The following is a 57,671-nucleotide window of genomic DNA, read 5'->3' on the forward strand; positions in this document are numbered from 1 at the left end:
CCTCCTTGTTACATAAATTTGGTTGGCGAACCAAAATTTATTGTAACACCAGGAGTGGGCTTTTTTTAATACATCGCTATAAGCTTTCCGGAACCATACGCCTAGCGTATGGTTTTCATTTATACAAAAAAACCAGTCTATTTAAAGGAATAGACTGGTTGCCAATATTTACTGTATAATCTATGATTTTATTGCAAAATGATCTAGATGGGCCAGCATATGTCTGCTTTTGATATATTCCTGTTCCCGCTTCTTTTCTACTCTCATTCTCACGTCATGCTTTTGGCAATAAACCTCATAGCCAATTCCATGAGCTTGAAACATCGCCTTTTCCATTTCAGCAGTAACCCTTAATTGAAGAGCTTGGATAATGAATCAATCCTTTCATTTTTTCAAATACGGATATCATCTTATCATGGGGAAGTGTTGCCGACAATTTTGAAATAACGGCAAATTCTTTCCTATTCAGCCATCAGTCGGAATGTAGGAAGGTGACCTCCCGGATTCATACATTTCTCCTTAATTCCTCCATTTAAAAGGCAGACCATATAAAAAGCCCCTAATTTATAGGAGCTTAATGCATTTGCTGACCAAGTTCTTTGATGGCTTCCTGCACAAGGGTAACTCCTTGGCTTAAAGCAGCACCGCCGCCAAACGCAGCGGTAACACCAATTACCTCTAAAATTTCTTCCTCGGAACACCCCTGATCCAGACAGCCCTTTGTATGGTAAATAATACAATATTCATCTTGTGAATAAAGACTAATTCCCAGTGCAATCAGCTGCTTTTGCTTTTGGCTTAGAGTTCCTTCCTGAAAACACGTTTGTGTAAATTCATGAAACCGATGAACAAGATCAGGCATTTTTTCGGTATAAGCTCCCAGCCCAACCTTATATGCGTAAAGTGAATCTGTAACTGAGTTTCTTGTTTGATTTTGTTCCAATTGCTTCACTCCGTTCGGGGTAAGATTTCATAGGTAGTATGGAGCAGGCGGATATATAATATACGCTTAAGGGATTTTGTTCTTAGGTTTCCTATGTAAAAGACTATACTCTGCCTTCCACATATTTTGTCAACCTTATGATGGACATTTCCGCCATGATTTTATCCGTTTTTGTCCTTCATTCACCCTTACATGAAAGGACCCTGCACCTCCGCATGAAAAAATCCCGCATCTGCAAAGACAGATACGGGATTTCACATCCATTATTCACCGGATACCGGCACAACGGCACCGCTATATTCTTCTAAAATAAAGTTTTGAATTTCTTCAGAACGAAGAACCTCAACTAATGTTTGAATTGCTTCTGAGTTTTCATCACCCTTGCGAACAGCGATTACATTTACATATGGAGAATCTTTATCTTCAAGGGCAATCGCATCTTCCAATGGATTAAGTCCATTATCAATTGCGTAGTTAGAGTTAATCAAAACTGCGTCCCCTTCACCTTCTTCATACAATTGTGGAAGTAATGCTGCTTCATAATCATATTCAAACTGAAGATTCTTTGGGTTTTCGACTATATCTTTGATCTCTGCTTTAGTTTTATCTACATTTTCATCTAGCTTGATAAGACCTTCTTGTTCCAGCATAGTTAGAATTCTGCCGTGGTCTGGAATAGAGTTACTCATGATTATCACAGCACCTTCTGGCAGATCTTGAAGGCTGTCATATTTTTTAGAATAAACGCCAATCGGCTCAATATGAATTCCGCCTGCATTTACGAATTCATAGCCATGTTCAGCAATCTGTGCTTCTAAATAAGGTATGTGCTGGAAGTAGTTTGCATCCAATGTTCCATTATCTAAATCCTGGTTTGGAAAAATATAATCGGTATATTCTTCAATTTGAAGCTCAATTCCTTTTTCAGCAAGAATCGGTTTCGCTTGCTCCAAAATAACCGCGTGAGGTACGTTAGACGCCCCAACTACCAATGTTGCTTTTTCTTCTGCTGCATCATTATTTGCATCTCCATTGCCTTCTGCACCTTCGTTTTCATTGTTTGCCGTACCGCAAGCTGCCAAGACAAGAGCAAAAGCCAAAATTAGTATGAGTGAAAACCATTTTTTCATTTCTGTCTCTCCTTATCTTTTGTCTAAAATTTTTGTTATAAAATCTCCAATAAATTGGAGGACAAACACAATAATTAATACTAGAATCGTGGCTACTAAAGTCACGTCTTCCCGGCTTCTTTGGAACCCATCTAAATAGGCTAATGTTCCAAGCCCTCCAGCGCCAATAACCCCTGCCATCGCTGTATACCCTACTAGAGCTATCGCAGTGACAGTAATTCCTGAAACTAATGCCGGCATCGACTCTGGAAGCAGCACCTTCCAAATAATTGTGGAGGTTCTCGCCCCCATGGCACGGGCTGCTTCTATAACGCCTTTATCAATTTCGCGAAAGGCAATTTCGACCATCCTCGCATAAAATGGTGCCGATCCAATGATGAGAGCCGGAAGTGCACCGTTGGGTCCGCGAACAGTCCCCATTAAAAGTTTTGTAAAACCTAGTAATAACACAATCAATATGATGAAAGGGATCGATCTAAATATGTTAACAAATCCGGATGTCACCACATGAATCAGCCGGTTTTCCCATAGATTTCCTTTAGATGTTAAAAATAACAATAACCCAAGCAAAATTCCGAATATAAAGGTAAATACAACAGATATTCCTGTCATATATAACGTTTCTTCTGTCGCAACCCACATATTCTCCCAGTCTACATTAGGGAACCATGTGCTAAGCATTTGTTAACACCTCCGTCCCTACCTGTTCTTTCTCTAAAAAGTTTAGGACCTGTGCGATATCGTGGTCAGTCCCGTTTAAATGGATAAATAACGATCCATAGGAACCATGTTGCGTGTGCGAAATTTTCCCCTGCAGGATATTAACGGTAACCGGAAAATCGCGAATAATAGAGGTGATGACCGGTTTCTCGGCACTTTCACCGACAAAGGACAGCTTCACAATTTTTCCCTCGGGATATTGCTTAATTAAATGCTCAATCGTTTCAAGCGCTTCTTCAGGTTCAGTTACCTGCTGGACAAATCGCTTAGTTACCGGCTGCTGAGGATTTTTGAACACATCTAATACAGAACCAATTTCAACCACCCTACCCGCTTCCATTACCGCAACGCGGTGGCAAATTTTTTGAATCACATGCATCTCATGTGTAATCAAAACAATCGTTAGCCCTAGTTTTTCATTTATATCAACTAGTAATTCAAGGATGGAATCGGTTGTCTGCGGGTCGAGTGCCGAAGTGGCTTCATCACATAAAAGCACTTTCGGATTATTCGCCAGTGCTCTTGCAATTCCGACTCTTTGTTTTTGGCCGCCGCTTAGCTGAGAAGGGTAGGCTTTCTCCCTGCCTTCGAGTCCTACAAGCTTAATGAGTTCATTGACTTTGGCGGTCCTTTCTTTTTTTGGAATACCTGCGATTTCTAATGGAAAAGCTATATTATCAAAAACGGTTCTTGACCATAGTAAATTGAAGTGTTGAAAGATCATTCCGATCTTCTGTCTGGCCAGGCGTAAGTCCTTCCCTTTGATGGATGAGATGGTTTTATCGCCTACTTGAATCTCTCCGCGGGTAGGTTTTTCCAAACCATTCAGCATTCGAATAAGTGTACTTTTACCGGCACCGCTATAGCCAATCACACCGAAAATCTCACCATCTTTAATGTCGATATTTACATCGTTTACTGCCGTAATCGTGCCATGTTTCGATTTAAAAAACTTGGATACCTTTTGAATCGAGATCAATTCAGCTCACCCTCCCTTTTCCTTAGTATTCGTATAAATTTAATCAGTTTAGCAGTCAGATGGAAGAGTACTTTTTTCCAATTTGACCCCACTGCTGTTTACTAAAAAAGCCTTTCTGCACATAAATGAGCAGAAAGGCTTTTACATATGATGTAAACTTCCTTCCTCTCATCTCTCAAAGCATCTTGCTTTGCGTGAATTGGCACCATTTCAATACACTCATTGACGGTTGCCGGGTTTCATTGGGCACTTCCCTCCACCTCTCTCGATAAGAGAAAACAGCTGATTATTCAATTTTTCATTATCTTAAAAAGAATACGAGAGTTATAGTATCACGGTGTTTTTCACATGTCAAATAAAAAATTGCAAAAAACCTATGACTTATTTAACCAACAAAGAGATTCTAATAACAGAACTGTCCGATACTTTCCTTTAATACTGATTTCTTTCTGTTTATATAAGTTTTGAAGCATTTCCGTTCCTGCCAGAAGCTTTTGAATCGATTGAGGATTTCCGCGTAATGCTACATCCGGTTCTATCTCTGATTCTATTTTTTTGCATTGGTCCTTGGCAAGGACAAAGCTTATTTTCTCTTCATCCCATTCAATAGAGACAAACGTTTGATATGGAGGAATGAGCAAATGTAAATCAGTTCGGTCTTCTAACCGGTCCAGCCATGATAAAACTTTCTCTTTCATTTGAATACTCCCCCTTTTACGAACTTATATATGTACATTAAGTTTTCTGTTATAAGGGAGAAATATCCTTTTGTAAACGTTCGACAACTTACCCCGCTGTATTACTAACTTCGACTTTTTGCGTATTGGCAAGGCGTTCAAAAAAGGAACTTCTAAGCATGAAAAAGAAATAAAAGGAACCGACCACATACAATACAGCTGTTATTGAGAATACTGCCGCATATCCCCAATAAGAACCGTATTGCATAACGATTCCGGTAGAAACAGGACCCATGACAGCCCAGCCTAAATTGAAGACCATTTGGTTGACTGAGTTAGCCAGCCCTTTCATCTCGTTATCTACCTTTCCCATTACAAGGGATGCCTGAATCGGATTCCCTGCATTCATAAGGGCCTGGCGAAATAAAAAGGCCACCCCGGCAACCCATAAGTGCTGAGTATAAGCTGTTATCAACAAAAACGGAAGGGATAAGAGCTGAAGATAGAAAACCGCTTTGATTTCCCCTACCTTTTTTACAAAAAATGGGCCTATAAACATGGCAATGGCCGTTGCAGCCTGCCCTCCAGATATAATAAGTCCTACAATCGAAGGACTAGCTTGGAATCGATCGGCAAAATACAAATTTAGATACGGAATTACCAGGCCAGCTCCAAATCCAATTAATAGCTGAGAAAAAGCAAAAATAGCTATTAGAATTAAACTATTTTTCTTTTCCTTCCAAGTTTGGATCGAGGGCATTCTTTTATCTGATTTATTTTTCTTGATTTTTGCAGTTTCTTTTAATAGAAAAAGAGGAATGACACTTACAAGAAAAATGATACTGCCCAATAGAAGAGTCCAGCGGATCGCCAATAATTCTGACATGAATAGAGAAAGAAAGTCTGTAAGCCCTCCGCCTATCAGATAGCCAATAACATTCGAAGCGGTCATAACCGCAAAGTGAAAGCTAAATAAATGGACCCGTTCTTGAGATGTCGAGTTTTCAGCTAACCAAGGAACAACTGAAACCTGAAAAAAGGCCATGAACCCTCCCGTCAAAAAAGCAAACAGAAGCAACAACGTCTCCATTTCAAGAAGTCCCCGAAACAGTAAGGAAACGGCAGCCATAAGGGAGCCAACGATCATAACCTTTTTCCTGCTTGTACGGTCACTAATAATCCCAGCCGGTATTAATACCACTGCTGTAGCTAGAGAAGTCAATGCAATCACTTGTCCATTTACCTGCTCATTAAGCCCTAGCTCGCGAATATAAAAATTATAAATAACCATAAAGATGCCCATTCCAATATTTGAAAGAATATTAGCGGCTTGGGCAAGCTTTACGTTTCGATGATATGCTTTATATTGACGGACCCATTCGTTCATAAATGCCATTAGAAATTTCGCCTTTCGAATTATTAATCTCTACCTTATCATAAGAACTCCGGAAGATTATGTAAATGGGAAAATCAACATTTTAGGAAATTTCACTTTTCTGAATACATAAAGAATAGCGACCATAGCTGGTCGGATATAAACCGATTTGAACGGTTCCACCTATGACCGGGTTTTGCCAATAAAAAAACCGGTGTTTTCACCGGTCTTTTCTTTGAAAGGCTTTAATTTTTTCATAAAGGTAAGGAACATTTTGAAATGCATACAGCTTTTGCTGGATTGTGCCGTTTTTTAAAAATAATAAACAGGGCACACTTTCAATTTTCGCAGACTCTGCGACTTCAGGTATATAATTGATATCCGTCTTTCCAATTGGAAGGTCTTGCTCCATTTCTTCCACAACAGCCAGCATTTTTTCGGAAACATGACACGTTCCGCACATTGGTGTATAGAGAAAGAGCAAATATGAATCAGTATGATTGATTTTAGATAGGGCTTCTTCTCTATTGAGTGATTGCATGTATAAACATCCTTTTGCCAAAATTGGCCACTTTGATCCCAATTGTCAAATCGGAATAAATCTGGCGTCGACATCGATATTAGCACTTAATAAAATGGATGCCAAATGATACGTTGGTGCATTTGCCACTTCCCGATACATTTTGTCGATATATAAATGACGGGCTTCTGGGAATTCTCGTTTAAACAAACCTCGTAATTTTTCACCGGCTGTATCTGCATCGACTAAAATGTATACCTCTTTGTCATAAAGAGAATCCACTAATTCATCTAAACGTGTCAGACTTAAGGTTCCATTCGTACAAATAATGTCAAGCGGTTCTCTAATGATCGATTCAACCTTTCGTTTATCCGACGTCCCTTCTACGATTAAGACTTTGTTCGGCTCTTCCTCCCACATGACCATCACCTTTTTACGTTAACTTAGTAAAGCTTCTTTCTCTTATTATACATAGGATTATATCGAGGTTGCCTGTATTTTTCTTAAATTTTATAAAGAAAACTCGCCGATTGGCAAGCAGTAAGGCGAAGCGTGGTGCATAGTTGCACCGTTCACGCTCGAAACGCCACGCCCTAATGTATCGCTTGACTTATGTCACCTGCCCGTCGTACTTTATTCCTAATAATTTTAACTGCGTCGAATTTACGTCTTTGCAAAAATTTTATGCTTTCTTACATTACAAAAAAACTAAACACTCTCTTTATTAGAAAACAAAAGGAAAGCTATCGTACAGCTTTCCTTAACACCATCCGCCTTCTTGGTCACAGTCTGTATATTTTGCACCAGGCTCGGCAACTGATGTATAGTTTTGATAAATTTTTTGATTTTCCACTTTATAATGAGAAGCAAGCTCAAATGTTGCCTGATCGCTTGGAACCTTCATCGTCCCAATTTTCTCATTTTCTAAATAAAGATCGATATGATCTCCATGCAGCTTTCCTATCACCTGGTCTGTAATATCTCTTTTTGCAGATTGTAAACTCACTTGACTCCCACCTTTCTATTCTTAGTATGGCAAAGATGAAAGGTCCCATTCAGGAGAAGGATTTTCTTGTTTGGAATATTAAAAAGCACTTGAATCAAAGTTCAAGTGCCTGAGATTATTAATCTTCTTTAATCATTTCCTCGTATTGCTCAGCTGTCATCAGCTCTTCTACTTCAGAAGGATTAGATAGTTCAACAACGATCATCCACGCTTTTTCATATGGTGATTCATTGACGAACTCAGGGCTGTCACTAAGTTCTTCATTGACTTCTACCACTTTGCCTGAGATAGGAGCATAAAGTTCCGAAACTGTTTTAACAGACTCAACACTTCCGAACGGATCGTTGGCAGTAATTTCATCGCCAACCTCTGGAAGCTCTACGAAAACAATGTCTCCAAGCTCAGATTGAGCAAAATCAGTAATCCCAATTCTTACTTTATCCCCTTCAAGTTTTACCCACTCATGCTCTTTTGTATAACGAAGATCTTTTGGCGTACTCACGGTTCTACCTCCAAATATGTATTGTTTAACGTTATCATGACACAGATATGCTAAAAAAAGCAAGATGTCCTTTATTTTTTCCAAACTTGTTCGAACTGATCTTCTTTAAAGCCTACTGTCACTTTCTCGCCATCCGTTACAATTGGGCGCTTCAATAGCATGCCATCAGAGGCTAATAGTTCAAACTGCTCATCTTCTGACATTACCTTCAGCTTATCTTTAATTCCCAACTCTTTATATTTCATCCCGCTCGTGTTAAAGAACTTCTTTAACTCTAATCCGCTTTTCTGGTACAGTTCCTTTATTTTTTCCTTAGAAGGCGTATCTTCCACAATATCAACATAGTTGTATGGAATATTATGTGCCTCTAGCCACTTGACTGCATTTCGGCACGTCCCGCACTTCGGATACCCATAAAAAGTTAATGCCATTTTCATCACCTCATAAAGTAAGCTTGTACAACAATAGCTTACCACAAATAAAACAAGAAACAGAGGAAGAAACAGAGGGACGGTTCTTCTGTTTCAATGTTAAAAAGTGAAAAGCCGCCTCATTCCCGAAGGGGCGGCTTCCAATCAGAGGTAAATAGTCAGACGGTTCTCCCGTCATACATCAAATTACATACTTTTCTTCCGCAATCAATTTTTCTGAGGCTTCCCGTTTCTTTTGGATTACATTGATTGGTGTATGTCTTGTGAATTTTCTTAAAGCCGAAAGCATCATCCTTAAAGTATCTCCTGATTCGATCGCGATTAGAGATTCCTTTGCATGCTGTTCAATTTCGTTAAAGGCTTCTTGGCAGAAAATTTGCGTATACAGAAGTTTTTGCTTTGCTTTGTCAAGACCCTCTTTGTTAATTGCTTTTTCCGTACGCAATAGAGAAGATTCCATTGCATATACATTAGACACAATATCCGCAATATTCACTAATACTTCTTGCTCTTTTTCCAACGCCGGACCGAATTTTTGTGCAGCCAGCCCTGCAATCATAAGTGCAATTTTCTTTGCGTTTTTCACAAGATATTTTTCTTGCGCTAGCGGCTCATCACCTGGCTCCTCTGGCATTAGCATCATTAGCTCCTCTTGAAGCGCCTGTGCTTTTTGCAGCAATGGCAGTTCTCCCTTCATCGCCTTGCGCAAATACGTGCCCGGAACAAGAAGACGGTTAATTTCGTTCGTTCCTTCAAAAATCCGATTAATACGGGAATCACGGTAAGCTCTTTCAATTTCATACTCGCTCATAAAACCGTACCCGCCGTGGAGCTGTACCCCTTCGTCTACAATATAGTCTAATGTTTCCGTACCAAATACCTTATTTAATGAGCATTCAATTGCATATTCTGCAATAGACTTCGCAACCTCTTTACCATCTTTAATTTGTTCTTCGGTTAGCTGGCTCATCCGGTCTTCAAATAATCCGACAGTGCGGTATACAGAAGATTCTGCTGCATAAAGTTTTGAAGCCATCGTGGCTAATTTTTCTTTAGTTAAGTTAAAGCCTGAAATCGGTGTTTTAAATTGCTTCCGCTGATTCACATATTGAATGGTGATTTCCAATGCTCGTTTCGAGCCACCTACTGTACCGACACCTAACTTATAGCGGCCAATATTTAAAATATTAAAGGCAATCACATGGCCTCTGCCCACTTCACCCAAAAGATTTTCTACCGGTACTTGGGCATCTTGTAGAATCAGTGTTCTTGTTGAAGAACTTTTGATCCCCATTTTCTTTTCTTCAGGACCCGTTGATACACCTGGAAACTCCCTTTCAACAATAAAAGCTGAAAAGTGCTCGCCATCGACTTTTGCATATACGACAAAAACATCAGCAAACGCAGAGTTTGTAATCCATTGCTTTTCTCCATTTAAAATATAATGAGTTCCCGCTTCGTTTAATTTAGCGGTCGTTTTTGCGCCAAGGGCATCTGAACCGGACCCAGGCTCTGTTAAAGCATACGCAGCTAACTTTTCTCCAGTAGCTAAAGCAGGAAGATACTTTTGTTTTTGCTCCTCCGTTCCAAATAAAACGATGGGAAGAGATCCAATTCCCACATGTGCACCATGTGACACAGAGAAGCCCCCCGCTTTTGCCATTTTTTCCGCAATCAAAGCAGAGCTGACTTTATCTAACCCTAATCCGCCATACTCCTCTGGAACATCTGCACCTAATAATCCCAGTTCTCCTGCTTGTTTCAGTAATTTGACAGAACGGTCAAACTCATGCTTCTCTAGATATTCAACTTGAGGCATAACCTCATTATTTACAAAGTCCTCGGTTGTTTTGGCAATCATTTTATGTTCTTCGGTAAAATCCTCTGGTGTAAAAATTTGATCTGCGCGAAACTCATCTAAAATAAAACTTCCGCCTTTTACCACCGCATCCATTTGCTTCGCCATGTAAAATTCTCCCCTCATTTAAACATAATTGTTTTTTAAGAATTCAAACTTTATATGAACCCATACCCCTGCAAGTTCAACCTTCAAAATCCTAAACCCAGATCTTACTCCTACTGTACTAGCTCAAATATCCCGGCAGCTCCCATTCCGCCGCCCATACACATGGTAACCATACCGAATTGGACTTGACGCCGCTTCATTTCATGGATCAAGGTAAGTGTTAATTTCGCACCTGTACATCCAAGCGGGTGACCTAAGGCAATGGCCCCGCCATTTACATTGACAATGTCTTCATCCATGCCAAGTTCACGAATAACCTGGATCGACTGAGAAGCAAAGGCTTCATTTAATTCGATTAAACCAATATCGCTCAAGCCTAATCCGGCTATTTTTAAAGCTTTCGGAACCGCTTCAACGGGCCCGATGCCCATTAAATCCGGCCGAACACCAGCAACTGCATAGGAACGAAAACGAGCCAACGGCTTGAGTCCTAATGAATCAGCTTTTTCACGATCCATAATCATCACCGCAGCTGCTCCATCACTGGTTTGTGAAGAATTTCCCGCTGTCACTGAACCCTGGGCCGCGAACGCTGGCTTAAGCTTGGCTAAAACTTCTGCAGTAGTGTCTGGGCGAACCCCTTCATCCACCTCAAACCTGATTTGTTTTTCTTCGAGTTTGTGTTGATTTGTTACACGTCTAATGGTGACATCAACAGGAACAATTTCATCATTGAATTTTCCTGATGCAATCGCGGCTGCTGCCCTCCTGTGACTTCTGACGGCAAACGCATCTTGGTCCTCTCTTGAAACGCCATAATGACGTGCGACCTCTTCAGCTGTATGTCCCATGCTCATATAATATTCCGGCGCTTCTTCAGCAAGTCTTGCATTGGGCCGTGTTACATGGCCCATCATCGGAACAAGACTCATAGATTCAGCACCGCCGGCTATAATCGTGTCCGAAGATCCTAGCATTATCCTTTCCGCCCCATAAGCAATTGCTTGCAGTCCTGATGAACAGTAGCGATTTATGGTGATCGCCGGAACCTGATATGGCAGTCCCGCTAATGCTCCGATATTTCGAGCCATATTTAATCCTTGTTCTGCTTCAGGAATCGCGCAGCCAAAGATTAGATCATCGATATTTCCTTCATAATTGCCCGCTCTTTTTAACGTTTCTTTCACAACCAGTGCACCTAAATCATCTGGCCGGACATGGGCAAGAGTCCCTTTCTTCGCTTTTCCGACGGGTGTTCTCGCACCAGCAACGATGACCGCTTCTCTCATGTCTTCCTCCCCCTTTTATGTTAATTGCGTAATGGTTTTCCTTTTAACAGCATGTGCTGCATCCGTGCTTGTGTTTTCGGATGTGAGATTAAACTTATGAAAGCTTCACGCTCTAGATTGAGTAAGTATTCTTCGTCTACTTCTGTGCCGAACGGAACCTTGCCCCCAGCAATAACATAGGCTAATCTTTTTGCAATCAATAGGTCATGGTCGGAAATATACCTTGACTTATGCATAGCCTGAGCTCCTAATAAAAGTGTGGCATAACCAGTCTCTCCAACCACTGGTATTTTCCTTTTAACTCTTGGTTTATAGCCTTTGGCATCCATAGCAAGAACAGCTTGCTTTGCATCATAGATGAGGTGATCCGGATTTACGCTTACTCCATCAGACGGACTTAGGAAATTGTTTTCACGAGCCTCTTCTGCAGAGGTTGACACCTTTGCCATTGCGATGGTTTCGAATACTTTGTTTGCCACCTTTTGCAGGTCAAACTCGACTCCATTTGGAATTCCCTGCAAGTGTTTGATATAGAGCTCTTTCGTTCCGCCTCCGCCAGGAATCAGGCCGACCCCTACTTCAACGAGACCCATATACGTTTCCATTGATGCTTGAATATGATCAGCCGGCAATGATACTTCTGCACCGCCGCCTAACGCCATATTAAACGGCGCTGCTACAACTGGTTTACGTGAATACTTAATCCTCATCATGGCTTGCTGGAATTTGCGGACAACCATATCTAATTCAAAGAGGTTATCATCTTGTGCTTCCATCAGCATTAATGCAATATTAGCCCCGACACAGAAATTTTTGCCCTGGTTTCCAATAATGAGACCTTTGTAATTTTTTTCGACTTCATCAATGGCGTAATGAATCATTTCCATAATATCAAGGCCAATTGCATTGCTTTTTGAGTGAAATTCAAGTAAAGCTACGCCATCACCCAAATCAATTAAACTGGCACCCGTGTTCTTTTTAATAACACCATGCTTTATTTTCCATTGTTTTAAATTGATTTCCTTTGGGTTTGTCTTTACTGTTTGATAACCTTCTCCGTCGTAGTAGAAAAGATCGCCATTCTCTTCTTTATAAAAAGAGGTATGACCCTGTTGGAGCATATTTTCAACCCAGCTAGGTATTTGTTTACCTTGTTGTTTCATTATGGAAATCGATTTTTCAACACCAATGGCATCCCATGTTTCAAAGGGTCCCAGCTCCCAGCCGAATCCCCATTTCATCGCCCGGTCTATTTCCACAATCGTGTCTGCAATCTCTCCCAGTAATTCTGCAGAATATAGCAAAACTGGAGTTAAGATATTCCAGAGGAGTTCAGATGCCCGGTCATTTCCATACACAAGTGTTTTTAATTTGTTAGCTGTTCCTTTTTGTTGTTTTGCCATTTCAACTGCTGGAGATTGAAGTGATTTTCTCTCCTCGTATTCAAACGTGACCGGATTCAGTTCAAGGATCTCCTTGCCTTTTTTCAAATAAAACCCCTGTCCTGCTTTTGCACCGGTCCAGCCTTTTTGAACCATTTCCTTCAAAAAGGCCGGAACTTCAAAAACTTGTTTTTCTTCTCCTGATACTTGTTCATAAATGTTGTTGGCAACGTGAACAAATGTATCGAGTCCGACTACATCTAAAGTTCTGAATGTTGCACTTTTAGGTCTTCCAATTAAAGGTCCTGTTATCGAGTCAACCTCCCCAACTGAAAACTGTCTTTTTTGCATTTCTAAGAGGGTAATATGGAGACCATAAGTCCCGATTCGGTTCGCGATAAAATTAGGTGTATCCTTTGCTATTACAACTCCTTTTCCTAGCACATCCTCGCCAAACTGCTTCATAAAAGAAACCACGTCAGTATCCGTCGCTTTAGTTGGAATCACTTCTAATAGCTTTAAGTAGCGAGGCGGATTAAAAAAGTGAGTACCTAAAAAGTTCTTTCTAAAATCATCCGAACGCCCTTCGGACATTGCTTCAACGGAGATACCCGATGTATTGGAACTAACGATGCTTCCAGGTTTACGATATTGATCAACGGTTGCAAACACTTGTTTTTTAACAGCCAGATTTTCAACGACGACTTCGATAATCCAATCAGCCTCACGAAGTTTTTCCAAGTCATCTTCAAGGTTAGCCGGCTCAATTAAAGCTAAACTCTTTTTTGAGGTGAGAGGAGCTGGTTTTGTCGTGACTAATTTCTCAATAGCAGTCCGCGGAATCCGGTTGCGGACTTCCGGATGCTCCAATGTAAACCCTTTCTTTTTTTCGTTCTCTAATAGCTCTTTAGGGACCATATCAAACAAAGTAACGGGTATTCCGATGTTTGCCAGGTGTGCTGCGATTCCGGATCCCATTACACCAGAGCCTATAACGGCGGCCTTTTTAATTTGCTTCATTGAATCTTTTCCTCCTTCACCATAGGTACTTAATAGATTCCCTCGTACTACAAACATATTCGACAAAGCATGAGACACATGATTAATTGCTGACACATTTTTTGAATGAATGTTCATTCATTTTTGCTTCAAAAAAAATAAATTGCTTTCTTTTCTATTACTATATAAAATTTTTAATCTACCTGCAATATAATTATCAAAAATTTTAGAAATCGGCATTTCAAATATTCCCCCCCATTTAGGCAACACTATCCTCTAGGAGGTGATGATGGTGGCAAGGCTAAAAAAGAATCCATCCAAAAGAGGGGTAAGTGCAGCTAGTGTTAAAGGAAACGCTGGTCCTACTGTAGAAAATGACGGTGGCGGAAAAGTAAACAGCCAAAACAATCAATATAGAAAGCCTTAACTGACTTCAATGCAGAACGGGAAAAATGTACAAAAATAAAGCGCTTGGCATACATAAAAGCCAAGCGCAATTTGTCTTATTTTTTAAACATCCCTTTTAACACAAACGCCACATTGGCAGGTCGTTCAGCAAGTCTTCTCATAAAATATCCGAACCAGTCTGTACCGAATGGAACATAAACACGCATTTTATATCCCTCTTTTACGAGTTCAAGTTGTTTTTCCGGGCGAATGCCATAAAGCATTTGAAATTCAAATTGATCAAGAGGAATTTGATGCTCTTTCACAAATTTTTTTGTGAAATCAATGATCGCATCATCATGAGTCGCTATTGCCGTATAATGGCCGTTTAACAAATGAATCTGAATTAATTTTTTATAGTTTTCATCCACATCTTTTTTTTCAGGAAATGCGACTTCATCGGATTCTTTGTACGCACCCTTCACTAAGCGGAGATTCGGCTCATATGCATCTAAATCATGGAGGTCAGATTCGGTCCGGTATAAATATGCCTGCAAGACAGTACCTACATTGTTCACCTGGGTCTTTAACTGTTTAAATAGCATTAACGTTTTTTCACAACGAGAATAGTCTTCCATATCAATCGTTACAAACACTCCGTACTTACCAGCTTCCTCTAAAATTTTTTGCATATTATTTAAGACGATTTCATCCGAAATATCTAAACCTAATGAAGTTAATTTTAACGAAAGCTGAGCATCCAGTTTTTCCTCGCCGATTGCTTTGATGGTCTTAATCGTTTGCTCAGCCATTTGATTTGCTTCACTTTCGTTATCAACAAATTCGCCTAAATAGTCAACTGTTGCCAGTAAACCGCTTTCATTTAAGTCTTTAATAACCTGGACTGCTCTTTCGATTGTTTCTCCTGCCACAAATCGGCTGGCGCCAAACCGCAATCCATATTTTCTGGCTAGCTTTGTTAATGACTTATTCTTCGCTATAAAAAGAAAAAAATTTCTCATAACCCTTTCCATCCGATTTGCCCCCTGTGGCCAAGCATTGTATTTATTCTCTATCTATTTAACCTTTCGTTTTTTCGTTATTTACAAATATTTTATCATTTCGCTTATTATTTGAATATATCTTTTATTCAAAATATTTAATCGCAAAATTTTACTTGTAAATAAAAAGTCACTCCTGCTTACAAGGAATGACCTGAAGACTTATTCGATTGGCTCCTTAATTGATCATTTTTCTCTTTAATGGAAAGGCTAATTTGTTTGATTTCTTGCTTTGCATCTGGGTACATTTGGTTCCAATGTTTAGCTAGTGCCGGCATCGTCTTGGCAACTTGCGAATACAACGCCCACTTTACCACATCATCAACCATTTTCTTATCATTTTTACCAGTTAGAAGTTCTGTATATTTTTGTAAGAGAGATTCAAATTTCTCTTCAAATTCTGAGTTCACACTTTAGCCTCCTTTTTCATCTGACTTTTCAGAAGCTTGCATTTAACTGGGCAAGTTTTACAGTGTGCACTCTCACTATCCTTCAAAAGCATGTATGAATAGCAACAGGTTTTCCTGATCCGAATCATCGCATCGTATTCTTCTATTCTAACCTTTTCCGAATTAAACGATGTAAGCGGGTTTTTTTTATAGGCACCAAATACAGCACCTTCTGCTTGCTGAAAAATATATTGATAGTCAGAGTAAGCCTGTTCGCTTACATCAGGTTCTTCTTCCATGAGCAGTTCATACATCCAAAAGAGATATACACTCATATTTTCCCATAACACTATTTTAGAAACTTTGGTTTCTTGGTGCAGAATCGTGATAACCTTGTATATATGATTTCTAAATAATTCAGTAAAAGCTTCTTTCCGGTATAATTCTCTAGAATCAGCAGGGAATGTTTTTATATGAATGGACTCGAATCGGAATTCAGGCAGCCAGATCCCATTTTTTTCAGCATCTTCAATATAGATGTGCTTTGGATCAATCATCAGAATTTTATCCCATTTTGTAAAAGCATAAAGGTAAATGACCGGTAAAAAGGCATACCGTTTCATTAGAATTGATGCAGTGACTAAAAAATTGGGAGCTTCAATTCGTTCTTTTATTTTCTTCAAAATGGGCCTTATTGTATGTTCGTTCATGATATCTTCTGCAGAAAAGCGAAGATCCACTTGCTTGGGTTCTGGAATTAGCCTGAAACGGCTTAATTCTTCAAGTTCTTCTTCAGTTAGCCTGTTGTCTAGCATTGACAATTCCTGCCTTTTTAAGGATCTGTCTACCTCTTCCATACGGAATACAGAGTGGTGTGCCAAATAGTGGATCCCGCATTACTTCACAATCCATATGAAATACTTCTTTAACCAGTTGATCTGTAATTACAGCCTCCGGTTTTCCCTGGGCGTACACTTTTTTATCTTTAATAGCGACTATATTGTGGGCATAGCGGCATGCCAGATTCAAATCATGTAAAACCATCACAATCGTTCGCTGTTCTTTTTCATTTAATTCAAATAAAAGGTCCAGCACCTCAATTTGATGGGTCATATCTAAGTACGTCGTCGGTTCGTCCAGCAAAATTGTATCCGTGTCCTGAGCCAAGGTCATCGCAATCCAGGCACGCTGTCTTTGACCGCCAGAAAGAGAATCAACTGGGCGATCCTTTAGATCAACCATTCCCGTTGCTTGAAGTGCATGCATGACCTTTTCCTCATCTTCCCCAGTCCATTGCTTTAACCACGTCTGATGAGGGTAACGGCCTTGTTTCACCAATTGCAAAACGGTTAAGCCTTCCGGCGGAACTGGAGATTGCGGCAGGATCGCCATTTGTTTTGCTACCTCTTTTGTAGACATTTTTGCAATAGCTTCCCCCTGGAGCAGAACAATCCCCTTTCTTGGCTTAAGAAGCCGGGCAATTGACCGGAGAAGAGTCGATTTTCCACACCCATTGCCTCCAATAAAAACAGTAATTTCACCCTTAGGAATGGTTAAATCTAAGGATTCAATAATAATAGATTCACCATAACCAAGTGTTAATGATTGAGTTTCTATTGAATATGTCATAGCCCTGCTCCTTTACCAATTAATAAATGCCTCAGGTTATCGGTTTCTTGTTTTATACAACAAATAAATAAAATATGGTGCTCCAATTCCAGCGGTGAATACTCCCGCAGGAATCTCTAGAGGTGAAAACAACGTACGGCCAATTAAGTCAGCGACCATAACTAAAATTGCACCAAGAATGGCAGACACGGGAATAAGCGCCCCGAATGAAGAGCCGACCAATCTTCGAGCCATATGTGGTGCCATCAATCCAACAAACCCGATTCCGCCTGCAAAAGCAACGGCACCACCGACTAAAGCTGTACTGATGATCAGCAAAATAAACCTTTGTTTTTGTACCCTTCCCCCTGCAGCAATAGCCAAATCATCACCAAGCTCTTGAAGATTTAATGTGCGGCTGGCTGCCAGTGAGAGAATGAGTAAAACAATAGTCCACGGTGCAAGCATCGTCACATCTGACCATTTCGAACCATGGACGGTTCCAGTAATCCATATATTTGCCTGACTCGCCTGATATATCGGCCCCAAAATCATAAATAAAGTCGTTAGCGCCTGCATCAGCATCGAGATCCCAATCCCAATCAATACGAGCCGGATGGGAGAAACTCCATTTTTCCAGGCAAGAAAATAACCTAAGAAGGCAACGATACATGCCCCGATAAATGCAGCCAGCGGCATCCAGGAAATACTGACAGTTAAAACATTGTTATCGTTTGTGAAAATAGCCAAAAACGCAACAACTGCTACAGAAGCACCACCGGTGACGCCAATTATGTCTGGAGAAGCTAAAGGATTCCGAATGATCCCTTGGAGAATAGCACCTGATACAGCTAATCCAATTCCTACCAAAAGAGCAATCAGGATTCTTGGTAAACGGAAATCCAAAACCACTAATTGCTCCATTTTGTTTCCTCCGCCAAAAATGACAGATAGAACGGTAAACGGACTGACAGGGTAATCCCCTAATCCTACACTTAAAAGAAATACAAGAAGGGCTGCTGCTAACAAAATCAAAGTTACAAGCAGTGATCTTTTTTCTAATAGGAAAGAAATTTTGCCTTGAAATAAACGGAAGTTAAAAAATCCTTTCATCAGCCATTAAACCCCTTTCTTGCCAAATACACAAAAAATGGGGTCCCAATAATAGCTGTCATAACACCTACAGGAACTTCTTGCGGCATGATGATATATCTCGCTCCAATGTCAGCTGCCAATAATAATGAGGCTCCGAGAAAAGCACTATAAGGAAGTACCCAGCGATGGTCGATACCTACGATTGCTCGCGCAAAATGAGGAATTACCATTCCGATAAAGCCAATAGGACCGGCAATCGCTACTGAACCGCCTGCTAACAAAATGATAATGAAGGCAGCCGACATTTTTAATAATCCTGTTTTTAATCCAAGGCCTTTTGCCACATCTTCTCCCATTGCAAAGACATTCATCTTGTTAGCAATAATCATGGATAATACCCAGCCAACTGATAAATACGGAAGTACATTTACGAGATATTCGAGTTTTCTCCCTTGAACTGAACCAGCCAGCCAAAATAAAACCTGCTCAAGTGCAGCTTCATTTAAGACGAGCAATCCTTGTGTAAAAGAAGCAAACATCGCTGCCATTGCAGCTCCCGCTAATGTAAGCTTCATTGGTGTCAGACCCTCTCGCCCAATTGAACCAATCAGGTACACACCAATAGCAGCAGCTGCCGCTCCTAAAAAGGCAATCCAAGTAAAAGCTTGTAAACTAGTAACAGAAAATACCGTCAGCGCTACAACGATCGCAAACCCGGCACCAGCATTTACTCCAAAAATTTCTGGAGATGCCAATGGATTTTTTGTTAGGGTTTGCATAAACACGCCAGCAATAGCCAGACTTGCCCCAACAACTGCTGCAATGATGGCTCTTGGTAACCGGATAGTTGTTAAAACTAAATGTTCAGTGGAACCATCAAACCCAAAAAAAGCATCAACAGCCATGCCCCAGCCGGTATCCGTGTAACCATAAACGATACTTGCACTAATAAGAAATACAGTAATGGTAAAGATTATAAGTAAACCAAGCCATTTTTGCCTGTTATTTGTTAATTGCATCATTAAGTTACCTGCCGAATCAACCATTTCGTAAAGCTTTCTATCTTATCTTTAAGTCTATTGAAAATCATTCTCGTTGTCAATGAGTTTGAAAATCATTTTCAATTAGTTCTTGACACGGGCATGCTTCCCATATAATATCAAAATTGAAAAGCAATTGATAATCATTATCATTTAATTTTATTACATAGGGGGCTTATTTAATGAAAGCATTTCGCAACTTATTTGTTCTTATGGTATTAGCTGTCTTCGCACTGTCGGCTTGCGGGACAGATGATACTGAGGAAAACGCGAATCAAGATAAAGAAACTGAGAAGAACACCGGTTATACAGTAGAGCATTCAATGGGAGTTGCCGAAATTCCTGATACTCCAGAAAAAATTGTTGTATTAACGAATGAGGGAACTGAAGCTTTACTGGCAATGGGTATCAAACCAGTCGGTGCTGTCCAATCATGGTTAGGTGATCCATGGTACGAACACATCGCGGAAGACATGGAAGGTGTCGAAGTCGTTGGAACTGAAAGCGAAGTAAATCTAGAAGCTGTCGCTGCATTAGAGCCTGATCTTATTCTTGGAACGAAACTCCGCCAGGAAGAAATCTATGAGCAATTAAATGCGATTGCACCTACTGTCCTTTCAGAGACCTTGCGTGGAAACTGGCAGGAAAACTTTAAACTGTATGCTGAAGCAGTCAATCAGACTGAGAAAGGACAACAAGTATTGGACGAATATAACCAACGGATTGAGGACTTACGTGCACAGCTTGGAGAACAGCTAAATAAAAAGATTTCCGTTGTCCGCTTTATGGCTGGGGACGTCCGAATTTATCATAAAGACTCATTTTCTGGTGTAATCTTTGATCAGCTTGGCTTTGCACGAGCTGAAGGACAAGATGTAAACGACTTTGCTGAAACGAACGTTACGAAAGAAAGAATACCTGCAATGGATGGAGATGTATTATTCTATTTCACCTATGAAACCGGTGATGGTGAAGCAACTAAGCTTGAAGAGGAATGGGTCAATGACCCGCTTTTCCAGCAGTTACATGCAGTTAAAAGCGGAAACGCCCATCGTGTAAGTGATGCTGTTTGGAACACAGCCGGCGGTGTCATTGCTGCAAATCTGGTGTTAGATGAAATCGAGCAGATTTTTCTGCAGTAATTTAAAGGAAACCCACAAAGATCATCCATGATTTTTGTGGGTTTCTTTTTGGGTTGAAGTAACAATTTATATTCAGAGATAGACTTTTGAGATATTTCCTCCTCCTCCCTCTTTAGCATTTTTATCCCTTTTTATTTCCCATAATTTTATTTGAATTGGTCATACTATCCTCATATAGGTGAAAATTCCCGATTTGGGGTGGCACAATGAGAGGCTGGTTGAGCTGGTACAAGGATTTAAAGAAGAAGAATAATGACAAAAAACAAAATGGGGACCTTAAGAAGAATGTGTCTCTTGAACAACAGAATTCGCAAAATCAATCACAAAAGCAAGCAAAGTCTGTTTTTGAATTATCAAATGATTATAAAGAAATCATTTATCCAAATAAAGCAACAGGAGAAGAATTTGTCGTTTCATACTATATGTCTTTATCAGAATCTAAAATAATCGAACAATTCATTCTCCCAAAGCTATTAGAGCACGGTTTTGAAAAACTAGAGGATCTTCCTACTATCCTCTCCATTCCAGGAATTGAAATCTCTGATTTTTCCTGCCGAGAAGAACATCTTTTAAGAGGGTCTGTTGAAATCAGAATACGCGGGGATGAAAAGAAAGCTGCCTATTTACAAGCTAATAAAAATATAGGAAGGAACATCGCTGCACCTGAGGTTGAATTCAGTGTAATTGGACCAAAAGAAGCATTTGTAGAATCTTACGTTCAAAATATCAACCTTTTAAGGAAAAGGCTTCCAATCAAAGAGCTAGTTATAATTGAAAAAACAATAGGTTATTATTCAAAAACAAAGGTAGGCGTGGCCTATATTAAAGGCCTAGCCAATGAAGAAAACGTAAATACTGTTATTCAGAGGCTGGATAACATGGAATATGATAATATTCCTGACAGCAGCTTTATTGAACAAATTATAACGGATCAACATAATTCACCTTTTCCATTAGCACTAGATACAGAAAGGCCAGACCGTGCCGCATCTGTGTTAACAGAAGGAAAAATCGTCATCATTTCTGATGGCTCTCCGCATGTGCTGATTGCACCGACGACATTAATTGAGTTTTTTAGTTCGTTCGATGATTATTTAACCAATTGGATGCTGGCATCTTTTTTCCGGGTTATCCGGTTGTTCTCGGTTGCCTTCTCCATTTTTATTACACCAATATATGTTGCGGCTCTCACCTATCACTATGAATTAATACCTGGTGATTTAATGGGGACACTTGTGGCTTCGAGACAGGTTGTTCCATTGCCGCCCTTTTTTGAGGCGCTCTTTCTTGAACTAGTTATTGAGCTCCTAAGAGAGGCAGGAGCACGACTGCCAACAAAAGTTGGTCAGACAATTGGGATCGTTGGCGGGATCGTTATTGGAACAGCGTCCGTTGAAGCTGGTTTGACGAGTAATGTATTGCTGATTCTGATCGCTCTTGCGGCTTTAGCATCGTTCACAACCCCTGTCTATAAAATCGGTAATGCAATTCGTGTTCTGCGCTTTCCTTTTCTCTTGTTTGCAGAACTATGGGGAATATTAGGGATTGTATATTGTTTCGCGTGGCTGATGGCTTACACTCTTAATCTAACTTCACTAGGCCGTCCTTTTTTAGAACCGCTCTTTCCGCCTAGATTAACTGATTTTCGAGATGCTATTTTTCGTCTTCCTTTTAGAAGACAAACCCGAAGACCCATGTTTACTCGCACAAAGCAACCAAACAAAATTATCCCTAAGGATCTAAAAAAGGATATTGACGAATAATCTGTGCAGCAAGATTGGAGGGATCAAAATGAATCCGACAACTATACCAGAGACAAGAAAGGTATCCTATTATCTCATCTATTTTCTTATCATTTCGATGCAAATCGGTATCGGTGTATTAGGATTCCAAAGAATTGTTGCGGAGCCGGCTGGCCACGACGCATGGATCTCAGTCCTTGTATCAGGCCTTAGCATTCATATCGTTTTATTCCTCCAATTTAAAATTTTAGAAAACGGGGGCGGAGATATTGTACAAGCCCATCGGCTTGCATTTGGCAAGTGGATTGGGAATATATTCAGCTTTCTGTTTGCTCTTTATTTTACTATGTTGGCTGTTACCGTTCTGCGAACCTACTTAGAAGTCGTTCAGGTTTGGATGTTTGCGGAATTGGATTTATTTTGGATAACCCTCGCTGTTTTGCTTCTTGTTTATTATATTGTTTCAAGTGGATTTCGAACAATTACGGGAGTTGCTTTTTTCGGAACAGTCTTACCCTCTTATCTTGTTTTTACATTTGCTTTTATTTTTCCTTTTTCCGACTTTAAAAATTTGCTGCCTATCTTTGATACAACCATAAAAAATTTAGCTCAGTCCGCTCTAAATATGTCATTAACGTATATTGGGTACGAGACCTTACTTATGTTCTATCCATTTATCAAAGACCCAAAGAAAGCAAAAAAATGGGCTCATCTTGGAGTATTGACTGTCACGATTTTTTATACCATTGTTACGGCTCTTACCTTTACCTTTTTTAGTAAAAATCAATTAAAGGAAACCGTTTGGGCCACACTCTCCATCTGGAAAATTGCTGAATTGCCCTTTATTGAAAGAATTGAGTATATCGGAATCGGAAACTGGATATTAATCATACTTCCTAACATTTGTATTGCCCTTTGGTGCGGAAGCCGGATTATTAGACAGGTTACACATCTTCGACAGAGAAGAAGTTTATTTATTCTTTCCGCATTAGTACTGGCCGCCGTTTCTTATATAGATAAGAGAGAACATATTAATAATCTAAATGACTGGATGGGGAAGGCCGGTTTTTTTCTGAACTATGTATATGTCCCAATTTTGCTTGTTATCTTACTGATCATGCGAAAGGTGAGATCGAAAAATGATCCGAACAAACAGCAAAACTAGACTGTTTCTTTGCCTTCTCGTTTCACTTATTTTAGTATCTGGCTGTGTAGAAGAAGAAGTTATCGATGAAATCAATATTGTAACCGGATTAGGGTATGATCTTACAGAAAACGGCAAGATTAAAGGGACCGCCCTTTATCCATCCTATAAGCCAGAAGGGACAGTAGAAAATGTAACTATTTCCGCTACCAATGATATTGCACGAAAAGTAATTATAGAAATGCAGCGCAAATCCCCTAATCCATTAGTGTTCGGCAGCCTTGAAATCGTTATATTCAGCAAAGATTTTTCAAAGGAAAAGGGTGTATTTAGAATTGTTGACTCTCTTCAGCGAGACCCGAGTGTTGGGGCACGCTTATTTTTAGTTGTCAGTGATGGAAGTGCCGGGGAAATTTTGAGTGAACAGTTAGGTGGAGAAGGAACGGGAGAATATCTGTCTAGCCTGATTAGACATAATATCGAAACTCGAGATCTTCCTCAAACAAATTTACATTTATTTGCATATTTATACCACCAACAAGGGCGTGATCCTTATTTGCCTATGTTGAAAAGAATCGGTGAAAAAGATATTGCCATTAGCGGTGTCGCTGTATTTAAAGGCGATAAAATTATTTATGAAGTTCCAGAAGACAAAATGCTATTTTTTAAACTGCTAGTTGACAGATACAGCCAAGGGTCGTTATCAGGCAGAGACAAGGATGAGAAACAGGAGTCGACATTAAAAATTGTGGACTCACATACCAAATATATTATTGAGAAAAACAACGAGAGGGTTAATAAAATCCGCATTCAAATAAAAATTGAAGCGATCGTTCAAGAATATACAGGAAAAAGACTAACAGGAAAAGAAATAGAACAAATTGAAACAGATTTTTCGAACGACATCAAAGAAGGATGTGAAGAATTGCTTAGAACCTTTCAAGAATTAAAAGTGGATCCAGTTGGAATTGGAGCAGAGGTTAGACATGATATATATAAATTTGATCAAGAAGAATGGGAAGCCCGTTATCCTAATCTTGAAATAACAGTGGAGCCAGACGTTACAATTTCTGAATCAGGTGTCGTGGAATAATCAAATACGAGGTTGTCTGTGAAGGTCTTCCTCCACCCGGCAACCTCGGCTTTTTTAGTGCTGTTTATTTTTCTTTAGCCAATCCTGCAGATCTTCTTTTAACTCTGAGGGCAGTTCAGTTGTAGTAACTCTGTGAAAAAGGTTAAATATCGGCTTTTGATGATAAATCCGCAAACGATTTTCTTCATGCCCAGACCAGGTCCATGACTTTAAATTTGTCACTGGTATATTAACTCCATAAATTAAAATGCCCTTTTCCCTAACTTCCAAGACATTAGAAAACATCGTATAGGATGCTAGCGAAACACCCACCATAATGAGCCCAAAGGCGACTAACTCCCAGCTTCCCGTTGAAATCAGAAGATAGAAAATCGTGTAAATCGAAATGGGAGTATAAAAATAAAGGAACACTTGTCCTATTTTATATTGAAAAGAATCTGTACTTCTGATTTGTTTGATTCCTTTTCCAGCACGGGCACCCTTTGGGAAAATTTTAACCCCAAGCTTCTTCCGCTGAAAAGGATGAATAATTAAAACCATATTCCAGATGACAATCACTGCTAAAATCAGTGTGATAATCAATTGCAATCCATACATGCAACAAACCTCCAGCCTCTGTATGTTCCCTATTATACACGAGATTAAAGGCGATATCAGTTTTTTTCATGGGAATGGAGCTGAGCTATAAATCCCTGGCCAGTTTCCAGATACGATTTTAAGCTCTTAAGCGATAGAGCCCAATTTTGTTTATGCCACTCCATAACCCGAAGCCATTCGGAACCCTCCCCCCATCCGCTATGTGAGACAATAATCGTCGTTTGATTCGAAAGTTCTTTTAAACATACTGCCACAACAGTTGTTGAGGCCTCTCCAATAAGGCCGGCTATTTCGGGAATTTTCCACTGAAAGACAAGACGGTGGGTTGGCTGAATCGATAATATTTTGCAATTTTGTTCAGACCTGTCCCTTTCCTGTTCAGGGTCATAGCTTACATCATATTTTCCGCCTTCTTCAGCTACTATTACAGCTTTAGGAACAAACCATTTCATGACTTCTTCACTGATTGTCCAAGCCTGCCAGACAATATCTTTACTTGCTTCAACGATTATATGCTCTTTAAGAATTCGCACAATTCGAAAACCTCCTATATGATAGGATAATTTTACCATAGTTTTAGTATTTAAATGTACTGAATATCTTCTATTTTTCAATTTTTTGAATAATAGATAAACTCAAAAATTCGCTATAGAAAACTTGGCTATCGCCAAGCCTTTATGGCGCAGGCGATTGCCTGGTTACACTTATCACGATCAAATCGCCACTTCCTAATGTATCGCTAGACTTGGCCATCCTGACCGTTGTGTATTCCTAAAAATTTTAACTGCGTCGAATTTAACTTCTATGCTAAAATTTTATACTTAAAGTGCATGAAAAAAAGCATGGAATTCTCCATGCTTTGCGAAGACTTATTGTATAGCTTCTTCTATTTGCTTTGTCATTTCCGCAACAGAAACGAGGCCACCGCCAGAAAGGTACCAATAATCCGGGTCTAAGTAGATAATATGATTATTTTGGTATGCTTTAGTCATTTTGACGAGTTCATTTTCAACTACTTGCTTAGCGGAGGATTCCCCGCCGACAACAGCACCACGATCGATTACAAAGAGATAGTCAGGATCTTTCTCTACAATATATTCAAACGAAATGCTTTGACCATGTGTTGAAGACTCAATACTTTCATCTACAGGTGTAATCCCAAATACATCATGTATTAAACCAAATCTTGAACCTTGTCCGTAAGCACTTACTTTCCCATCATTGGCCAAAATAATAAGGGCATTTCCTCCCATTGCTGCTGCCTTTTCATTTAAAACTTGAATAGACTTATCGATTTCAGCTAATTTTTCTTCTGCAACATCTTCTTTACCAAAGATTTCTGCAAGTAAATTGACATTTTCTTTAAAAGAATCCATATAGTTTTGTGTATCAATTTCCAGATAAATTGTTGGAGCAATTTCACTTAACTGTTCGTATAAAGCGGATTGTCTACCCGAAATGATAATAAGGTCAGGTGCAATTTCATCTATTTTTTCAAAATCAGGTTCCTTTAAGCTACCTACGTTCTCATATTGATCATCTTCATATTTGGACAGGTAAGCTGGGATATTTTCTTTTGGAATCCCTGTGACTTCTACCTCAAATGTGTCTAATGTATCTAAAACACCAAAATCAAATACGACTACTTTTTCAGGATTTTTAGGAACAACCGTTTCCCCTAATTTATGTGCAACCGTAATTTCTTCTTTACTTTCTGTCTCAGAACCTGAAGTTGAGCTCGCATCAGAATTACATCCTGCTAAAACAAAAGCAAGGAAGATTGCCAGCAAAATGAAAATTGATTTTTTCCTCAATCTCGTCACCCTCTATAATTATTATTTTATGTAATTTATTGATAATCATTATCAATGATAATATTAAATGATAATGATTATCACTGTCAATACATTTTTAAATTATAAAAAAAAAGCCCACCTGCTAAGATGGGCTTACAATCAAAATTAAAACTGGTTTCTATTTTCATTTTGATTTTGATTTTGTGTTAGATTCTGGTTTAAACTTTTATTTGGGTTTTGATTTCCCAAAACCTCTGGCATAAATTCTTTTGCCATTTCAGCTATTGCCGCATTGTTTCCTCTGTTACCAGCATAGTTTCTGGTACGCTGCATCAAATTTTGAATTGGCTCTCTTACATTCCTATTTCGGCTGGCAACAACTCCAAGTGCCGTACCGAGGCCTAATAAAGAAATAAGAGTCCAACCCCTTCTATTGTTTCTTCGTCTTTGGAACCGATTGATCAGCTGTGGGGCTTGTCTTCCAAATCTCATTATTTGACGCATCCACCTTGCATTGTTCATCTTTATACCCCCCATTTATTAACGAAAGGTGAAAATTGTCCACCTCTCACTATAATAGGATGTTTCGAACAGGAGGATTTCATAACAGAAAGAAATGCCAGTTAACGATTAGTTAAGAATTGTTAAACACTTGGGAAATTTCTTTTTCTGCAAAATGTTCATTTACTTTTTCTAATTCTTTATGCTCATTGACTGAATCTCCGGCATAGCGGTCTACTGTATTATATGGATGAGCTGAATCCAGGTCAGTTCGAATTCCGTACTCTTCAACTTCTTTATAAGTTAAATTGTTATTTTTTTCTTTTTTCATTTTTGCATCACCTCACATATAGGGTCTGCCTATCAGTGAATTTTCATGCTGCGTTATCTGAAAAAATTAGTCGTCATCCCCAGTTATCCTTATTGCCGGCGTATTATTATAGATATAGGTCGGCGGGAAATCTTGCTCTGGATGCTCATCATTTCGGTAAAAAGACTCCTGTATTTTCCTATTTGTTACATTGGCATCATTGATTTGGCTTTTAGTACCTTCATGCAGCTGTGTATCCTCCAGAATCTCATTTATTCTTATGTTAGCTTCTGTAGCATCTTGATCGATTCTTTTATTCATCGTAAACCTCCAGAACTTTAAAGTGTATATCTTCACCTTTATTATTCAAATTAAAGTTGAAAAATATGATGAATTCTGGAGTTATCTGCAATGCCCACTCATACTACTTTGATATTTTAATTTGGTCGACCAGCTTTTCGGCCGCCCTTCTATAAAAGTTGCTCAAATTTACGAAGGATGCGATCAGCAAAAACTGTTTTAAGTAATCGGAATCGGAATCGCCGAGACTTTCCACTTCTTTAACGACTTCATGGAGTGAATCTTCTACACTCGATTCAAACCGCTTGCTATTCTGCTTCGTTAAATAAAGGTAACTATTGTAAACTTTGGCTAGATCAAAATTTTCATGAACAATTTTGTGATTCATTAACTCGAGGGTTGTTTTAATATCGTTAATTGAAAGAGCCCCTTTTAATTGATAGATCAAGCTAATCAGGAGAATATGCTCCCTGGAATATTTTTTATTCTTAATAGGAAAAAATAACTTTCCTTTTGCATAATTGTTGATCATCGTCTTTGTTAACACCTTTTCATCTTCGTTTCTTTTTGAAGATTCAAAATGAGTTTCAAACAGTTGAATGACCTGATCCATATATAAATCAATGGTAGGGATATCGTCTGCTGCAATATGATTATCCAGATGTAAATCTTTAATTATTTTCTTCATATTTTCCATGACTAAACCTCTTTTATACTATTTTTTCCATTATACGGCATGTTTCATTGCACGTAAAGCTTGACCACATGTTGTAATGGGTATATGATAGTATGTAGTAATTAAAACTACATGATTGGGGTGTATAAATGAATGCTTACATTCGGGAACCGATCAATGGCCTAACCCATTTATTCGGTGCCATCTTGTCTTTTATTGGTTTACTGGCCATGGTGATTAAAGTGTCTGTCACTTCTGCTGCTCCCCTTTCGCTTGCAGCAGTCATTATTTTTGGCATTAGTATGATTCTTTTGTATTCAGCTTCTGCAACTTACCATATGGTAGTAGCAAGGGAACATGTGATTGCATTTCTAAGAAGAATTGACCACTCGATGATTTACGTTCTCATCGCGGGAACTTATACACCCTTTTGTTTAATTAGCATGAATGGTGTAACTGGCTGGATATTGTTTATTATTATTAACTCTCTAGCTTTAATGGGTATGCTTTATAAGCTAATATGGTTTCAAATGCCCAGATGGGTATCTACGGTTTTATATATTTTAATGGGATGGCTGGTCGTTTTCTTTGTTTCGCCCTTGTCAGAGGTGTTGACAGCAAACGGGATGATGCTGCTTATTAGCGGCGGGGTCTTTTATACCATTGGCGGTGTTATATATGGAGCTAAACCAAAATTCTTGGAATTTAAACACTTAGGCTTCCATGAGATTTTTCATATTTTTATTCTGTTAGGAAGCTTGTGTCACTTCCTCTGCGTGTTTTTCTATGTATTATAAAGGTTAAAAAGCGGATTACAAATCAGGTAATCCGCTTTTTATTTTTATTTTTTTGATACCCAGGACACGATAAACTCTGCTTCTCCTGAAAGATCATACTGGCTAATTCCAAATGGTAAGATAAAATGGCTCCCCTTTTCAATCGGAATTGTTTTTCCATCAACTGTGATTTCTCCGCTTCCTTGAATGACACTGACCTGTAAAAAGTCCTGCTCTAATGGAAAAGAGGTTTTGCCTTGAAGCGTCCAATGATCCACCGTAAAGTATTTCTCTTTCACTAGCGTTTTCTTCGTAATTCCTTCTAGAACTTCTTCTTTTTGTTCGGTTACTGCGGGCTGGTGCGGAACTGTTGTCACCTCTTTAGCTTTATCCAAATGCAATTCCCGTTTCTGCCCTTTTGCATCAGTCCGGTCGTAATCATAGACGCGATATGTAATATCAGAGCTCTGCTGTGTTTCTAAAATTACAATACCTTTGCCAATCGCATGAATGGTTCCGCTTGGAACATAAATAAAGTCTCCGGCTTTTACATGCTCATATTTTAATAATTGGTCCCATTTACCGTTATCCATCATTTGCTCGAGTTCCTCACGGGACCCGGCGTTGTGGCCTAATACTAATTTGGCCTCAGGTTCGGCACTTAAGACATACCAGCATTCCGTTTTTCCATAAGGCTGTCCTTCAACCTCACGGGCATACTGATCATCAGGATGAACCTGAACAGAGAGGTCATCGTTTGCATCTAATATTTTCACAAGGAGCGGATATTCTTCTTCATTGCCCTCGTCCTTGTTAAATAATTCTCCATGCTGTTCCCAAGCATCTTTTAATGTTTTTCCTGAAAGAGGACCATTTGTAATTTCACTGGGTCCATTCGGGTGAGCTGAAATAACCCAAGCCTCCCCTGTTTGTTCGTAGGGGATGTCATAATGAAATTGCGTTTTTAATTTTTGTCCTCCCCAAATTCGCTCCTGAAACACAGGTTTTAAAAATATTGGTTCTTTATACATGAACTAACCTCCATATACATAAAAAAATCTTAGACTTTTCCTAGTCATCATTTTGCCCTACATAAATTGTACCATCATTGATTTTTCTAACCAAAAAAATACTTCAGGTTAGGTTACAATAAAAATACTTCAAATATAGTAAAGTGGGTGCTAACCATGGAAACGATCCCTTTATATATGCTGCATGATTTACATAGGATTCCAGTCTTCCCCCTTCCGAAAGGGTTTCATTATCGATTTTTATGCGAGCCGGATGACGACTTGAATTGGGCTAGAATTGTTACAGCAACAGGTGAATTCAATAACGAGCAAGCTGCCTTAAATCGTTTTAATCAAGAATTTAGACCCTATTATAATGAAGCACAAAAAAGAATTTTATTTTTGGAAACTGCAGCTGGACAAAGTATCGGAACCGCAACTGCATGGTTTGGCGATTGGAATAATGAAAAATTGGGGCGACTTCATTGGATTGAAATCATCCCGGAATATCAGGGCCAAAAACTCGGAAAGCCATTAATTACCGAAGCCATGCATATACTTGCACGCTATCATCATAAGGCCTATTTAAAAACACAGACCTCGAGTTTAGCTGCGATTCATCTCTATAAAAAATTAGGCTGGGAACCTGCGATTGTAAGTAAAGAAGATCAAGCTGCATGGAACCATTTGAACAGACTGATGTAAAAAAGAGAGCAGGGCGCTCTCTTTTTTATACTTTAAGAAAGTATAAGTGCAACTAGGCAAGTGCCTAAAGGCTTGGCGCTAGCCAAGTTTTCTTTATACTTTAAGAAAGTATAAGTGCAACTAGGCAAGTGCCTAAAGGCTTGGCGCTAGCCAAGTTTTCTTTACTGAATTGTATCTAACAGCTGATATGCTTCCTCTTTGGTGGTTACATGTAATAACTGCTCTCTAAATTGGTCATCCATGAGACGGCGGGAAAGCATCTGGAGAATTTTCAAGTGTGCGTCTCCTGCACTTTCCTCAGGAACAGCTATCATAAAGATCAGCTTGGCATCGGTTCCGTCTAAGCTCTTCCAATCAACACCATCCCGCTTAATGCCAAAGACAACAGCAGGGCGTTTTACAGCCGCTGATTTACCATGCGGAATCGCAATATTCATCCCGATTCCAGTTGAGCTTTGCTTTTCCCGGGCAAGAATCGCTTCTTTAAACTTCTCCGTAGAGCTAATGATGTTTTCATTCGCTAATTTCTGAATCATTTCATCGATTATTTCTTCCTGCGATGTACCTTCTAAGTTCGGTTCAATTAAGTTTAGGTTGGTAATGTCGGTTAATTTATGAATTTCTCCATTAGGTGCTGCCTGCTCGGTTTGTTCTGTTGCAAGACTGGTATTCTCTGGTTTAGATTCCTTATCATCGATATATACATCTTCTTTATAGACATCCTTTTTCAGCAAGTTCACCAGAAGGGCGGTGACAATCGCACCAATAATGGCTGCAACAAAGAACATAAGCACATTATCTACTGCCCCTAGAACCGCAACGATAGGTCCGCCATGGGCTACACGGTCCCCAACATCAAAAAGCATTGCAATCACGGAACCTACCATTGAACCAACCATAATACTCGGTATAACACGAAGAGGATCTTGTGCGGCAAACGGTATTGCTCCCTCTGTAATTCCGAATAATCCCATTGTAAAAGAAGCCTTCCCCGCTTCTCTTTCAGCAGGAAGATATTTTCTTCTGCTTAAAAATGTTGCAAGGCCCATTCCGATTGGAGGAATACAGATTGCTACTGCGATTGGTCCCATGATTTCATAGTTTCCTTCAGCAATCATAGCTGCTCCAAATAAAAAGGCAACTTTGTTAAATGGTCCGCCCATATCAACCGCAATCATGGCACCTAAAATCATCGCCAATACAATCTCACTTGCTCCTTGCATGCCGGCTAACCAGTTGGTTAACGCTTCAAACACACCAGCTACTGGTGCTCCAATCAAGAAAATAAATACTGACCCGACAATCAATGTGGATATGATTGGAATAAAAATAATCGGCATTACACTTTGAACAGCTCTTGGCACATTGATTTTTTTAATGGCCAGGGTAACATAACCAGCTAAAAATCCAGCGATAATTCCGCCGATAAAGCCTGCACCCGCTTCACTTCCATAAAAGCTTCCATTAGCTGCGATAAACCCGCCAATCATACCAGGCGCAAGTCCAGGACGGTCTGCGATACTGTAGGAGATAAATCCAGCAAGAATCGGTACCATAAACGAGAAGGAAGCAGCACCAATTCTTTCGATACTCTTCCAGGCAGAATCTTCCGGTATCACGATTCCGCCAGGGGTCTGTTCACCGCCGATAGCCAGTGCTATTGCAATTAATAATCCCCCAACGACAATGAATGGAATCATATAAGATACTCCATTCATTAAATGTTTATAAATCTGGTTTTCGTCTTTTACTTTAGTTTTGGATGCATCGGTTGTTTTTTCTCCTGCTTTATAAACAGGAACCTCCCCGCTTGTCGCTTTTTGAATCAATTCTTTTGGCCGGCGAATCCCGTCTTGCACCCCGGTTACAAGCAGTTTTTTCCCGACAAAGCGTTCCTTGGACACTTCCTTATCGCTTGCAATAATAATAGCTTCCGCTTCCTCAATATCTCTTGCAGTCAGCTCATTCTCAACTCCGATGGAACCTTGGGTTTCGACTTTTATATCAATACCCAACTCTTGTGCTGCTTTTTGCAAATTTTCTGCTGCCATATACGTATGAGCAATTCCAACCGGACATGCAGTTACTGCCAATACTTTCTTTCCCATCATGCTTCACCTCATTCTATGATGTAATCGTCGCTCTCTCCTTAATATATCCAGCTTGTCCGCTGATTAATTTTTACGTTGAGATAAACTTAGATAATATGTAGGGAGAAAGAACAAATATTATATTAGCAAAACTTTATGAGAAATTGTCACCTAATCTTTTTTACACAGTATTCTGTAAAATAAGGCATACTTATTGATAAAGCTGCGCTAAATCATTATAATGATAAAGGCATACTGGTTCGTTACTTAAGAATCGTGTCCCAGTAGCTCAGCAAAGCGTAAACATCCTTGTGTTACATCCATGTAGCTTTGTTCCGACGCATCCACCTCCTCGAATGATCTCGCAGAGGAAGGAACAGGATTTTCACTTTAAAACTTTAATGAGAACGTGTCCCAGTAGCTCAGCAGGATAGAGCGACAGCCTCCTAAGCTGTAGGTCGTGAGTTCGAATCTCGCCTGGGACGTAGCAGAATAAAGCCGGCAATCTCTTTTGTATCAAGGGATTGGCGGCTTTTTTTAGATGCATATGTCCTCATTTTAAGTCAAATAATTGAAATGGAGTCGGTTTGGGGTCGAAAGTGGATTTTCGTCATGTTCTCATTGCTGGAATTATTAGTATGAACCCAAACCAGTCTGATTAAGCGACTCCCACCATGTCAAGTTGAACAACGCATAATTAGACAGTGTGATTAACATAGAAAAAACCTTGTAAAATAAGATTCTTCACCTTGTTAAAAACCTCCTTTTCCAATCAATAAAGTCACCAGGACAGCATTTATTCTCCATAATAGTTGCATCTCCTATAGAACATAATATTTGTAGAGGTGATTGTATTGGAAAAGGAAAATATTAAACTGACTTCTTCTGAAATAGGAACATTGTGGGGTCAATATGTAAACGGAACAATGACAGATGTGGTCAATAGGTACATGCTATCCATCATTGAGGACAAGTCTATAAAATCTATTTTTGAAAAAGCCATTCAAACTTTTGAAAGACAAAAGAAGCAAATAGTAACATTTATTGAGAACGATGGTTTTCCAGTTCCAATTGGATTCACTGATACAGATTTCAATAAAGGTACTAAACGATTATTTACTGACATATTTTGTCTAAATTACTTGCACGTTATGACTTTACATGGATTATTAGGTCACATAACCTCGTTAGGAGTCTCTGTTAGGAAAGATTTACGTGATTTTTACGATTCTTGCGATAATGACGGTAAAGAGATGTATCATAGCACTATAGAATTGTTACTAGAGAAAGGTAGCTTTCAAAGAGATCCCTTTTTTTATCCATCCGCAAACCCAGAGTATATTTCTAGTGAAGATTTTGTTGACGGTTATTTTGGAAAAGGTAGACGTTTATCTGCAACAGAGGTCATTAGTATATCCTTCAACCTTAAGAAAAGTATTATGGCTAAAACTCTTTCAATAGCATTTAGTCAGGTTGCAAATTCAAGAGAAGTAAGAAAATTTTTTACAGATTCAGAAAAAACGGCAGACAAACAAATACAAGCATTCTCAAAAATTATGCATGCAGATAATTTACCTGTTCCCCGATCATGGGAGACTGAAATTACTACATCAACCGATTCTCCTTTTTCCGACAGGTTAATGTTGTATCATATTGGATTCTTGTTTCAAGCAGCACAAGCTTACCATGGATCTGGTTTAGCAGCGGCTATGAGAACTGACCTAGTAACCACTTATGAAGGGATTATCCTAAAAAATTTGATGGTAACAAAGAAGTGGTTTGATCTAATGGTCAAGAATAAATGGTTAGAACAGCCCCCTCTTGCTCCTAACAGAAAGGAACTTGCAAAGGAAATATAATTAACAATACCCATCCCTCCTTACGATGGGTATTGTTTTTTTATAAATCCTAATATAAATACTAATTATTATTTTTTGCTTATTGAAGTTTTAGATTCTAAAAAAAAATTTATGCACAAAGTCATTGTTTATTTTGTAAAATCCAATCTTAAACATCTAATTCATCCAGTACTTTTGCTATTTGAGCCCGTGTAACAGATTCATTGGGTCTCATCATTCCATCTGGATCATCGCAACCATAGCACCTGTTTGTTAGATTTTTCGCAGTGTTTCCTCTGTTCAATGCCCTGTAATATCATCTTTTTTAGATACAGGTTCCCTGTTGACTCACAGACCTATTGTTGCAGCCTTTAGATTTACATTGATCTCAAAATATAAAGATAAAAAGCCCCTCTTTCAAAATGAGAAGGGCTTTCTGTGCTGTTGCAGAAGCAAAATAAAGGATTTCCTATTTTTTAAATCGATGCTGACATTATTTCACACGAAGAACTTGTCCTACATAAATCGTATAATTATCGTCCAGATTGTTCCATTCCTTAATTTGATCGATTGTGCTTCCATAGGTTCTGCTTAGTGAATATACGGTATCTCCCTCAACAACGGTGTGATACACATAAGTCGTTTTCTTTGGAATATTAAAGGCTCTAGCCAAGCCATTTACATGGCCGCGTGCAATTCTTTCAATATAGGATGATTGTTTTAATTTATTGGCATCAGTAGCATTGTCAATGAATCCGTTCTCTGTTAAAAGGGCTGGCATATAGGTTTCTCGTAAAACATGGAAATTCGCTTCTTTTTTCCCTCTATTATAAAAATCAACTTGTTTTAAAATCTCTTCATGAATTATATCCTGATACGCTGTAGTCGGTGCTCCTACATTCGGGTAAATAAAACTTTCAAATCCCGTGCCTCCGCCTGCATTAATATGAATAGAAAGATAATAATCAGCCCCCCATGAATTGGCTGCATCTGTTCTCTGTGTCAAACTAACCGTTTGGTCCCCGGTACGACTCATTAAAATGGATATATTGTTGTATTCGGCTGCTAAGATATCTCGTACTCTTGTAGCGATTTGCAAGGTAAGGTTTTTCTCTTGGAGGCCATTTCCTACTGCACCGGTATCAGAACCGCCATGTCCCGGATCAATAAATATCTTTACCACCTAGTATCACCTCTGCTTTTTACTATTATTTTTATGCCAATTCTTAAAAATGGCTTGTACGAAAGCATGAGGTTCTACTAATATCGCTCCTTTTTTTAAAAAAATAATATAAATGTGTAATAATAACCGCTTCTACGATAGAATTTTTTCGGGATGGTCCTTTTTATCAACTGGTTTTATTTTTTATCAGCGAATTTGAACTGTTTATCATCAAATTTTAATCTATTATCAACGGATTTGCAGTTGTTATCTGCGAATTTGCACAATTTATCAACAAATGTATCTTATATCAACGAATTCTTGCTGTTTTTCAACGAATATTTATCCGATATCAACGATTATGCAGCGCTTATCAACAAATCTGCGCCTTGAAGCTATATAATTCCTTTGAACCCCGTTCCCGGAGCCCACCTGCGCATCTAATCCTTTTTTACTTTCATATATAATTCATCATACTTTTGTGCTAATTCAAAGTCTAAGTCCGTCAACCCTTTTGCGTGCCAAGAAGTAATTTTTACAGTAATTAATTTGTAATCAATCGAGATGAAAGGATGGTGATTGGCTTCTTCCGACAAGTTGGCGATCTGCTGGACGAATTCAATTCCGTTCAAATAGTCTTTAAAACGATACTTCCTTTCAATCCATTTTTCATCGGTCAGCTTCCAATTTGGATTCTCAGCCAATCTTGCTTCGATTGCGGATTGACTTAGCTTTTCCATGAGCCTCTTCCCCCTTTAAACGGCGATTTCCCCTCTATTTTACCACTTTATTACTGCTTATTTTAAATAACTCAACTTTAGGATATCTGGGATCGGCTGCTCCATTGAACGTTCCATCTGCTTTTTGCTTTTCTGAGCGGATTTACTTTCCGCTTCGTCTGAAAATAAGTCCAACTTGGATTGTTGGAGTTGAAAACTAACCAATTTTCATTGATTTGCTGGTACTTCAGTGCGGCATGGGGGCTGTTCCGATGAAAAACAGTATACCAGTCCTGAAGTGGATCTTGGTTCCGTTAAACGTGCAAAATCAATTTTAAATGCAGATAAATAAGGCAAATAGCGGAACCTGACCTCCAAACGAGGATTTTATCATAAATAACAAGGATTCATAATGTAATCAAGGCGGATCCTCATTCCGCTATTTAAATGAAAAACCGTTTATCAAAGGCCGAAGCGGATCCTCGTTCCGTTAAAGCTGCAAAATCAATCAAAAATGCAGGTAAAAAAGGCAAATAGCGGAATCAGAGTCCGCTAACTATTGAAAAATGCCCGTTTTACCGCAAATAGCGGAACCAGGGTCCGGGTGCACTCCTGCCCCAGTCATAAAAGGAAAAGGACAACTCAATTATTGAATCGCCCTTTGGGTTTTTTCTTGAAGATATAAGACGGTTTCTTTATCAGATTTAGTTGGCAGTGCGAAAGATTGCTTGTAGGTTTCAGGGCCTTTCCCAGTGATGATAATCCAGTCATCTTTTTTTCCCATTTTTATGGCTGTTTTAATCGCGATTGTTCGGTCTGGAATAACTAAGTCCTTGTTCTCAGCGTAGTCACGATGAAGAGTATGAAGGGTTGCGATCATTTCATCCGAAGCTTCCGAATTCAAATCGTCCATCGTCAAAATTGAAATATCGCTCATTCCCGACGAAACTTTAACCATTTCGTCTCTTTTGCTTTTATCTCGTCCGCCGCGAAAGCCAAAAATATGGAAAATTCTCTTTGCGCCACATTGCTTGGCTGTTTGAAGCGCATAAAAAATAGCATCCGCTGTATGGGCGTAATCAATCACCATAGTTGGGCCATCTTCGTCTTTATAAATTTCAAATCTTCCCGGTACTCCCGAAAAATGCTGCAGTACCGGAAGAATATCTTCCCGTTTAATTGACATTCTTCTCGCAACTGCATAAGCAATGGCCGCATTATATAAGTTATGAAGACCCGGTAGCGGGATTTCTACATTGACGTGTTCATCGTTTTCTAATAGGGTTATCGAAGAGCTTGAAGCTGAATGATAGTCGTAAATTTGTAAATCAGTGTAAGCAGCCGTCCCAATTAAATAAGTACTTACCCTTTTCTCTAGCAGATTTTTGTACAATCGCTCTCCCCATTCATTATCTCCATTAATAATCGCAAGACCCGAATGCTTTAATTTATCAAAAAGCATGGATTTTGCACGAAAATACTCTTCCATGGTTTCATGAAAATCAAGATGTTCGTGGTATAGGTTCGTGAAAATGCAGTAATCAAATTGAATTCCTTCGAGGCGGTATTGAGCTAAACCGTGTGAAGACACTTCTACTATAACGACCTGGTCAGTGCTTTTAGCAAGCAATGAGTTCAACTCAACTGTTCCTGGTGTCGTATTGCTAGACTCAATCGCTTCTCCATTGATTAAATATTGTATCGTTCCAATTACTGAACAGGAAATTCCATTTTCCTCCAATATCTGTCTCAACAGATAACTGGTTGTCGTTTTCCCGTTCGTCCCCGTAATCCCAATCATAATTTTTTGGCTGCTGGGGTCCTTGTAAAATAACTTAGCGACCGTACCTAATACTTTGCGGCTATTATTTACTTGGATATATGGAATTGCGAAAGAATCTATTTTTTTCTCGCCTATAATCGCTGAAGCTCCCTTCTGGACTGCTTCCTCGATATATTCGTGTCCATCAGAGCTGTAGCCTTTTATAGCTATAAATAGATATCCTTTTTTTATATCCTTAGAATTATCGGTTATACCGGTTATCTCTAAATCGTGAATGTTGGATAAAGAAATAATGTCGTTGCCTAATTCAGCTATAAGATTGTAAAGAAACATACATTTTTACTCCTTAATTTCATCTCTGCTGTCACCTCTTACATAGAGTAAAAATATTAATGATTGGCGGAATTAAAAATCTTGCAGACAAACATTAATAATATTATCTTTATCTTCCCGTTTTATATGCGCAGTAAACATTGGAACATAACCAAGCTTTCATCTATTCATTTTTGATATATGTAATAGGCACAAATATAAAAAAGAGCATCTTTCGAAACAAAAAAGACGCTCTTATTATCAGACTAATCCACATCAAAAATACCCATATTCAAATGGCAGCTGCAGCACTCCATCTATTACTTGGCCCAAGGCATTTAGATCAAGACTTCCGAAATAAATTCGAATTAGTTCATGTCCATCATCGATCCTCTTATAACCATAGCCTAATAATTGATCCAAGGGCTGTTTAATAAACACTGTTTTGTTATTTATCTCCCCATTCTGCGCCCCACTTCTTCATTTCTTTTAAGACCTTGTGAAAGGCTATTCCTTTTTCTGTCAGTTCATATTCAACAGTAACGGGTACAGTTGGAAATACCGTCCGGGTAACGATGTTGTTTTTTTCTAAATGCTTTAAAGTAGTAGTTAATGCATTAGGACTTATGCCATTAATGGCCCTTAGGAGCTCGTTAAAACGTCTTTTGTCTACATATAATTCTTTCAAAACCAAAAAAGACCATTTATTTCCTATTATATTTAAAGCTTTTTCAATGGTACAAGGAATAGCTTCCATTAGGTAACACTCTCCTTATATGGTTACAAATAGTAAGTTAATTAAATAAAAATAACTATATTAAAATTAAATCACTACTTCAAATAATAAATTAATACCTATAAAATGACAATGTAAACGGGCTCTGCATAATCTTAGGAAAATGGTAAATAAGAGGGGTGCGTTTGTGAAACCTTAATTCTGAGGGAGGCTGTATCGTAAAAACTTTCGGTTGTGATTATCCGTCTAAACTTATTCTTGGAAAAATGTATTGATTTTTGATAATGTAAAGAACCGTAATATAAAATAAATTGAAAAGGAGACATGAAAAATGAACTTTGTGACACTAAACAACGGTTTGAAAATGCCACAGCTGGGCTTTGGCGTTTGGCAAGTTCCTAATGAGCAGGCAGCTGAAGCTGTTGCCAACGCACTGGAAGCAGGCTACAGATCGATCGACACAGCGATGATCTATAAAAATGAAGAAGGCGTTGGTAAAGCTATTAAGGAATCCGGTATTCCTCGTGAAGAGTTATTTATCACGACTAAAGTCTGGAACAGCGACCAAGGATATGACAATACATTGCGAGCATTTGAGGCTAGTCTAGAAAGATTAGGTCTTGATTATTTAGACTTATATTTGATTCATTGGCCAACTCCTGAATTTGATACATATGTGGAAACATATAAAGCGTTAGAAAAGCTTTATCATGATGGACGTGTGAAAGCAATCGGCGTTTGTAACTTTGAAATTGAACATTTGGAACGGATTTTAAAAGAATGTGAAATCACTCCTGTATTAAACCAGATCGAGTGCCATCCTTACCTGGCTCAAAATGAGTTAAAAGAATACTGCGCTAAACACAATATTTTTGTAGAAGCGTGGAGTCCTCTTGAACAGGGTGGCGAAGTGCTGAAAGATGAAGTAGTTCGAAATATTGCAGAGTCACATGGGAAAACGCCTGCGCAAGTAGTACTTCGCTGGCATTTGCAAAATAATACAATCGTAATACCTAAATCTGTTACGCCATCAAGAATCAAAGAAAACATTGATGTATTTGATTTTGAATTAACAAAAGATGAAGTTGAAAAAATCAATGAACTCAATCGTAACAGACGCAAAGGCCCTCATCCAAACGAGATGCACACCCGTTAAGTCTGGCATTCGTAAAAACAAAGAACTGTAGATACGTATTGTCTACAGTTCTTTTGGTTTTCTATTTTTAAAGTACGTTGACCTATGTTTTTGAAGAATAGGCATTTACAGGTGCTTAATTGCTTCTGTAATAGGGGTTTCGCCTGACACAAGATCAAATGATTTATTAAATGCATTCTCTGCATTAATAACTGCCAGGATTGTTTTAGCCACATCCTCTCTCGGAATGAATCCTCCTTCAAGGTTTTCTGCTGCTCTAACCTTGCCAGTACCGGGTTCATTCAGAAGTCCGCCTGGGCGGATGATTGTGTAAATTAAATTACTTTGAATGAGCATTCTATCTGCATAGTGTTTAGCAACATAATATGGCTTGATCTTCTGATTCCAGTTATTGCGGTTGTGAGCCTGAATGGCACTGACCATAATAAATCGTTTTACACCTGCTTTTTCAGCCGCTTCCATCATTTTTACAGCTCCATCAAGATCAATGAGCAATGTTTTATCATAGCCCGTCTGCCCGCCTGAGCCTGCTGTGAAGACAACAACATCACAGCCTTTAGCAGCTTCTTCAAGCTGCTCCACGGTTCCTTCAAGGTTACCTAATATCGCTTCAACACCGAAGTGTTCAAACTGCTTTACCTGCTCTTCAGTTCGCACTAACGTTCTAACATTGTACTCACCGCTTTCTTTCAAAAGCCTCACCAGTTGTTTTCCAATTTGCCCGTTTGCTCCGACAACTAACACCTTCAAAGTGAAAACCCCTTTCTAAAAACTTATTTGCTATTATTTCATAGGACGTTTTCTATTGCAATTTAGTCTTAACCATTGAGGATGTAAGCGTCTATCCATTGCGTAAAGCATCCGCAAATCTTCTTATACCTTCGTGAATATTATTCTCATTTTCTCTGGCAAATGTAAAACGAACACATCCCTTGTTAGAACCCATCGTCGACCCAGATACATAAATAACCCCTCTTTTGTTTGCCAGGAGGAAAGGTACCATCAGCAATTCCTTTTTCAATAAATTCAGCAAGTTGTTTATAAATAGCCTTTTTCGCTTGTCGATCAGGTTTCCAGTCCATCTATTTACATTTCTTACTATAATTATTAATTTACTTCAGATATCACAATGGTTATGCAAGTATTATGATAACAACCCCTAATGCAATTATAGCCACTAATATAAAAACAACATAAATTAGAGTTAAATTTGTTGTGTTTCTTTTTGCAGAACCGCTATAGTTAGAATCGGCTTTCCCAGCGACCAATAGTGTTGAAACAAGAGAAAACAATCCGATAATAATAACTAAGATCATTAATATCTTCATGATACACCCCGCAAAAATTATATTCGTCCAGATTAGATTTACTATATCTCTTTGTAATGCGATGAATTTGAGGCTATCCCAAATAAACTTATTATAGAGGAGAATATATTATTTAGCAACATCCACTTTTCCGTGTTTTTAACCATCCAATCTTTTTAACTTCCGCTCCTCTTATTTCAAAAATGATGTTCTTTGTCATTACTTTTGAATTAGGTCTATATACCTTATTTGCTTACAGACCAATTTAGGTCCTTGAGGTTTCTTTAGTCCTACCTTAACAATAAAAATGAAAGGCGGTGGTGATTAATAGAGTTGACCTGAGGGAAAATAAAAGAATTGAAAAGATTTTTGGATGAAGGGAATTTACGCTTACATTTTCATTTGTACTTTTGTTTTACCTCTTACATCCTCGCATATCCGGCATCATCTGCATATTGTCGCAAACGGCAAGTACTATAGTAAGCCCAGTAGTCTCGGTTCACCAATTTTACACATGATGTCTTCACACCTGCCTTTTTCCATCGAGATATAGCTTAATATGCAAGGCTGTTTCTATAGTTGTGGACCTCTGCGAAGCAGCCTCCTTTACTTCCACATGGGATTGCTGAATTCAATAGAATTTTACTGTAGCATCTATAAATGATTTGGAAGGTGAAAAAATTGAAAAAAGTCTCTAATTTTCTTATTTTGATTATCTTGTTCACAGCTTGTATTAGCGTGACAAAAGATAATCTTGTCGAAGCTGAAGAAGGCAATGTGCAAGAAATAGGAACGGCACTTAATGCTGTATCCATACCTGCTGCCGGATATGGAAAAGGTCCAAACGGAGAAGACTGGGTCTATGCCGTTGCCAATGGGTCTCCTGCAGTTTTCAATATCTTAGACGCCAAAACTGGTGAACGTGTTAATAGTTTTCCGCTTGAGGGAGCAAGCGGTGCCTGGGGTGTTACGGTAGACCCAGAAGGAAATGTATATGTAGGAACTTATTCGAATGCATCCCTTTACAGATATGTACCTGGCGCAGATCATATTGAAAATCTGGGGAAACCAATTCCAGGCGAATCCTATATATGGCGTATAAAATCAGATGAAGAAGGACGTATTTATGGCGGAACCTTCCCAAGCGGAAAAGTATTCCAATTTTATCCAAACACTGACGGGTTTCGTGATTATGGACAAATCGTTGAAGGACAGCAATACGCTAGAAGCATTGATATTTATAAGGACAAGGCTTATGTCGGATTAGGTACAAATGGTGCCAATCTAGTAGAGTTAGATCTCGTAACAGGCGAAAGAACGGAGATTGAATTACCTGAACAATATGCCAGCGCGACCAATGTTTATGACATTAATATCATTCGAAATAAAATGTTTGCACGAGTGACAGGAGGTTCTACAGGAAATACCATCCTTGTCTATGACTTAAAAACGATGGAAATAATCGATGAAATTGCAGGTGCAAATGGATTAGACGTATCATATCCAGGTTCCGGTAATTTGGTTTATTTCATAAAGAACGAAGAGTTGTATTCCTATGATTTGAATTCGTTAACGTTAACACCAACTGGGTTTGACAATTTATTTTCAGCAAGGGGATTTGGCTGGATTGAGATGAATAGCAATGATTTTCCTGGCAAAACATTAGTCAGCATTGCTTGGGACGGGAAAATACGCCTATATAATCCAATCACAGCCAATTATCAAACCATACAAGGACAAGTAAGCGGGCAGCCCGTCGCTATTCAATCCCTTACACAGGGGCCAAATGGAAATATTTTTATTGGCGGCTATTTATCAGGCGGACTGGCAGAGTATAATTATTCGGCTAACCAATTAACTGAATACAAAGGTATTGGACAAATAGAAGGAATGGTCACACATCAAAACCGTTTATATATGGGTGTATATCCTGGCGGATTTATTTATTCCTATGACCCAAGTCAAACCTACGAATTTGGAAAGAATCCGGTTGAACATTTCAGCCTAAGACCCGAGGGGCAAGATCGGCCATTTGCGCTAGTTTCAACAGGGGAAAAAATTGCAATCGGAACGGTTCCTGATTACGGAAAACTTGGAGGAGCACTAACCATATTTGACCCTGAATTAAATGATTACACGGTTTATCAAAATATTGTACAAAATCAAAGTGTCGTTTCCCTAGCTTATAAGGATGGGCTGGTATATGGAGGTACATCAGTCTGGGGCGGTCTCGGAATTGCTCCAACCGAACAAGAAGCGAAACTATTTATCTTTGATATGGAAAACGAAGAAAAACTTTTAGAAACTGTACCTGTTCCCGGAGAAAAAGCCATTACAGCTTTAACCTTTGATGAGGAAGGATTTTTATGGGGTCTGACCTCAGGAATCTTGTTTAAATACGATACGGTAACAAACCAAATTATCCAAACAGTGGAGCTGTATTCCAGGGACTGGGTTTCTACTGGTCATTTATGGAGAGAAGGATTCTTAACGTTTGATGAGGATGGGTACCTATATGGTTCAACACGCGGAAAATTGTTTAGAGTAAATCCAGATACGTTAGAGCATGAAACATTAGTAGAAAACGCAAATCTATTTGCAGAAGATGCAGCCGGAAACTTCTATTTTGCTAGAGGACATAAGCTTTATCAGTATTTGAGATAGGTTAAAACTTAGGGTCCAGATAAATTTCCCAACCAATCAAAAAGACCAGCTAAAATCTTAGCTGGTCTAAATCACCTATGTATGGTGGAGACGGTGGGACGTGCAATTCCATGCTTTCGCCATGGCACTGACTATATCTTGAACCTGATGATACGATCAGGTCCTCCGGCGTCTTATACAAAGTGTAAATTTACCTAATTCTAGGCAGAACTTTGTATCCTAGTACTACCCCAATCAAGTGGCAGCCTATAAGTCGATACACGGCTGTTGGATTACTCCACATACCGCTCGGCATTGCCTTATCGCATTTCGCGACTTAGGTTTCACCGATAAAGCCGGATTATCACTTGTGTGTTACCACACAAGGCGACTATTTACTAATCGAACCCACGTCCAAAGATATCGCCACTTAAGCGTCTACGAGCGTAGTCGGCATATTTCCGTTTCGCTACTTCTTATGCCTGCCGACAGGCGTCCGAGTAGCTAGTCTGTAAATCTCTTCCCTCATCCTCAGACGGCAGAATCAGGCGTATCCCACTCTAATGAACCCCAGTTCTCCACATGGGCGATGGAGAGTGGAGCAAGCTTAGGCTACTTACGCAGCAAAAGCTAAGTTGTTGTTTTGTTTGCCAGTTATATTTAACTTGACGTTGATGACGAGGACGATCCCCCCGGCTCGCAACTCAAGCTCGACTACCCCTGTCGAATCCGTAGCGTCCCCATATAAAATAGAGAAGTACAGGAATCCCGAGCAAACAGTTGCGTCATCTCTTTCGATGACAATATCTATTATAACATGCTTACATAATTACGCAAATGGTGGTTATTGACAGTCTTACCTTTGTCTTTCCTTAAAAGCACGCTCTATATCGCGCTTCGCTTCTTTACGTTTTAAGTCCTCGCGTTTATCGTAATTCTTTTTACCTTTCGCTAAACCTAACAATATTTTCGCATAGCCGTTTTTAATATAAAGCTTAACCGGAACCAAGGAATAGCCTTTTTCCTTTGTTTCACCGATCAGTTTACTAATTTCCTTTTTATGAAGCAGCAATTTACGGGTTCGCAAAGGATCGTGATTATACCGGTTTCCTTGCTCATAGGGGCTGATATGCATATTGAACAAAAAGACTTCCCCATTTTGGATTCTCGCAAAAGAATCCTTGAGGTTGACTCTCCCCGCACGGATCGACTTAATTTCGGTTCCTTGCAATACAATGCCTACTTCGTATGTTTCTTCTATAAAGTAATCATGATATGCTTTTTTATTCTGAGCAATCACTTTCCCTTGACCTTTTGGCATAAACGATTTCCTCCTCCAGCGTTACTATATTGTATCAAAAGGAGGAGTTGTACTCAATGATAAACAGTCACATTGTAGGAGGGATATAAAGATTTAAGAATGTAAAGACAGACAGGTTTCCGATATCCACTAAAAAGTGGGAAAAGATCGGCCATCGCAGGCTGCCAATTCTATAATAAGCATAGGACCATACAATTGACATAATCAACAGCGAAGCAAACAGCATATAACTGCGGTTAGCGATAGAAAAAATTCCCCAGAGTAACGGATGACTTACAATAAATAAAACGGTTGAATAAAGAATTTTGGTATGTATGGATGCGAAAGGAAGTTTATCTAACAGTAATCCACGCCAAAAGCCTTCTTCAAAAAACGGATTAACCAGTGCAAACAAAAGCCAGAATACCGTTACCGCGATTGACTCGCGAAGAAGACCCATATTTGTAAAAAGGATTGTTAACGGAAAAAGCCCCGCCAAAACGGTTCCAGCTTTCCATCCTGCGTGGCCACGAGCCTTAGAGAGCCACTTGGACCGTTCTTTCTTTGTCGTAAAAAAGTAAATAAATGCAAACATACTTCCCCAATAAAAAATGGCTACCGGAATCCACGCCCATTCCTGAATAAAGGTAGAAAAGATAAAAGAACTGCATGAACTGATTAAGACTACGATTACCGGTGCCCAGATTACAAGCTGACTATTTTTGATTTGTCCATCCATATATATCTCCTCTAAAATCGACAAATTTTTACTCATTTTTAAGTATAGCAAAGAGTAGATTGGAATGATTCTATTATTACGTAAATTTTAAGTTAAAAACAGGCTTTGACAAGCTGTATCAAAGGACCAATATTGATTGTTTGCTTAAAAATGGACACTGATATGCGGCATCATGGACCCATATTGGCTTGTGTGTTTAAAAACGGGCTCTAATAAGCAGCATCATGAACCAAAATTGAATTGTCTGCTTAAAAACGGGTACTGACAATATACTATAAAAAACAGCCTCTTCCTCTGAAGAGACTGTTATCTTCTTTTTTTCTTCTTAGTCCGCGCCGATTTAGGCACATTTTCGAAGTGCTTGCGCTTTTTCTTCGGTTTTCTTGTCGACCATTCGCCGCCATTTTCTCCTTTTGAAGATCCGCCATTTCTTGCCTCGGTAGCTTTCCTCTTAGGTTTGCCGGCATTCGCCCTCACAACTGTTGCTGCTGTTTTTCGTTCGCGTTTTCGCTCCTGCTTCATCCCGACAATTTCAAAATCAATCGATTGTTCATCTTTATCTACATTAATAACTTTTACAGTGATTTCATCCCCGATTTGATAAACCTTACCGGTTCTTTCCCCGATCATAGCATACTGACGCTGATCAAAACGGTAGTAATCGTCGGTCATATCACTAACATGAACTAATCCTTCAATCGTATTCGGAAGCTCGACAAACATACCAAAGTTGGTTACAGAGCTGATAATCCCTTCAAACTCTTCTCCAATTTTATCAAGCATATATTCTGCCTTCTTGAGAGAATCTGTATCTCTTTCAGCATCGACGGCTCTTCTTTCCATTTCAGAAGCATGCTTCGCAATCTCATCAAGCCGTGCCGCCCATTTAGCTTGGGTCGCCTCATCCATTTTTCCATCAATCAAATATTCCCGAATAAGTCGATGGACAATTAAGTCAGGATAGCGCCGAATCGGAGAGGTAAAGTGTGTATAAAAGTCAGTAGACAATCCAAAATGACCTAAACTTTCCGCGTCATATTTTGCCTGCTGCATGGAGCGCAGCATAACGGTGGATACAACCATTTCCTCTGGACGGCCCGCCACTGCTTCTAATATTTCTTGCAGGGCACGTGGATGAACTGAATTGGCTGTCCCTCTGACGACTAACCCAAAATTAGTGATAAACTCAAAGAAGCGATGAAGCTTCTCTTCTTTTGGATCTTCGTGAATCCGATACATAAACGGTACATCTAGCCAGTGAAAATGTTCAGCAATCGTTTCGTTTGCAGCTAGCATAAATTCTTCAATTAACCGCTCGGCCACCGAGCGCTCACGCAATACTACATCGGTTGGCTTCCCGTCTTCGTCAACTAAAACCTTGGCTTCTTTAAAATCAAAATCGATTGCACCGCGAGTCATCCGCTTATTCCGAAGAATCTCTGCCAGCTTTTCCATTTCCTCAAACATTGGAACCAATGCTTCATAGTTTTTGCGGGTTTCTTCATCTTTGTCCACTAAGATTTTATTAACATCCGCATAGGTCATTCTTTCCGTTGTTTTAATGACACTTTCAAAGATTTCATGCTTGACAACATGTCCAGATGAATCAATTTCCATTTCGCATGAAAGGGTAAAACGATTCACTTTTGGATTCAGTGAACAGATACCATTCGATAAACGGTGCGGAATCATTGGAATCACACGGTCTACCAAGTAAACACTAGTTCCCCGTTCAAACGCTTCACGGTCAATCGGAGACCCTTCTTTTACATAATGGCTAACATCCGCGATATGAACCCCTAATTTATAATTTCCGTTTTCTAATTTGGTAACAGTGACTGCATCATCTAAGTCTTTCGCATCTGCTCCATCAATTGTCACAATCATTTGATCACGGAGATCCCGTCTCTTGCCAATATCCGTTTCCTGAATTTCGTCAGGGATTTCCTCCGCTTGCTGGAGCACTTCATCCGGGAATTGAGTAGGGATCCCATGTTTATGAATAATTGATAAAATATCTACACCCGGATCATTTTTATGGCCAAGGATCTGAATGATTTCACCCTCAGCACTTTGTCTTCCCTCAGGATAAGCTGTAATTTTTACAACGACCTTATGCCCATCAACTGCCCCCATTGAGGCACCTTTCGGGATAAAAATATCGGTTGTAATTTTCTTATTGTCTGGGATGACAAATCCGAAATGTTTGCTGTCTGAATAAGTTCCGACAACTTCTTGAATACCCCGCTCAATTATTTTTACGATTGTTCCCTCTCGGCGATTGTCACCGCTTTGCTCATGAGTGACCCGAACCAGCACGGTATCTCCATGCATCGCTTGGTTTAATTCGGATGGAGGAATAAAGATATCATCCATTCCCTCTTCTTCGGGAGTGACAAAACCAAACCCTTTTTCATGGGCAATGAACTTTCCTCTTAAAAGATTCATCTTTTCCGGAATGCCATAACGGTTTGTCCGGGTTCGGACTATGTACCCCTTCTCTTCCATCAGAACCAGCGTTTTAACAAGTTCCTTAAACGAATCCGAATCTTCCATTTGTAAAAGCTCTTCTAATTCCTGAACCGTTAAAGGCTTATACGCCTCTTCTTTCATTATGGTTAATATTTGATCAACTAAGGGATGCTGTTCATTCAAATAAATCCCTCCTTCTTGTGTTTAAACAGTCCAATCTAGCTCCTCTAAAAACGCATAAATATCTTCATGGAGCTGCTCTTTTTCTTGATCTAATGTAATAACATGTCCTGAATACTCATACCATTTCATTTTCTTTTGCGGTGATTCCGCCTCATTATATATAATATTTGCACTATCCGGGTTAATCATGTTGTCATGTCTTGCCTGTACCACAAATAAAGGAGCATATGTAAGATCAACATGATCTCTGACATCTTGTATCAAACCTTGCAGTTCTTTCAGTGTTTTCATCGGCGTTTTTTTGAAATCTTCCATTTCTTTTTCAATAACTTCCTCAGACTTTCCCTCAAACCGCTTATATTCTCTAGCATAGTTAAGGACACCTTCGTACATCACGACTTCGTCTTTTAAATACATCGGGGCACACATTGGAATAATACCCTTCACAGGCACAGTATAACCAAGTTTAAGGGAGAACACCCCTCCCAATGATAATCCCGCTACCGCAATTTCCTCATAACCAAGCGATTTTAAATGGTCATACCCCATCATTACGTCCTTCCACCAATCTTTCGGACCTGTATGGACTAATTCTTCAGGTGGAACACCATGTCCTTTATATTGAGGGGCGTGAGACGTGTAACCCTTTTTCTCTAAAAAACGCCCAAGCATGCGAACATCAGCTGAACTGCCTGTAAAGCCATGCAGCAATAGGACTGCTCGCTTTCCTGCCTCGAACGTAAATGGTTTTGGTGGTTTCACTTTCATATGCAGAATCTCCTTTTTTCATACTATGTATAGTTTTATCAGATAGGAGGGCCGTCATCCAGTATTTTGGGTTGGAAGCCGAAGCTAGTACGTTTGGCAGCGAAAGATGCAGGTATATATTTATATGGCTGTTGAATTCCGTTATCGGTTCGCTGAGTTCGGTCACCTGTCCCCTTGTGTTCGGTCACCGGTTCCTTGAGTTCGGTTATCTGCCCCTGTGTTCGGTTACCGGTTCTCTGAGTTTTGTCATCCGCCCCCTATGTTCGGTTACCGGTTCCTTGAGTTCTGTCATCCGCCCCCTGTGTTCGGTTACCGGTTCCTTGAGTTCGCTTATCTGCCCCTGTGTTCGGTTACCGGTTCGCTGAGTTCGGTTATCTGCCCCTGTGTTCGGTTACCGATTCTCTGAGTTCGGTTAAATCTCCTCTGAGTTCGGTTATTTTTCCCAGAGTTCTTTAATCCGCTCCTGAATTCAGTTATTTTTCATCCTACAGCCGTTATTTCTCCCAATTTTGGCTGATCTAATAAATTCCCCTAAATTTCCAAACCCCATATGATTTCCGATATTTTTTCCTCTGTAAGTTCCTATATCAAACGGCCTTAAGCACGAAAAAACCTGACCGCATCGGTCAGGTAAACATGTACTTATAGTTGGAAGTAAGATACTAAAATCGTAAGCACAAACAATAATACAGATAAAACAACCGTAATTCGGTGTAAAACTAAATCAATCCCACGCGCCTTTTGTTTTCCAAAAAGCTGTTCAGCACCGCCGGAGATGGCACCTGAAAGACCTGCGCTTTTACCGGATTGTAACAACACGACTGCAATTAAAGCAATACAGTTAATAACTAATAATGTAACCAAGAATGCATGCATCCTTGCCCACCTCCTAATACGAACATACAGTATCTTTAATGTACCATAAATTTTCAGGTGACACAATAAAAATTAAGGCAAGCGTAATCCATCCATACATTATACCTGCTTCAATAGCTATCTAAACATATTCACTCTTCTCAAGCTTAAATGTTTGTTACTTCACAAAATTATTTGTTACTATTTTTATACAATTTAAAAGAGGAGATGATGGAAATTGACTAAGTTAGCAAGGCTCGGAAAAACGGATTTACTTGTGAATCCAATCGGTTTGGGCACGAATGCGGTTGGTGGCCATAATTTGTATCCAAACCTTGATGAAGAGACAGGAAAAGAATTGGTCAGAACTGCTTTGCATCATGGAGTAAATTTTTTAGACACTGCTTTTATCTATGGACCGAAACGGTCAGAAGAGTTAATAGGAGAGGTTTTAAAAGAAAGAAATCGCTCTGAAGTGATAGTAGCAACTAAAGGATCTCATAAATTTGCCGGGGATAAAGTTGTTCACGACAACTCTCCTGCATTCTTAAAACAACAGGTAGAAAATAGTTTAAAACGACTGCAAACCGATTACATAGATTTGTACTATATTCATTTCCCGGACCAGGACACGCCAAAGGATGAAGCAGTCGGAGCCTTAAAGCAGCTGAAGGATGAGGGCAAAATAAGAGCAATTGGGGTTTCCAATTTTTCCATTGATCAATTAAAGGAAGCAAATAAAGATGGATATGTAGATGTCTATCAGGGAGAATATAATCTTCTAAACCGGAGTGCTGAAAAAGACCTGCTCCCTTACACAGCTGAGCACAACATTAGTTTTATTCCCTATTTCCCATTAGTATCAGGTTTACTTGCAGGAAAATACACAAAAGATACAGTATTTAACGATCTGCGGGCACGAAATCCTCATTTTCAAGGGGAAGCGTTTGTGCGAAATCTAGAAAAGGTCGATCAGCTCCGCCCGATTGCTGAAGCGAAGAATACTGATGTCGCGCATGTTGTTCTGGCATGGTATTTAACGAGAGATTCAATTGATGCTCTGATTCCGGGTGCGAAAAAACCGGAGCAAGTCTTAAGTAACTTAAAAACTCTTGAGGTACAGTTAACACAAGCAGAAATCGATGAAATTGACCGGTTATTTTCATAAACTTAAGAGAACCAATCAACGGGGTCTAAAATACTGCATCCTTTAAGGACACTAGATCCGATATTAGTGAAAAAAAAAGCAGATTTCTAAATTTATAGGACACTTCTTCCGTTATATCCCTAAATCACCCCATTTGTTGCTGTTTATAGTCAAATAATGGATTATATGTCCTTTGTGTTCAGTAAATAGCGGTTTTTAATGAAATAACGGATTCTATATCTGCCAAAACAAATCTCAGGGGCCAGCACATGGACACCTCGATATTCGCTGTAAAAAAATGGTTGATCCTTAATTAGGACCAACCATTTTATTTTCTTATCTTAAATTATAGAATGCTTTGATTCCTAAATATTGTGCTGTTTCATCCAATGTATCTTCAATACGAAGCAATTGGTTGTATTTCGCAACACGGTCTGTACGGGATGGTGCACCCGTTTTAATTTGTCCCGCATTTGTTGCAACAGCGATGTCTGCAATCGTGCTGTCTTCTGTTTCACCAGAGCGGTGGGAGATAACCGCAGTATATCCAGCGCGTTTAGCCATTTCAATTGCATCAAAAGTTTCTGTTAATGTACCAATTTGGTTGACTTTAATTAAGATTGAGTTTCCAACACCCTGCTCGATTCCCTGAGCCAGCTTCTTCGTATTCGTAACAAACAAATCGTCACCGACTAATTGAACACGATCACCAATACGTTCGGTTAACAGCTTATGACCAGCCCAGTCATTTTCGTCTAAACCATCTTCAATAGATATGATCGGATATTTAGAAACCAGCTCTTCATACCAGGCAACCATTTCTTCAGAAGTTTTGACAACCCCTTCACCGGCAAGGTGATATTTTCCGTCTTCTTTGCTGTAAAGTTCAGATGAAGCAACGTCCATTGCTAATTTTACTTGTTCACCTGGTTTATAACCGGCTTTTTCAATGGCTTCAATGATCGTTTGTAACGCTTCTTCATTGGATTTAAGGTTTGGAGCAAATCCGCCTTCATCTCCAACAGCAGTGTTTAAGCCTTTGGCTTTTAAAACGGATTTTAAGCTATGGAAAATTTCTGCACCCATGCGAAGTGCTTCACTGAAGCTTTCAGCACCAACGGGCATAACCATAAATTCTTGAATGTCTACGTTGTTGTCTGCGTGAGCACCGCCATTTAGGATGTTCATCATTGGAACTGGAAGCTGCTTCGCATTGAATCCGCCAAGATATTGATACAGTTCAACACCAAGATAATCTGCAGCAGCGCGAGCGCATGCCATGGATACACCTAATATCGCATTAGCGCCTAGTTTTCCTTTGTTTTCAGTTCCATCTAATTCAATGAGGGCTTTGTCAATTGCCACTTGGTTTAACACGTTAAAGCCTTCTAATTCAGGAGCGATCACTTCATTTACATTTTGAACCGCTTGAAGAACTCCTTTCCCTAGATAACGGCTTTTATCACCGTCACGAAGCTCAACCGCTTCATATTCACCAGTAGAAGCACCGCTTGGAACGAGTGCGCGGCCAAAAGCTCCAGAATCTGTATACACTTCTACTTCAACAGTTGGATTTCCACGAGAATCAAGTACTTCACGAGCATAAATGTCTGCAATAAATGGCATTAGAATCTCTCCTTATTTTGATTGAATTAATGTTTTTCCTGTCATTTCTTTTGGCTGTTCGACCTGTAATAAATCTAGCATAGTTGGTGCTAAATCACCTAATATTCCGCCATCGCGTAGGGTAATTCCTTTCTTGGTAACAATGACTGGCACAGGATTGGTAGTATGTGCCGTCATCGGCGTCCCTTCTGGTGTGATGACTTCATCTGCATTACCGTGGTCTGCCGTAATGATGGCCGTTCCGCCTTTACTTAAAATTAAATCAACCACTTTGCCTAAGCATTCATCTACTGCTTCCACTGCTTTAATGGTCGGCTCAAGCATTCCGGAATGCCCTACCATGTCGGGATTGGCAAAGTTTAGGATAATGGCATCAAATTTATCCTGATTAATCTCATTTAGCAATGCTTCCGTTACTTCATAGGCACTCATCTCAGGCTTTAAATCATAAGTGGCTACCTTCGGACTATTTATAAGTATTCTTTCTTCTCCTGGGAACTCATTTTCCCGGCCGCCGCTCATAAAGAAGGTAACATGCGGGTATTTTTCAGTCTCAGCAATTCGCAACTGGGTTAAGTTATTTTGGGAAAGCACTTCCCCTAAGGTGTTATCCATGCTGACTGGTTTAAAGGCCACATAGCCGTCAACCGTTTCACTAAAATGAGTTAAGCACACAAAGTATAGGTTTTTTGGATGTTTTGGCCCTCGATCAAAAGAACGGAAATCTTGATTGGTAAAGGTATTTGAAATTTGAATCGCCCTGTCAGGACGGAAGTTATAGAAGATTACCGCATCATTGTCTTTAATCGTAGCTACGGGCTCGCCATTTTCCTTTACAATTACTGATGGTATTACAAATTCATCATAGATTTCATTTTTGTAGGAATCATCGACACATGCGATAGGGTCTGTGTAGGTTGGACCTTCGCCGTAAACCATCGCCCTGTAGGATTTTTCAACACGTTCCCAGCGTTGATCACGGTCCATGGAATAGTATCTTCCGGCAATCGTTGCAAATTGGCCAACCCCGTATTCCCTGATTTTTTCTTGGGTTTGTTCAATAAACGTTTTGGCTGTTTGCGGACCTACGTCACGGCCGTCTAATATGCCATGAATATATACATTTTCAACACCTTGATCTGCTGCTAGCTTAAGAAGTGCGAATAGGTGATTGATATGGCTATGTACCCCTCCGCTAGACAATAAACCAAAGATGTGAAGATTGGTACCCTTTTCTTTCACATGCTGGATGGCACCAAGGAAGGTTTCATTTTTGGCAAACTCTCCTTCTCTGATGGCGACATTAACCCTCGTTAGACTTTGATAGACAATTCTCCCGGCCCCGATATTTAAATGACCTACTTCCGAGTTTCCCATTTGTCCTTCTGGCAAGCCTACTGCTTCACCGCTTGCTTTTAGTGTATTATGAGGGAACTCATTCCAATAGCGGTCAAAATTGGGCTTTTTGGCTTGAGCAACTGCATTCCCTTTCGTTTCCTCACGCAAGCCAAATCCATCTAAGATAATTAAAGCAACTGGAGCTTGTTTACTCATTAGAACCTGCCTCCAGTAACTGCAGGAAGGATTGGGCTTCCAGACTTGCACCGCCAACTAATGCCCCGTCAATATCTGACATGCTCATTAGCTCTTTGATGTTAGCGGGTTTTACACTGCCGCCATATTGGATTCGAACAGCTTCTGCAACATCATTTGAAAATTGATTGGCAATTGTTGTTCGAATATGGGCACATACCTCGTTCGCATCTTCTGCCGTGGACGTTTTGCCTGTCCCAATTGCCCAGATTGGTTCATACGCAATAACAGTTTCCTTTACCTGATCGCCCGTTAACCCTTCTAAGGCTTGTTTGACCTGAGAAGCTACAAGATCTTTAGTTTCACCATTTTCACGCTGTTCCAGCGTTTCACCGACACAAATGATTGGTGTGAGTCCGTGTTTAAAAGCGGCGAGAGCCTTTTTATTGACGCTTTCGTCAGTTTCATTAAACATTTCACGGCGTTCAGAGTGACCGATAATAACATACTGAACACCAAGATCCTTTAGCGCGACTGGGCTTATTTCGCCTGTAAAAGCTCCCTGATCCTCAAAGTGCATGTTTTGTGCGCCTACTTTAAGATTAGTGTCCTTTGCAAGCTCTGCTAATTGTCCTAAAAATAGTGCAGGTGCACAAACGACTGAATCAACAACATCTGAATCAGGAATTAAACTTTTGACTTCGTTAAAAAAGCTCAGAGCTTCAGGTAAGGTTTTATGCATCTTCCAGTTTCCTGCGATGATGGGTTTGCGCATATCAACCATCCTCTCCTATTTATTGTTAAGTGCTACGACTCCAGGAAGTTCTTTTCCTTCCATAAATTCTAGTGAAGCACCACCGCCAGTAGAAATATGAGACATTTGCTCGGCGAGGTTAAACTTTTCTACAGCTGCTGCTGAGTCTCCGCCGCCAATAATAGTTGTTGTATCCTTCGCATTGGCAAGAGCTTGAGCTACAGCCTTCGTGCCATTGGCAAATAAATCAAGTTCAAATACACCCATTGGTCCATTCCAAATCACAAGCTTCGAATCCTCTACTACGTTTTTATAAAGCTCGCGCGTTTTAGGTCCAATATCGAGTGCTTCCCAATCAGCTGGGATTTCCTCAATCGACACTTCTTTTGTGTTAGCATTATTAGAAAAATCATCAGCTACAATGACATCGACTGGCAGAACAAAGTTCACACCATTTTTCTCTGCCTTTTCCATAAAGGATTTGGCTAGGTCGATTTTGTCTTCCTCTAAGAGAGATTTTCCAATTTCATATCCCTTTGCTTTAATAAACGTATAAGCCAAACCGCCGCCAATAATAAGGTTATCCACCTTATCCAGGAGATGATCAATGACTCCGATTTTATCTTTAACCTTTGCACCGCCAATAATCGCAGTAAACGGACGATCAGGATTTTCAAGGGCTTTTCCAAGAATCTCAATTTCTTTTTCCATTAAAAATCCTGCTACCGCTGGCAGGTGATGGGCAATTCCTTCGGTTGAGGCATGAGCACGGTGAGCTGCACCAAAAGCATCATTGACATATACATCAGCCATTTCGGCAAAAGCCTTTGCCAGTGCCGGATCATTTTTTTCTTCGCCTTTTTCAAAACGGACATTTTCCAATAATAGAACATCGCCCGCTGATAAGCTTTCAACTAATGCTTGTGCGGAAGGTCCCACAACATCATCCGCTTTCTTCACTTCTTTTCCGATCAGCTCAGATAAGCGTTCAGCTACAGGTGTCAGGCGCAGCTCTTCAACCACTTCTCCCTTCGGCCGACCAAGGTGACTGGCCAAAATTACTTTTGCGCCCTGCTCTTTTAAATATTGAATAGTAGGAAGAGCCGCTTGTATTCTCGTTTCATCGGTAATCTTCCCATCCTTCAGCGGGACATTAAAATCAACGCGGCAAAAGACGCGTTTTCCTTTAACATCAATATCTTTTAGGGTCTTTTTATTCATAGGCAGTGACCTCCATCGTGGCAAATTTTTCATTCC

59 protein-coding genes, 1 tRNA gene, 1 other RNA gene and 1 riboswitch are annotated in these 57,671 nt (G+C 39.5%); of the genes, 12 read left to right on the forward strand and 49 right to left on the reverse strand.

What is annotated here, in order from left to right; genetic code table 11:
- Positions 1 to 180: 180 nt before the first annotated feature.
- From MLE14_RS13405 to MLE14_RS13475, 15 genes are all read right to left on the reverse strand, one after another.
- Positions 181 to 336 (reverse strand): hypothetical protein, encoded by a 156-nt coding sequence (locus MLE14_RS13405; RefSeq protein WP_243298895.1) that lies wholly within the window; start codon positions 334 to 336, stop codon positions 181 to 183.
- Positions 337 to 574: 238 nt separating this feature from the next.
- On the reverse strand, positions 575 to 943 hold the full coding sequence (locus MLE14_RS13410; RefSeq protein WP_279326398.1) for a carboxymuconolactone decarboxylase family protein: 369 nt from the start codon (positions 941 to 943) through the stop codon (positions 575 to 577).
- A 263-nt stretch (positions 944 to 1,206) separates the two neighbouring features.
- Positions 1,207 to 2,073 (reverse strand): MetQ/NlpA family ABC transporter substrate-binding protein, encoded by an 867-nt coding sequence (locus MLE14_RS13415; protein ID WP_243298897.1) that lies wholly within the window; start codon positions 2,071 to 2,073, stop codon positions 1,207 to 1,209.
- Positions 2,074 to 2,085: 12 nt separating this feature from the next.
- Positions 2,086 to 2,754: a methionine ABC transporter permease gene (locus MLE14_RS13420; protein WP_243298898.1), complete on the reverse strand. Its 669-nt coding sequence runs from the start codon at positions 2,752 to 2,754 to the stop codon at positions 2,086 to 2,088.
- Entirely contained in the window at positions 2,747 to 3,772 is a 1,026-nt protein-coding gene (locus MLE14_RS13425) for a methionine ABC transporter ATP-binding protein (protein ID WP_243298899.1), read from the reverse strand. The genes MLE14_RS13420 and MLE14_RS13425 overlap by 8 nt, the downstream gene beginning before the upstream one ends.
- A 165-nt stretch (positions 3,773 to 3,937) precedes the next feature.
- Positions 3,938 to 4,047: riboswitch (SAM riboswitch) on the reverse strand.
- A 99-nt stretch (positions 4,048 to 4,146) separates the two neighbouring features.
- Entirely contained in the window at positions 4,147 to 4,470 is a 324-nt protein-coding gene (locus MLE14_RS13430; RefSeq protein WP_243298900.1) for an SCP2 sterol-binding domain-containing protein, read from the reverse strand.
- An 88-nt stretch (positions 4,471 to 4,558) separates the two neighbouring features.
- Complete coding sequence (locus MLE14_RS13435) at positions 4,559 to 5,845, reverse strand: MFS transporter (protein ID WP_243298901.1); 1,287 nt, start codon at positions 5,843 to 5,845, stop codon at positions 4,559 to 4,561.
- A 199-nt stretch (positions 5,846 to 6,044) separates the two neighbouring features.
- Positions 6,045 to 6,365 carry a thioredoxin family protein gene (locus MLE14_RS13440; protein ID WP_243298902.1) on the reverse strand — a complete coding sequence of 107 codons (321 nt, stop codon included), beginning with the start codon at positions 6,363 to 6,365 and terminating at the stop codon, positions 6,045 to 6,047.
- Between the two features lie 45 nt (positions 6,366 to 6,410).
- The gene (locus MLE14_RS13445) at positions 6,411 to 6,764 is read right to left on the reverse strand and encodes a toprim domain-containing protein (protein ID WP_243298903.1); all 354 of its coding nucleotides are present in this window, start codon (positions 6,762 to 6,764) and stop codon (positions 6,411 to 6,413) included.
- 340 nt (positions 6,765 to 7,104) lie between these two features.
- Positions 7,105 to 7,350 carry a YusG family protein gene (locus MLE14_RS13450; protein WP_243298904.1) on the reverse strand — a complete coding sequence of 82 codons (246 nt, stop codon included), beginning with the start codon at positions 7,348 to 7,350 and terminating at the stop codon, positions 7,105 to 7,107.
- A 118-nt stretch (positions 7,351 to 7,468) separates the two neighbouring features.
- The gene (gcvH, locus tag MLE14_RS13455; protein ID WP_243298905.1) at positions 7,469 to 7,852 is read right to left on the reverse strand and encodes a glycine cleavage system protein GcvH; all 384 of its coding nucleotides are present in this window, start codon (positions 7,850 to 7,852) and stop codon (positions 7,469 to 7,471) included.
- A 71-nt stretch (positions 7,853 to 7,923) separates the two neighbouring features.
- Positions 7,924 to 8,283: an arsenate reductase family protein gene (locus MLE14_RS13460; protein WP_243298906.1), complete on the reverse strand. Its 360-nt coding sequence runs from the start codon at positions 8,281 to 8,283 to the stop codon at positions 7,924 to 7,926.
- Between the two features lie 181 nt (positions 8,284 to 8,464).
- Positions 8,465 to 10,249, reverse strand: coding sequence for an acyl-CoA dehydrogenase family protein (locus tag MLE14_RS13465; RefSeq protein ID WP_243298907.1), 1,785 nt, complete (start codon positions 10,247 to 10,249; stop codon positions 8,465 to 8,467).
- A 110-nt stretch (positions 10,250 to 10,359) separates the two neighbouring features.
- A complete protein-coding gene (locus tag MLE14_RS13470; RefSeq protein ID WP_243298908.1) occupies positions 10,360 to 11,538 on the reverse strand; it encodes an acetyl-CoA C-acetyltransferase in 1,179 nt (392 codons plus the stop codon).
- 20 nt (positions 11,539 to 11,558) lie between these two features.
- Entirely contained in the window at positions 11,559 to 13,940 is a 2,382-nt protein-coding gene (locus tag MLE14_RS13475; RefSeq protein WP_243298909.1) for a 3-hydroxyacyl-CoA dehydrogenase/enoyl-CoA hydratase family protein, read from the reverse strand.
- A 271-nt stretch (positions 13,941 to 14,211) separates the two neighbouring features.
- Between MLE14_RS13475 and MLE14_RS13480 the strand changes: the two genes are divergently transcribed.
- Positions 14,212 to 14,346 carry a YuzL family protein gene (locus MLE14_RS13480; protein WP_243298910.1) on the forward strand — a complete coding sequence of 45 codons (135 nt, stop codon included), beginning with the start codon at positions 14,212 to 14,214 and terminating at the stop codon, positions 14,344 to 14,346.
- Positions 14,347 to 14,422: 76 nt separating this feature from the next.
- Here MLE14_RS13480 and MLE14_RS13485 read toward each other — a convergent pair whose 3' ends face one another.
- From MLE14_RS13485 to MLE14_RS13510, 6 genes are all read right to left on the reverse strand, one after another.
- Positions 14,423 to 15,340 carry a proline dehydrogenase family protein gene (locus MLE14_RS13485; protein ID WP_243298911.1) on the reverse strand — a complete coding sequence of 306 codons (918 nt, stop codon included), beginning with the start codon at positions 15,338 to 15,340 and terminating at the stop codon, positions 14,423 to 14,425.
- Positions 15,341 to 15,507: 167 nt separating this feature from the next.
- Positions 15,508 to 15,777 (reverse strand): DUF2573 family protein, encoded by a 270-nt coding sequence (locus tag MLE14_RS13490; RefSeq protein ID WP_243298912.1) that lies wholly within the window; start codon positions 15,775 to 15,777, stop codon positions 15,508 to 15,510.
- Entirely contained in the window at positions 15,774 to 16,571 is a 798-nt protein-coding gene (locus tag MLE14_RS13495) for an IucA/IucC family C-terminal-domain containing protein (RefSeq protein WP_243298913.1), read from the reverse strand. Before MLE14_RS13495 ends, MLE14_RS13490 begins: the two co-directional genes overlap by 4 nt.
- Positions 16,549 to 17,385 (reverse strand): ABC transporter ATP-binding protein, encoded by an 837-nt coding sequence (locus MLE14_RS13500; RefSeq protein ID WP_243298914.1) that lies wholly within the window; start codon positions 17,383 to 17,385, stop codon positions 16,549 to 16,551. Before MLE14_RS13500 ends, MLE14_RS13495 begins: the two co-directional genes overlap by 23 nt.
- A 36-nt stretch (positions 17,386 to 17,421) precedes the next feature.
- Complete coding sequence (locus MLE14_RS13505; RefSeq protein WP_243298915.1) at positions 17,422 to 18,477, reverse strand: FecCD family ABC transporter permease; 1,056 nt, start codon at positions 18,475 to 18,477, stop codon at positions 17,422 to 17,424.
- Positions 18,477 to 19,478: a FecCD family ABC transporter permease gene (locus MLE14_RS13510; RefSeq protein ID WP_243298960.1), complete on the reverse strand. Its 1,002-nt coding sequence runs from the start codon at positions 19,476 to 19,478 to the stop codon at positions 18,477 to 18,479. The genes MLE14_RS13505 and MLE14_RS13510 overlap by 1 nt, the downstream gene beginning before the upstream one ends.
- Positions 19,479 to 19,681: 203 nt before the next feature.
- On the opposite strand from MLE14_RS13510, the gene MLE14_RS13515 reads away from it, so the two are divergent.
- From MLE14_RS13515 to MLE14_RS13530, 4 genes are all read left to right on the forward strand, one after another.
- A complete protein-coding gene (locus MLE14_RS13515) occupies positions 19,682 to 20,641 on the forward strand; it encodes an ABC transporter substrate-binding protein (RefSeq protein WP_243298916.1) in 960 nt (319 codons plus the stop codon).
- Between the two features lie 206 nt (positions 20,642 to 20,847).
- On the forward strand, positions 20,848 to 22,404 hold the full coding sequence (locus MLE14_RS13520) for a spore germination protein (protein ID WP_243298917.1): 1,557 nt from the start codon (positions 20,848 to 20,850) through the stop codon (positions 22,402 to 22,404).
- A gap of 28 nt (positions 22,405 to 22,432) precedes the next feature.
- A complete protein-coding gene (locus MLE14_RS13525; protein WP_243298918.1) occupies positions 22,433 to 23,548 on the forward strand; it encodes a GerAB/ArcD/ProY family transporter in 1,116 nt (371 codons plus the stop codon).
- Positions 23,523 to 24,620, forward strand: a complete 1,098-nt coding sequence (locus MLE14_RS13530) for a Ger(x)C family spore germination protein (RefSeq protein WP_243298919.1) — start codon at positions 23,523 to 23,525, stop codon at positions 24,618 to 24,620. Before MLE14_RS13525 ends, MLE14_RS13530 begins: the two co-directional genes overlap by 26 nt.
- A gap of 54 nt (positions 24,621 to 24,674) precedes the next feature.
- Here the strand turns inward: MLE14_RS13530 and MLE14_RS13535 are convergent, their stop codons facing one another.
- The 7 genes from MLE14_RS13535 to MLE14_RS13565 all read right to left on the reverse strand — a co-directional run bounded on the left by MLE14_RS13535 (position 24,675) and on the right by MLE14_RS13565 (position 28,821).
- The gene (locus tag MLE14_RS13535) at positions 24,675 to 25,217 is read right to left on the reverse strand and encodes a hypothetical protein (RefSeq protein WP_243298920.1); all 543 of its coding nucleotides are present in this window, start codon (positions 25,215 to 25,217) and stop codon (positions 24,675 to 24,677) included.
- Between the two features lie 56 nt (positions 25,218 to 25,273).
- Positions 25,274 to 25,750: an SRPBCC family protein gene (locus MLE14_RS13540; RefSeq protein WP_243298921.1), complete on the reverse strand. Its 477-nt coding sequence runs from the start codon at positions 25,748 to 25,750 to the stop codon at positions 25,274 to 25,276.
- 336 nt (positions 25,751 to 26,086) lie between these two features.
- Positions 26,087 to 27,031 (reverse strand): siderophore ABC transporter substrate-binding protein, encoded by a 945-nt coding sequence (locus MLE14_RS13545; RefSeq protein WP_243298922.1) that lies wholly within the window; start codon positions 27,029 to 27,031, stop codon positions 26,087 to 26,089.
- Between the two features lie 147 nt (positions 27,032 to 27,178).
- Positions 27,179 to 27,535: a hypothetical protein gene (locus tag MLE14_RS13550; RefSeq protein WP_243298923.1), complete on the reverse strand. Its 357-nt coding sequence runs from the start codon at positions 27,533 to 27,535 to the stop codon at positions 27,179 to 27,181.
- A gap of 112 nt (positions 27,536 to 27,647) precedes the next feature.
- Positions 27,648 to 27,845, reverse strand: coding sequence for a hypothetical protein (locus MLE14_RS13555; protein ID WP_243298924.1), 198 nt, complete (start codon positions 27,843 to 27,845; stop codon positions 27,648 to 27,650).
- Positions 27,846 to 27,911: 66 nt separating this feature from the next.
- On the reverse strand, positions 27,912 to 28,145 hold the full coding sequence (locus tag MLE14_RS13560) for a hypothetical protein (RefSeq protein WP_243298925.1): 234 nt from the start codon (positions 28,143 to 28,145) through the stop codon (positions 27,912 to 27,914).
- Positions 28,146 to 28,248: 103 nt separating this feature from the next.
- Positions 28,249 to 28,821 (reverse strand): DUF1836 domain-containing protein, encoded by a 573-nt coding sequence (locus MLE14_RS13565; protein WP_243298926.1) that lies wholly within the window; start codon positions 28,819 to 28,821, stop codon positions 28,249 to 28,251.
- A 128-nt stretch (positions 28,822 to 28,949) separates the two neighbouring features.
- Here MLE14_RS13565 and trhA point away from each other — a divergent pair, with 128 nt between their 5' ends.
- Positions 28,950 to 29,597: a PAQR family membrane homeostasis protein TrhA gene (trhA, locus tag MLE14_RS13570; protein WP_243298927.1), complete on the forward strand. Its 648-nt coding sequence runs from the start codon at positions 28,950 to 28,952 to the stop codon at positions 29,595 to 29,597.
- 44 nt (positions 29,598 to 29,641) lie between these two features.
- Here the strand turns inward: trhA and manA are convergent, their stop codons facing one another.
- Positions 29,642 to 30,607: a mannose-6-phosphate isomerase, class I gene (gene manA / locus MLE14_RS13575; RefSeq protein ID WP_243298928.1), complete on the reverse strand. Its 966-nt coding sequence runs from the start codon at positions 30,605 to 30,607 to the stop codon at positions 29,642 to 29,644.
- A gap of 156 nt (positions 30,608 to 30,763) precedes the next feature.
- Here manA and MLE14_RS13580 point away from each other — a divergent pair, with 156 nt between their 5' ends.
- The gene (locus MLE14_RS13580) at positions 30,764 to 31,291 is read left to right on the forward strand and encodes a GNAT family N-acetyltransferase (RefSeq protein ID WP_243298929.1); all 528 of its coding nucleotides are present in this window, start codon (positions 30,764 to 30,766) and stop codon (positions 31,289 to 31,291) included.
- A 161-nt stretch (positions 31,292 to 31,452) separates the two neighbouring features.
- Here MLE14_RS13580 and MLE14_RS13585 read toward each other — a convergent pair whose 3' ends face one another.
- Complete coding sequence (locus MLE14_RS13585; RefSeq protein WP_390628857.1) at positions 31,453 to 33,399, reverse strand: fructose-specific PTS transporter subunit EIIC; 1,947 nt, start codon at positions 33,397 to 33,399, stop codon at positions 31,453 to 31,455.
- 393 nt (positions 33,400 to 33,792) lie between these two features.
- Here MLE14_RS13585 and MLE14_RS13590 point away from each other — a divergent pair.
- A tRNA-Arg gene (locus MLE14_RS13590) sits at positions 33,793 to 33,866 on the forward strand.
- A 369-nt stretch (positions 33,867 to 34,235) separates the two neighbouring features.
- Complete coding sequence (locus tag MLE14_RS13595) at positions 34,236 to 35,240, forward strand: DUF3231 family protein (protein ID WP_243298931.1); 1,005 nt, start codon at positions 34,236 to 34,238, stop codon at positions 35,238 to 35,240.
- 148 nt (positions 35,241 to 35,388) lie between these two features.
- On the opposite strand, the gene MLE14_RS22750 is transcribed toward MLE14_RS13595, so the two are convergent.
- The 6 genes from MLE14_RS22750 to MLE14_RS13620 form a co-directional block, all read right to left on the reverse strand.
- Positions 35,389 to 35,523: an S-layer homology domain-containing protein gene (locus tag MLE14_RS22750; protein WP_390628859.1), complete on the reverse strand. Its 135-nt coding sequence runs from the start codon at positions 35,521 to 35,523 to the stop codon at positions 35,389 to 35,391.
- A gap of 189 nt (positions 35,524 to 35,712) precedes the next feature.
- Positions 35,713 to 36,402: an N-acetylmuramoyl-L-alanine amidase family protein gene (locus MLE14_RS13600; protein ID WP_243298932.1), complete on the reverse strand. Its 690-nt coding sequence runs from the start codon at positions 36,400 to 36,402 to the stop codon at positions 35,713 to 35,715.
- A 419-nt stretch (positions 36,403 to 36,821) separates the two neighbouring features.
- Positions 36,822 to 37,121, reverse strand: coding sequence for a 4a-hydroxytetrahydrobiopterin dehydratase (locus MLE14_RS13605; RefSeq protein ID WP_243298933.1), 300 nt, complete (start codon positions 37,119 to 37,121; stop codon positions 36,822 to 36,824).
- Between the two features lie 625 nt (positions 37,122 to 37,746).
- The gene (locus MLE14_RS13610) at positions 37,747 to 39,216 is read right to left on the reverse strand and encodes a UDP-N-acetylmuramoyl-L-alanyl-D-glutamate--2,6-diaminopimelate ligase (protein WP_243298934.1); all 1,470 of its coding nucleotides are present in this window, start codon (positions 39,214 to 39,216) and stop codon (positions 37,747 to 37,749) included.
- Positions 39,217 to 39,471: 255 nt separating this feature from the next.
- On the reverse strand, positions 39,472 to 39,636 hold the full coding sequence (locus MLE14_RS13615) for a hypothetical protein (protein WP_243298935.1): 165 nt from the start codon (positions 39,634 to 39,636) through the stop codon (positions 39,472 to 39,474).
- A 7-nt stretch (positions 39,637 to 39,643) separates the two neighbouring features.
- Positions 39,644 to 39,952, reverse strand: a complete 309-nt coding sequence (locus MLE14_RS13620) for a winged helix-turn-helix transcriptional regulator (protein WP_243298936.1) — start codon at positions 39,950 to 39,952, stop codon at positions 39,644 to 39,646.
- Positions 39,953 to 40,262: 310 nt separating this feature from the next.
- On the opposite strand from MLE14_RS13620, the gene MLE14_RS13625 reads away from it, so the two are divergent.
- Entirely contained in the window at positions 40,263 to 41,087 is an 825-nt protein-coding gene (locus MLE14_RS13625; protein WP_243298937.1) for an aldo/keto reductase, read from the forward strand.
- A gap of 105 nt (positions 41,088 to 41,192) precedes the next feature.
- On the opposite strand, the gene MLE14_RS13630 is transcribed toward MLE14_RS13625, so the two are convergent.
- From MLE14_RS13630 to MLE14_RS13640, 3 genes are all read right to left on the reverse strand, one after another.
- The gene (locus tag MLE14_RS13630) at positions 41,193 to 41,837 is read right to left on the reverse strand and encodes an SDR family oxidoreductase (protein WP_243298938.1); all 645 of its coding nucleotides are present in this window, start codon (positions 41,835 to 41,837) and stop codon (positions 41,193 to 41,195) included.
- A 185-nt stretch (positions 41,838 to 42,022) separates the two neighbouring features.
- Positions 42,023 to 42,169: a hypothetical protein gene (locus MLE14_RS13635; RefSeq protein ID WP_243298939.1), complete on the reverse strand. Its 147-nt coding sequence runs from the start codon at positions 42,167 to 42,169 to the stop codon at positions 42,023 to 42,025.
- 51 nt (positions 42,170 to 42,220) lie between these two features.
- Positions 42,221 to 42,415, reverse strand: coding sequence for a hypothetical protein (locus MLE14_RS13640; RefSeq protein ID WP_243298941.1), 195 nt, complete (start codon positions 42,413 to 42,415; stop codon positions 42,221 to 42,223).
- Positions 42,416 to 43,075: 660 nt separating this feature from the next.
- Here MLE14_RS13640 and MLE14_RS13645 point away from each other — a divergent pair.
- Positions 43,076 to 45,058, forward strand: coding sequence for a WD40 repeat domain-containing protein (locus MLE14_RS13645; protein ID WP_243298942.1), 1,983 nt, complete (start codon positions 43,076 to 43,078; stop codon positions 45,056 to 45,058).
- 378 nt (positions 45,059 to 45,436) lie between these two features.
- On the opposite strand, the gene ssrA is transcribed toward MLE14_RS13645, so the two are convergent.
- The 6 genes from ssrA to secG all read right to left on the reverse strand — a co-directional run bounded on the left by ssrA (position 45,437) and on the right by secG (position 51,375).
- Positions 45,437 to 45,771, reverse strand: a transfer-messenger RNA (tmRNA) gene (ssrA, locus tag MLE14_RS13650).
- Positions 45,772 to 45,893: 122 nt separating this feature from the next.
- Entirely contained in the window at positions 45,894 to 46,358 is a 465-nt protein-coding gene (gene smpB, locus MLE14_RS13655; protein WP_243298943.1) for an SsrA-binding protein SmpB, read from the reverse strand.
- A 67-nt stretch (positions 46,359 to 46,425) separates the two neighbouring features.
- Positions 46,426 to 47,076, reverse strand: coding sequence for a CPBP family intramembrane glutamic endopeptidase (locus MLE14_RS13660; RefSeq protein ID WP_243298944.1), 651 nt, complete (start codon positions 47,074 to 47,076; stop codon positions 46,426 to 46,428).
- Positions 47,077 to 47,382: 306 nt separating this feature from the next.
- The gene (gene rnr, locus MLE14_RS13665; RefSeq protein WP_243298961.1) at positions 47,383 to 49,689 is read right to left on the reverse strand and encodes a ribonuclease R; all 2,307 of its coding nucleotides are present in this window, start codon (positions 49,687 to 49,689) and stop codon (positions 47,383 to 47,385) included.
- Positions 49,690 to 49,752: 63 nt separating this feature from the next.
- Positions 49,753 to 50,499 (reverse strand): alpha/beta hydrolase, encoded by a 747-nt coding sequence (locus MLE14_RS13670; RefSeq protein WP_243298945.1) that lies wholly within the window; start codon positions 50,497 to 50,499, stop codon positions 49,753 to 49,755.
- Between the two features lie 642 nt (positions 50,500 to 51,141).
- The gene (gene secG, locus MLE14_RS13675; protein WP_243298946.1) at positions 51,142 to 51,375 is read right to left on the reverse strand and encodes a preprotein translocase subunit SecG; all 234 of its coding nucleotides are present in this window, start codon (positions 51,373 to 51,375) and stop codon (positions 51,142 to 51,144) included.
- Between the two features lie 217 nt (positions 51,376 to 51,592).
- On the opposite strand from secG, the gene MLE14_RS13680 reads away from it, so the two are divergent.
- Positions 51,593 to 52,522, forward strand: coding sequence for an aldo/keto reductase (locus tag MLE14_RS13680; RefSeq protein ID WP_243298947.1), 930 nt, complete (start codon positions 51,593 to 51,595; stop codon positions 52,520 to 52,522).
- A 315-nt stretch (positions 52,523 to 52,837) separates the two neighbouring features.
- Here the strand turns inward: MLE14_RS13680 and eno are convergent, their stop codons facing one another.
- Genes eno through MLE14_RS13700 form a run of 4 tightly spaced genes read right to left on the reverse strand, consistent with a single transcriptional unit; the run spans position 52,838 to position 57,635 of the window.
- On the reverse strand, positions 52,838 to 54,127 hold the full coding sequence (gene eno / locus MLE14_RS13685) for a phosphopyruvate hydratase (RefSeq protein WP_243298949.1): 1,290 nt from the start codon (positions 54,125 to 54,127) through the stop codon (positions 52,838 to 52,840).
- Between the two features lie 12 nt (positions 54,128 to 54,139).
- Entirely contained in the window at positions 54,140 to 55,681 is a 1,542-nt protein-coding gene (gpmI, locus tag MLE14_RS13690) for a 2,3-bisphosphoglycerate-independent phosphoglycerate mutase (RefSeq protein ID WP_243298950.1), read from the reverse strand.
- The gene (tpiA, locus tag MLE14_RS13695) at positions 55,674 to 56,435 is read right to left on the reverse strand and encodes a triose-phosphate isomerase (protein ID WP_243298951.1); all 762 of its coding nucleotides are present in this window, start codon (positions 56,433 to 56,435) and stop codon (positions 55,674 to 55,676) included. Before tpiA ends, gpmI begins: the two co-directional genes overlap by 8 nt.
- A gap of 15 nt (positions 56,436 to 56,450) precedes the next feature.
- A complete protein-coding gene (locus tag MLE14_RS13700) occupies positions 56,451 to 57,635 on the reverse strand; it encodes a phosphoglycerate kinase (RefSeq protein ID WP_243298952.1) in 1,185 nt (394 codons plus the stop codon).
- Positions 57,636 to 57,671 lie beyond the last annotated feature (36 nt).

The sequence above is a fragment of the Bacillus litorisediminis genome, assembly GCF_022808645.1.
Taxonomy (GTDB): Bacteria; Bacillota; Bacilli; order Bacillales; family JC228; genus Bacillus_BF; species Bacillus_BF litorisediminis.

Coding starts and splice junctions, on each gene's coding strand:
- MLE14_RS13405 (WP_243298895.1), bottom strand. CDS start 336: ATGGAAAAGGCGATGTTTCAAGCTCATGGAATTGGCTATGAGGTTTAT.
- MLE14_RS13415 (WP_243298897.1), bottom strand. CDS start 2,073: ATGAAAAAATGGTTTTCACTCATACTAATTTTGGCTTTTGCTCTTGTC.
- MLE14_RS13420 (WP_243298898.1), bottom strand. CDS start 2,754: ATGCTTAGCACATGGTTCCCTAATGTAGACTGGGAGAATATGTGGGTT.
- MLE14_RS13430 (WP_243298900.1), bottom strand. CDS start 4,470: ATGAAAGAGAAAGTTTTATCATGGCTGGACCGGTTAGAAGACCGAACT.
- MLE14_RS13435 (WP_243298901.1), bottom strand. CDS start 5,845: ATGGCATTTATGAACGAATGGGTCCGTCAATATAAAGCATATCATCGA.
- MLE14_RS13440 (WP_243298902.1), bottom strand. CDS start 6,365: ATGCAATCACTCAATAGAGAAGAAGCCCTATCTAAAATCAATCATACT.
- MLE14_RS13445 (WP_243298903.1), bottom strand. CDS start 6,764: ATGTGGGAGGAAGAGCCGAACAAAGTCTTAATCGTAGAAGGGACGTCG.
- MLE14_RS13460 (WP_243298906.1), bottom strand. CDS start 8,283: ATGGCATTAACTTTTTATGGGTATCCGAAGTGCGGGACGTGCCGAAAT.
- MLE14_RS13465 (WP_243298907.1), bottom strand. CDS start 10,249: ATGGCGAAGCAAATGGATGCGGTGGTAAAAGGCGGAAGTTTTATTTTA.
- MLE14_RS13470 (WP_243298908.1), bottom strand. CDS start 11,538: ATGAGAGAAGCGGTCATCGTTGCTGGTGCGAGAACACCCGTCGGAAAA.
- MLE14_RS13475 (WP_243298909.1), bottom strand. CDS start 13,940: ATGAAGCAAATTAAAAAGGCCGCCGTTATAGGCTCTGGTGTAATGGGA.
- MLE14_RS13485 (WP_243298911.1), bottom strand. CDS start 15,340: ATGGAAAGGGTTATGAGAAATTTTTTTCTTTTTATAGCGAAGAATAAG.
- MLE14_RS13495 (WP_243298913.1), bottom strand. CDS start 16,571: ATGCTAGACAACAGGCTAACTGAAGAAGAACTTGAAGAATTAAGCCGT.
- MLE14_RS13500 (WP_243298914.1), bottom strand. CDS start 17,385: ATGACATATTCAATAGAAACTCAATCATTAACACTTGGTTATGGTGAA.
- MLE14_RS13505 (WP_243298915.1), bottom strand. CDS start 18,477: ATGAAAGGATTTTTTAACTTCCGTTTATTTCAAGGCAAAATTTCTTTC.
- MLE14_RS13510 (WP_243298960.1), bottom strand. CDS start 19,478: ATGCAATTAACAAATAACAGGCAAAAATGGCTTGGTTTACTTATAATC.
- MLE14_RS13515 (WP_243298916.1), top strand. CDS start 19,682: ATGAAAGCATTTCGCAACTTATTTGTTCTTATGGTATTAGCTGTCTTC.
- MLE14_RS13520 (WP_243298917.1), top strand. CDS start 20,848: ATGAGAGGCTGGTTGAGCTGGTACAAGGATTTAAAGAAGAAGAATAAT.
- MLE14_RS13525 (WP_243298918.1), top strand. CDS start 22,433: ATGAATCCGACAACTATACCAGAGACAAGAAAGGTATCCTATTATCTC.
- MLE14_RS13530 (WP_243298919.1), top strand. CDS start 23,523: ATGATCCGAACAAACAGCAAAACTAGACTGTTTCTTTGCCTTCTCGTT.
- MLE14_RS13535 (WP_243298920.1), bottom strand. CDS start 25,217: ATGTATGGATTGCAATTGATTATCACACTGATTTTAGCAGTGATTGTC.
- MLE14_RS13550 (WP_243298923.1), bottom strand. CDS start 27,535: ATGAACAATGCAAGGTGGATGCGTCAAATAATGAGATTTGGAAGACAA.
- MLE14_RS13555 (WP_243298924.1), bottom strand. CDS start 27,845: ATGAAAAAAGAAAAAAATAACAATTTAACTTATAAAGAAGTTGAAGAG.
- MLE14_RS13560 (WP_243298925.1), bottom strand. CDS start 28,145: ATGAATAAAAGAATCGATCAAGATGCTACAGAAGCTAACATAAGAATA.
- MLE14_RS13565 (WP_243298926.1), bottom strand. CDS start 28,821: ATGGAAAATATGAAGAAAATAATTAAAGATTTACATCTGGATAATCAT.
- trhA (WP_243298927.1), top strand. CDS start 28,950: ATGAATGCTTACATTCGGGAACCGATCAATGGCCTAACCCATTTATTC.
- manA (WP_243298928.1), bottom strand. CDS start 30,607: ATGTATAAAGAACCAATATTTTTAAAACCTGTGTTTCAGGAGCGAATT.
- MLE14_RS13580 (WP_243298929.1), top strand. CDS start 30,764: ATGGAAACGATCCCTTTATATATGCTGCATGATTTACATAGGATTCCA.
- MLE14_RS13585 (WP_390628857.1), bottom strand. CDS start 33,399: ATGGGAAAGAAAGTATTGGCAGTAACTGCATGTCCGGTTGGAATTGCT.
- MLE14_RS13605 (WP_243298933.1), bottom strand. CDS start 37,121: ATGGAAAAGCTAAGTCAATCCGCAATCGAAGCAAGATTGGCTGAGAAT.
- MLE14_RS13610 (WP_243298934.1), bottom strand. CDS start 39,216: ATGTTTCTTTACAATCTTATAGCTGAATTAGGCAACGACATTATTTCT.
- MLE14_RS13620 (WP_243298936.1), bottom strand. CDS start 39,952: ATGGAAGCTATTCCTTGTACCATTGAAAAAGCTTTAAATATAATAGGA.
- MLE14_RS13625 (WP_243298937.1), top strand. CDS start 40,263: ATGAACTTTGTGACACTAAACAACGGTTTGAAAATGCCACAGCTGGGC.
- MLE14_RS13635 (WP_243298939.1), bottom strand. CDS start 42,169: ATGGACTGGAAACCTGATCGACAAGCGAAAAAGGCTATTTATAAACAA.
- MLE14_RS13640 (WP_243298941.1), bottom strand. CDS start 42,415: ATGAAGATATTAATGATCTTAGTTATTATTATCGGATTGTTTTCTCTT.
- smpB (WP_243298943.1), bottom strand. CDS start 46,358: ATGCCAAAAGGTCAAGGGAAAGTGATTGCTCAGAATAAAAAAGCATAT.
- MLE14_RS13660 (WP_243298944.1), bottom strand. CDS start 47,076: ATGGATGGACAAATCAAAAATAGTCAGCTTGTAATCTGGGCACCGGTA.
- rnr (WP_243298961.1), bottom strand. CDS start 49,689: ATGAAAGAAGAGGCGTATAAGCCTTTAACGGTTCAGGAATTAGAAGAG.
- MLE14_RS13670 (WP_243298945.1), bottom strand. CDS start 50,499: ATGAAAGTGAAACCACCAAAACCATTTACGTTCGAGGCAGGAAAGCGA.
- secG (WP_243298946.1), bottom strand. CDS start 51,375: ATGCATGCATTCTTGGTTACATTATTAGTTATTAACTGTATTGCTTTA.
- eno (WP_243298949.1), bottom strand. CDS start 54,127: ATGCCATTTATTGCAGACATTTATGCTCGTGAAGTACTTGATTCTCGT.
- gpmI (WP_243298950.1), bottom strand. CDS start 55,681: ATGAGTAAACAAGCTCCAGTTGCTTTAATTATCTTAGATGGATTTGGC.
- tpiA (WP_243298951.1), bottom strand. CDS start 56,435: ATGCGCAAACCCATCATCGCAGGAAACTGGAAGATGCATAAAACCTTA.
- MLE14_RS13700 (WP_243298952.1), bottom strand. CDS start 57,635: ATGAATAAAAAGACCCTAAAAGATATTGATGTTAAAGGAAAACGCGTC.